The organism is Microcoleus sp. S13C4 (assembly GCF_036700865.1).
Lineage (GTDB): Bacteria > Cyanobacteriota > Cyanobacteriia > Cyanobacteriales > Microcoleaceae > Microcoleus.
The window spans coordinates 136,069-193,739 of record NZ_JAUBPS010000001.1 but is presented as its reverse complement, the minus strand read 5'-3'; the positions used below and the strand labels follow the sequence as shown (position 1 = coordinate 193,739).

The 57,671-nt window shown below is 45.5% G+C and carries 48 protein-coding genes and 2 pseudogenes (1 of these 50 running past the window's edge); 22 read left to right on the top strand and 28 right to left on the bottom strand.

Going from position 1 to position 57,671, the window contains the following annotated elements; translation table 11 throughout:
• Both ilvC and QT996_RS00840 read right to left on the bottom strand, forming a co-directional pair.
• Positions 1–232: the 5' end (the start) of a ketol-acid reductoisomerase gene (ilvC, locus tag QT996_RS00845; RefSeq protein WP_333043995.1), read on the bottom strand. Its footprint begins 818 nt before the window's first position; the window shows 232 of its 1,050 coding nt (coding positions 1–232); its start codon is at positions 230–232; its stop codon lies beyond the left edge, outside the window.
• A gap of 36 nt (positions 233–268) precedes the next feature.
• Positions 269–445, bottom strand: a complete 177-nt coding sequence (locus QT996_RS00840; protein WP_333043993.1) for a hypothetical protein — start codon at positions 443–445, stop codon at positions 269–271.
• A 66-nt stretch (positions 446–511) separates the two neighbouring features.
• On the opposite strand from QT996_RS00840, the gene gloA2 reads away from it, so the two are divergent.
• Together gloA2 and QT996_RS00830 are read left to right on the top strand one after the other, a co-directional pair.
• Entirely contained in the window at positions 512–898 is a 387-nt protein-coding gene (gloA2, locus tag QT996_RS00835) for an SMU1112c/YaeR family gloxylase I-like metalloprotein (protein ID WP_333043992.1), read from the top strand.
• A gap of 118 nt (positions 899–1,016) precedes the next feature.
• Positions 1,017–2,309 carry an endonuclease/exonuclease/phosphatase family protein gene (locus QT996_RS00830; RefSeq protein ID WP_333043990.1) on the top strand — a complete coding sequence of 431 codons (1,293 nt, stop codon included), beginning with the start codon at positions 1,017–1,019 and terminating at the stop codon, positions 2,307–2,309.
• A gap of 131 nt (positions 2,310–2,440) precedes the next feature.
• On the opposite strand, the pseudogene QT996_RS00825 reads toward QT996_RS00830, so the two are convergent.
• The 3 genes and pseudogenes from QT996_RS00825 to QT996_RS00815 all read right to left on the bottom strand — a co-directional run.
• Positions 2,441–2,572 (bottom strand): annotated as a pseudogene (locus QT996_RS00825) (transposase); the annotation flags it as partial.
• A 589-nt stretch (positions 2,573–3,161) separates the two neighbouring features.
• Positions 3,162–3,710 (bottom strand): DoxX family protein, encoded by a 549-nt coding sequence (locus tag QT996_RS00820; RefSeq protein WP_333043989.1) that lies wholly within the window; start codon positions 3,708–3,710, stop codon positions 3,162–3,164.
• Between the two features lie 99 nt (positions 3,711–3,809).
• Positions 3,810–4,712, bottom strand: coding sequence for an SMP-30/gluconolactonase/LRE family protein (locus QT996_RS00815; protein ID WP_333043987.1), 903 nt, complete (start codon positions 4,710–4,712; stop codon positions 3,810–3,812).
• A gap of 264 nt (positions 4,713–4,976) precedes the next feature.
• On the opposite strand from QT996_RS00815, the gene QT996_RS00810 reads away from it, so the two are divergent.
• From QT996_RS00810 to QT996_RS00785, 6 genes are all read left to right on the top strand, one after another.
• Positions 4,977–6,125, top strand: a complete 1,149-nt coding sequence (locus QT996_RS00810) for an L-dopachrome tautomerase-related protein (protein ID WP_333043985.1) — start codon at positions 4,977–4,979, stop codon at positions 6,123–6,125.
• A 56-nt stretch (positions 6,126–6,181) separates the two neighbouring features.
• Entirely contained in the window at positions 6,182–6,607 is a 426-nt protein-coding gene (locus tag QT996_RS00805) for a fasciclin domain-containing protein (protein ID WP_333043983.1), read from the top strand.
• Between the two features lie 57 nt (positions 6,608–6,664).
• Positions 6,665–8,242 (top strand): GMC family oxidoreductase, encoded by a 1,578-nt coding sequence (locus QT996_RS00800; RefSeq protein ID WP_333043981.1) that lies wholly within the window; start codon positions 6,665–6,667, stop codon positions 8,240–8,242.
• Between the two features lie 43 nt (positions 8,243–8,285).
• Entirely contained in the window at positions 8,286–8,789 is a 504-nt protein-coding gene (locus tag QT996_RS00795; RefSeq protein WP_333043980.1) for a DUF1622 domain-containing protein, read from the top strand.
• Positions 8,786–9,304: an HPP family protein gene (locus tag QT996_RS00790; protein ID WP_333043979.1), complete on the top strand. Its 519-nt coding sequence runs from the start codon at positions 8,786–8,788 to the stop codon at positions 9,302–9,304. Before QT996_RS00795 ends, QT996_RS00790 begins: the two co-directional genes overlap by 4 nt.
• Before the next feature lie 72 nt (positions 9,305–9,376).
• A complete protein-coding gene (locus tag QT996_RS00785; protein ID WP_333043977.1) occupies positions 9,377–9,724 on the top strand; it encodes a colicin V family bacteriocin in 348 nt (115 codons plus the stop codon).
• A gap of 21 nt (positions 9,725–9,745) precedes the next feature.
• On the opposite strand, the gene QT996_RS00780 is transcribed toward QT996_RS00785, so the two are convergent.
• The 7 genes from QT996_RS00780 to QT996_RS00750 form a co-directional block, all read right to left on the bottom strand.
• Positions 9,746–10,354: a heme-copper oxidase subunit III gene (locus tag QT996_RS00780; protein ID WP_333043975.1), complete on the bottom strand. Its 609-nt coding sequence runs from the start codon at positions 10,352–10,354 to the stop codon at positions 9,746–9,748.
• A gap of 29 nt (positions 10,355–10,383) precedes the next feature.
• The gene (gene ctaD, locus QT996_RS00775; protein WP_333043973.1) at positions 10,384–12,057 is read right to left on the bottom strand and encodes a cytochrome c oxidase subunit I; all 1,674 of its coding nucleotides are present in this window, start codon (positions 12,055–12,057) and stop codon (positions 10,384–10,386) included.
• Positions 12,058–12,113: 56 nt separating this feature from the next.
• A complete protein-coding gene (locus QT996_RS00770) occupies positions 12,114–13,031 on the bottom strand; it encodes a cytochrome c oxidase subunit II (protein WP_333043971.1) in 918 nt (305 codons plus the stop codon).
• A 66-nt stretch (positions 13,032–13,097) separates the two neighbouring features.
• Positions 13,098–13,715 carry a DUF2231 domain-containing protein gene (locus QT996_RS00765; protein WP_333043970.1) on the bottom strand — a complete coding sequence of 206 codons (618 nt, stop codon included), beginning with the start codon at positions 13,713–13,715 and terminating at the stop codon, positions 13,098–13,100.
• Entirely contained in the window at positions 13,712–14,206 is a 495-nt protein-coding gene (locus QT996_RS00760) for a DUF2231 domain-containing protein (protein ID WP_333043969.1), read from the bottom strand. Before QT996_RS00760 ends, QT996_RS00765 begins: the two co-directional genes overlap by 4 nt.
• 228 nt (positions 14,207–14,434) lie before the next feature.
• Positions 14,435–17,065 carry an MGH1-like glycoside hydrolase domain-containing protein gene (locus tag QT996_RS00755; protein ID WP_333043968.1) on the bottom strand — a complete coding sequence of 877 codons (2,631 nt, stop codon included), beginning with the start codon at positions 17,063–17,065 and terminating at the stop codon, positions 14,435–14,437.
• 39 nt (positions 17,066–17,104) lie between these two features.
• Positions 17,105–17,917 (bottom strand): SDR family oxidoreductase, encoded by an 813-nt coding sequence (locus QT996_RS00750; protein WP_333043967.1) that lies wholly within the window; start codon positions 17,915–17,917, stop codon positions 17,105–17,107.
• A gap of 473 nt (positions 17,918–18,390) precedes the next feature.
• Between QT996_RS00750 and QT996_RS00745 the strand changes: the two genes are divergently transcribed.
• Positions 18,391–19,752 carry an NAD(P)/FAD-dependent oxidoreductase gene (locus QT996_RS00745; protein ID WP_333043966.1) on the top strand — a complete coding sequence of 454 codons (1,362 nt, stop codon included), beginning with the start codon at positions 18,391–18,393 and terminating at the stop codon, positions 19,750–19,752.
• Between the two features lie 51 nt (positions 19,753–19,803).
• Here the strand turns inward: QT996_RS00745 and QT996_RS00740 are convergent, their stop codons facing one another.
• The 6 genes from QT996_RS00740 to QT996_RS00715 form a co-directional block, all read right to left on the bottom strand.
• Entirely contained in the window at positions 19,804–20,778 is a 975-nt protein-coding gene (locus tag QT996_RS00740) for a VOC family protein (RefSeq protein WP_333043964.1), read from the bottom strand.
• 145 nt (positions 20,779–20,923) lie between these two features.
• Complete coding sequence (locus QT996_RS00735; RefSeq protein ID WP_333043963.1) at positions 20,924–21,988, bottom strand: aldo/keto reductase; 1,065 nt, start codon at positions 21,986–21,988, stop codon at positions 20,924–20,926.
• 475 nt (positions 21,989–22,463) lie between these two features.
• Positions 22,464–24,146 carry a dynamin family protein gene (locus QT996_RS00730; protein WP_333043961.1) on the bottom strand — a complete coding sequence of 561 codons (1,683 nt, stop codon included), beginning with the start codon at positions 24,144–24,146 and terminating at the stop codon, positions 22,464–22,466.
• 13 nt (positions 24,147–24,159) lie between these two features.
• Positions 24,160–26,235, bottom strand: a complete 2,076-nt coding sequence (locus QT996_RS00725; protein WP_333043960.1) for a dynamin family protein — start codon at positions 26,233–26,235, stop codon at positions 24,160–24,162.
• Positions 26,236–26,268: 33 nt separating this feature from the next.
• Entirely contained in the window at positions 26,269–26,604 is a 336-nt protein-coding gene (locus QT996_RS00720) for a DMT family transporter (RefSeq protein ID WP_333043959.1), read from the bottom strand.
• A gap of 198 nt (positions 26,605–26,802) precedes the next feature.
• On the bottom strand, positions 26,803–27,324 hold the full coding sequence (locus QT996_RS00715) for a pentapeptide repeat-containing protein (protein WP_333043958.1): 522 nt from the start codon (positions 27,322–27,324) through the stop codon (positions 26,803–26,805).
• Positions 27,325–27,551: 227 nt separating this feature from the next.
• Here QT996_RS00715 and QT996_RS00710 point away from each other — a divergent pair, with 227 nt between their 5' ends.
• The gene (locus tag QT996_RS00710) at positions 27,552–29,084 is read left to right on the top strand and encodes a SagB/ThcOx family dehydrogenase (RefSeq protein ID WP_333043956.1); all 1,533 of its coding nucleotides are present in this window, start codon (positions 27,552–27,554) and stop codon (positions 29,082–29,084) included.
• Between the two features lie 223 nt (positions 29,085–29,307).
• Here QT996_RS00710 and mnmE read toward each other — a convergent pair whose 3' ends face one another.
• Positions 29,308–30,693 carry a tRNA uridine-5-carboxymethylaminomethyl(34) synthesis GTPase MnmE gene (gene mnmE / locus QT996_RS00705; RefSeq protein WP_333043954.1) on the bottom strand — a complete coding sequence of 462 codons (1,386 nt, stop codon included), beginning with the start codon at positions 30,691–30,693 and terminating at the stop codon, positions 29,308–29,310.
• A gap of 632 nt (positions 30,694–31,325) precedes the next feature.
• Between mnmE and QT996_RS00700 the strand changes: the two genes are divergently transcribed.
• Together QT996_RS00700 and QT996_RS00695 are read left to right on the top strand one after the other, a co-directional pair.
• A complete protein-coding gene (locus QT996_RS00700) occupies positions 31,326–33,524 on the top strand; it encodes a tetratricopeptide repeat protein (protein WP_333043952.1) in 2,199 nt (732 codons plus the stop codon).
• Positions 33,481–35,895, top strand: coding sequence for a tetratricopeptide repeat protein (locus QT996_RS00695; RefSeq protein WP_333043950.1), 2,415 nt, complete (start codon positions 33,481–33,483; stop codon positions 35,893–35,895). The genes QT996_RS00700 and QT996_RS00695 overlap by 44 nt, the downstream gene beginning before the upstream one ends.
• A 152-nt stretch (positions 35,896–36,047) precedes the next feature.
• On the opposite strand, the gene QT996_RS00690 is transcribed toward QT996_RS00695, so the two are convergent.
• Entirely contained in the window at positions 36,048–37,481 is a 1,434-nt protein-coding gene (locus QT996_RS00690) for a protein adenylyltransferase SelO family protein (RefSeq protein WP_333043948.1), read from the bottom strand.
• 319 nt (positions 37,482–37,800) lie between these two features.
• Positions 37,801–40,254 carry a GH116 family glycosyl hydrolase gene (locus tag QT996_RS00685; RefSeq protein ID WP_333043947.1) on the bottom strand — a complete coding sequence of 818 codons (2,454 nt, stop codon included), beginning with the start codon at positions 40,252–40,254 and terminating at the stop codon, positions 37,801–37,803.
• A 215-nt stretch (positions 40,255–40,469) separates the two neighbouring features.
• On the opposite strand from QT996_RS00685, the gene QT996_RS00680 reads away from it, so the two are divergent.
• Both QT996_RS00680 and QT996_RS00675 read left to right on the top strand, forming a co-directional pair.
• Entirely contained in the window at positions 40,470–40,754 is a 285-nt protein-coding gene (locus QT996_RS00680; RefSeq protein WP_172187146.1) for a type II toxin-antitoxin system Phd/YefM family antitoxin, read from the top strand.
• Positions 40,755–40,756: 2 nt separating this feature from the next.
• Complete coding sequence (locus QT996_RS00675) at positions 40,757–41,080, top strand: type II toxin-antitoxin system RelE/ParE family toxin (RefSeq protein WP_333043944.1); 324 nt, start codon at positions 40,757–40,759, stop codon at positions 41,078–41,080.
• A 67-nt stretch (positions 41,081–41,147) separates the two neighbouring features.
• Here QT996_RS00675 and QT996_RS00670 read toward each other — a convergent pair whose 3' ends face one another.
• The gene (locus QT996_RS00670) at positions 41,148–41,753 is read right to left on the bottom strand and encodes a Uma2 family endonuclease (protein WP_333043942.1); all 606 of its coding nucleotides are present in this window, start codon (positions 41,751–41,753) and stop codon (positions 41,148–41,150) included.
• Positions 41,754–41,794: 41 nt separating this feature from the next.
• Complete coding sequence (locus QT996_RS00665; protein ID WP_333043940.1) at positions 41,795–42,340, bottom strand: gamma carbonic anhydrase family protein; 546 nt, start codon at positions 42,338–42,340, stop codon at positions 41,795–41,797.
• Between the two features lie 106 nt (positions 42,341–42,446).
• Between QT996_RS00665 and QT996_RS00660 the strand changes: the two genes are divergently transcribed.
• The 4 genes from QT996_RS00660 to QT996_RS00645 all read left to right on the top strand — a co-directional run bounded on the left by QT996_RS00660 (position 42,447) and on the right by QT996_RS00645 (position 47,295).
• Positions 42,447–42,956: a TIGR02652 family protein gene (locus tag QT996_RS00660; protein ID WP_333043938.1), complete on the top strand. Its 510-nt coding sequence runs from the start codon at positions 42,447–42,449 to the stop codon at positions 42,954–42,956.
• Positions 42,957–43,150: 194 nt separating this feature from the next.
• On the top strand, positions 43,151–43,585 hold the full coding sequence (locus QT996_RS00655; RefSeq protein WP_333043936.1) for a VOC family protein: 435 nt from the start codon (positions 43,151–43,153) through the stop codon (positions 43,583–43,585).
• Positions 43,586–43,802: 217 nt separating this feature from the next.
• A complete protein-coding gene (locus QT996_RS00650; RefSeq protein ID WP_333043934.1) occupies positions 43,803–45,794 on the top strand; it encodes a heavy metal translocating P-type ATPase in 1,992 nt (663 codons plus the stop codon).
• Between the two features lie 196 nt (positions 45,795–45,990).
• The gene (locus tag QT996_RS00645; protein ID WP_333043932.1) at positions 45,991–47,295 is read left to right on the top strand and encodes an Nramp family divalent metal transporter; all 1,305 of its coding nucleotides are present in this window, start codon (positions 45,991–45,993) and stop codon (positions 47,293–47,295) included.
• Between the two features lie 88 nt (positions 47,296–47,383).
• Here the strand turns inward: QT996_RS00645 and ctpB are convergent, their stop codons facing one another.
• Positions 47,384–48,700 (bottom strand): carboxyl-terminal processing protease CtpB, encoded by a 1,317-nt coding sequence (ctpB, locus tag QT996_RS00640; RefSeq protein ID WP_333043931.1) that lies wholly within the window; start codon positions 48,698–48,700, stop codon positions 47,384–47,386.
• 195 nt (positions 48,701–48,895) lie between these two features.
• On the opposite strand from ctpB, the gene QT996_RS00635 reads away from it, so the two are divergent.
• The gene (locus QT996_RS00635; RefSeq protein WP_333043930.1) at positions 48,896–49,741 is read left to right on the top strand and encodes a hypothetical protein; all 846 of its coding nucleotides are present in this window, start codon (positions 48,896–48,898) and stop codon (positions 49,739–49,741) included.
• Positions 49,742–49,860: 119 nt separating this feature from the next.
• On the opposite strand, the gene QT996_RS00630 is transcribed toward QT996_RS00635, so the two are convergent.
• Positions 49,861–50,430: a pseudouridine synthase gene (locus QT996_RS00630; protein ID WP_333043929.1), complete on the bottom strand. Its 570-nt coding sequence runs from the start codon at positions 50,428–50,430 to the stop codon at positions 49,861–49,863.
• Between the two features lie 209 nt (positions 50,431–50,639).
• Here QT996_RS00630 and wecB point away from each other — a divergent pair, with 209 nt between their 5' ends.
• Positions 50,640–51,752, top strand: coding sequence for a non-hydrolyzing UDP-N-acetylglucosamine 2-epimerase (gene wecB, locus QT996_RS00625; protein ID WP_333043927.1), 1,113 nt, complete (start codon positions 50,640–50,642; stop codon positions 51,750–51,752).
• A 109-nt stretch (positions 51,753–51,861) separates the two neighbouring features.
• On the opposite strand, the gene QT996_RS00620 is transcribed toward wecB, so the two are convergent.
• The 3 genes from QT996_RS00620 to QT996_RS00610 all read right to left on the bottom strand — a co-directional run bounded on the left by QT996_RS00620 (position 51,862) and on the right by QT996_RS00610 (position 54,618).
• Positions 51,862–53,106, bottom strand: a complete 1,245-nt coding sequence (locus QT996_RS00620) for a TPM domain-containing protein (protein ID WP_333043926.1) — start codon at positions 53,104–53,106, stop codon at positions 51,862–51,864.
• A 260-nt stretch (positions 53,107–53,366) separates the two neighbouring features.
• Positions 53,367–54,116 carry a transposase gene (locus tag QT996_RS00615; protein ID WP_333043924.1) on the bottom strand — a complete coding sequence of 250 codons (750 nt, stop codon included), beginning with the start codon at positions 54,114–54,116 and terminating at the stop codon, positions 53,367–53,369.
• Positions 54,046–54,618, bottom strand: coding sequence for a hypothetical protein (locus QT996_RS00610; protein ID WP_333043917.1), 573 nt, complete (start codon positions 54,616–54,618; stop codon positions 54,046–54,048). The genes QT996_RS00615 and QT996_RS00610 overlap by 71 nt, the downstream gene beginning before the upstream one ends.
• 339 nt (positions 54,619–54,957) lie before the next feature.
• Between QT996_RS00610 and QT996_RS28560 the strand changes: the two are divergent.
• A pseudogene (locus QT996_RS28560) lies at positions 54,958–55,375 on the top strand (response regulator transcription factor); the annotation flags it as partial.
• Positions 55,376–55,576: 201 nt separating this feature from the next.
• Positions 55,577–57,671: esterase-like activity of phytase family protein (locus tag QT996_RS00595; RefSeq protein ID WP_333043911.1), on the top strand; the 2,095-nt coding region annotated here is incomplete at its 3' end.

Here is a 57,671-nt window from a genome sequence, read left to right as displayed (position 1 = left end):
CCGCGTCGGTTGCTTTGGCTGCAGATTTGCTACCGGGATACAAACCGACAACGACATTCATGCCACTGTCTTTGAGGTTGAGGGCGTGGGCGTGTCCTTGGGAACCGTAGCCGATGATAGCAATCGTTTTGTTGGCTAAGAGGTCTAGGTTCGCGTCGGTGTCGTAATACATACGGGCCATAATCCTTGTCTCCTGAGATGCAAATTGGGTGATTGACTGCAAAACTCTCATTTTATCAAAGTAGGGTACTTTTTTTGCAGAAATTTTTCAGATTAAGATTTGGGCGAGGGAAAATAAAGGTCGATCGCCCTGAATTTCCCAGGGTTTCTCGCCGAGTCTGCGATCGTCAAATATAATTGTCAATAGCGTGCTGTGCTGTTGAAAAAAACCCCAACTATAGCAACCGCGCCCGACGCTATTAACATTCTTAGTCGCTGAAACCATTGCTGCTTCTTTCTTCTTCCTTCTTTCTTCTTCCTTATTCCTTCAGCTATAACTAAATTTTTTAAGATGAAAATAAAAGCAATACATCATGTGGCGATTATTTGCTCGGATTACGAAGCATCTAAAAAATTTTATGTAGAAGTATTGGGATGTTCCATTATCAAAGAAACTTTCCGAACCGAGAGGAATTCTTACAAACTAGATTTGCAAGTCGGAAACGGCGACACCATTGAGCTTTTTTCATTTCCCCATCCTCCTGAAAGAGTTAACAGTCCTGAAGCTTGCGGTTTGAGACATTTAGCTTTTGCAGTTGAGGACATAGAAGCATCAGTTGCTTACTTAAAATCCCAACAAGTAGAAGTAGAAGAAATTCGCCTTGACGAAATTACCGAAAAACGCTTTACATTTTTCAGAGATCCCGACAACTTACCATTAGAAATCTATGAAATTTAAGGATTATCCCGATTTTCTAAAGTCGCTCTTTAGTCAATAGGTGGGGTGTGCATTGCCCTAAAAACTGCATGATTCATTTCCAATCTGAAATCTAAAATCTAAAATCTAAAATTGTATAATGGACTCTCTCATCAGAAACACAATCACCATCGGATTGCCTACTTTAATGCTATTTATAGCCATACTAGCTACAGGTAAAACAGGTGACGCAGCCGTTTGGTCGGGTTTGGTCAAAGTCGGCGGTTCGTTTGGTATGCTGATCGGTTTAGGTGTGTTGGTATTTGCAGGCTTTGTTGCTAATTATTTTAGTTATTTTGTGGTAGATAGCTTGCTGGTGAGATTTTATCAAAAGCGGCAAGAGTTGGAACCGCCAGAACAATTGGTAACAGAAATTGATAAATTGCTGATTACCAACGACCTTAAAATCAAGCTCAAATGGGCGGTGATGCACAGCACCCCCAACAAAAACCTTAGCTTGAAGTACGTAATTTTAAAATGGTTTATTATCGCAGCAACTGTAAATGCCGTGTTGTCAATAGTCGGTTATTTGGGAGAATTTAACATTTTTTTTGAACTGAGTTCTCATTTTAAACTACAATATCTGCTGGTGGGTTTCTCTACTTTTATATTGTTCGCTCTCGTGCGCTCAAAAAAAAGATGGTTGTTGGTGAGCGCATTTTGTATCATTATTAATTTAGCGGAAATTGTTCCTTGGTATTTTCCAGCGCCAGCAGTAGCCGGAGCAACTCCCGGACAAAACTTGCGGATTTTGCATTCAAATGTTTTAAGGAGTAATCGGCGATATTCTGAGGTGATATCGCTGGTTAAAGCAGAACAACCTGATATCGCGGTTTTTGTAGAAGTCAACTCATCTTGGGCAAGAGAGTTATCGGTTTTAAGGGAGATATTTCCTTACTCTTCCACCCAGCAAGAATCTGAGAGATTTGGCAGTGCAATATACAGCAAGCTGCCTTTAAATAATTCCTCTGTTAGAGCCTTTTCAAACCAAAGAAAGAGCTTGTTGGTTGATGTTAAATTTCAAGGTAAAATCATTTCTTTGATTCTTGCTCATCCGACGGTGCCGATCAAACATCAAAGTTTTATCGCTCGCAACCAACAGCTAGCAGGCATCGGCGAGTATGCAGCCCAAGTAAAAAATCCGCTGATTGTGGTTGGGGATTTCAACACCACAATGTGGTCGCCCTTCTACAAAAATATGGTAAAAACCGGAAATTTGCGAAATGCGCGATCGGGTTTTGGCATTTTACCGACTTGGCCGACTTTTATGCCCCTAGCTTATATTCCGATCGATCACTTTCTAGTCAGCAAAGAAATTAGTGTTTTGAAGATTCATACTGGCCGCAATGTCGGTTCGGATCATTTGCCATTAATTACAGATTTGGCCATTTGAAGGTAGGATACTATATTTTATAACAAATTATTGATTAACTCGGCTCTTGATTAGTTGATGTACCAAACTAACACTTAAAGTGCTCAGTAAGCAAACATCTAACCAGAGTAGTTTTCCAAATTCCTCAAACCCTAACCAGAACGTTTTATTAACTTTAGTTTGTTGTTGATACCCTCAAGAACACCACTGGTAGTCCTATTATCAAAGTAAGCAATAATCTCCTCAAGCCAACGGATAATAGTGTTCTGGGTGTCAGGAAAATATTTTTTTACTCTCAAGTGTCATTCTCCAAGTTTACAGAATCCCTCTAGTCCATTTATTTCTTGCTCAATAATTGGTCTAAATTTTTATTTTGATTCAGGGATAATTTTGATAGATAAATACATTTTATGTAACTCGCCTGATTTTGAGTTTGTGGTTTTAATGGATGTTTTATTCATTTTTCGATAAGGGCTATGGAGTTTGATTACATCTATTAAGACAGCACTATAATTACCTTAGTTAGTTGTTAATAAAGGATATTTCCTCAATTCCTAGTTGTTTAATAACCGAGGGTTTTGATAATAATACTTATTTGGAGGCGTCTTTTAAGATTCTTTCTATCCTGGCAAGAACTTGATTCAGTCTTTTATATATTTGTTCATATTTATTTGCTCAGGTTACTATTTATTTAGCATATTCAATACGGAAGAGCCACTAACTCTATTACTCAAACTTAGTCGTAGTAAAGCTTTCCAGCATTACAGGGCGGTGGGTGTCAGCCTCGCTTTAGGTCAAAACTGCGATCGCACAATAGGTAAAGAACGATCGCAAAATGCTAATAGTCGAAGCTAACGGGCTGGCAAGAATAATTTAGCCTCTAAAAATTAAAGCATCCAGCGAATATGCACCAGGCCCTAAAATCGCGATCGCAATCAGCATCAGGCAGTACATAAACGCTTTCTCCCAGCTTGGCGGTTCGCCCTTGCCATTGGGCCCTTCATACTGCCCTTCAGGAATTAAATACGGATCGCTAGCAACAAAAGGCAACCGTTTGGATATATCTAAATAGATAGCGAATAGCATTGAACCGAGAATCGGCAGACTTGCTAATAGTGTGAGAAATCCCAGAATCAGGCAAACTCCGCCAGCTAACATGGAAGCTGCTGAGAGAAAGCACAGAAACAGCGGCATTTTCAGAGCCTCAGACCACTCTCGAAGATGTGTTATTTTTGGGTAGCCGTGCAGCAGGAATAAGCCGCCGATACCCACTCTCAACAATAAAAGTGCCCAGCCGGGAAGATCGGCCGGAAAGACGGGATTGAGTGAACTAAGCAGTTTGAAACTTAGTTCTGGCAGATGAGGTGAAACTTGAGCGAACAGAAGCGCGATCGCCACGCCGATAGCAAATTTATAAATCATTTTGTCATTTCCAATCTATTGAAATATTCCAAACTGGACATGATTAAACGTCAAGTACAGATTCGTAAATAGTCGGCTATACAGCCTTTTCCCTTCTACTTATTGCACCCCGCGAGTGTTGAGATCGATCGCATACAAAGAGGTGCCAGCCGCTATCAACAGGCGATCGCGCTGGGCTCCCCCAAAAGTCAGGTTAGCGCAAGTCTCCGGTACCGGAATTTTGCCCAAGCGATTACCGTCGGGCGCGTACACCTGCACGCTATCTTTGGAACTCGTAAAGATATTGCCGTGTTCGTCCGTTCGCAACCCGTCGGGTTCACCAGGATCGATGACTGCGAACACGCGGCCATTGTCCACATCGCGATCGCCTACAACATCATAGGCGCGGATGTGGTGATACCCCTGGGGCATATTGAAAGCTGAACTATCCGACACATACAGGATGCTTTCGTCGGGATTGAAGGCGAGGCCGTTGGGGCGCAACATATCCGTCACCACTGCATCGATCGCACCCGTCGCCGGATCGAAGCGGTACACAAAACATCCAGGCTGTTCCTGTTCGCCGCCGTATCCCTGGTTTGGCTGCATGAGGCCGTAGGGGGGGTCAGTAAACCAGATCGTGCCGTCACTCTTCACTACCAGGTCATTCGGGCTGTTGAGGCGCTTGCCTTGGTAGCGATCGACTAACACCTGCCATTCGCCGCTGTGTTCGCGCCGGACGATCGCGCGCAAACCCGACGAACACGAGACAAGGCGACCTTCGCGATCGCGGTAATTGCCACTTTGATAGTCGGACGGATCGCGCAAAACGCTCACTCCCTCACTGGGACTCCAGCGCAGCAGGCGGTTGCCGTGAGCGTCACTCCACACCACGCTATCATCTTCATGGAAATAAACCGGGCCTTCGCTCCAGACTGCACCGCTGGCAACCTTCTGGAGTGAAGCACCAGGACGCAGGAGCGATTTCATGCGATCGTCATAAATATTGATGCCTTCAAGCATTAGTATTTTCTACCCTTTTAAAGGTCATTTATATCCTGAAACAATGATTAGTCAAATACAAATCAGTCTTTAGATATAAATCTCACTTAAGCCATTAGATAGATATAAAAATTTTATCAAGAATGTTAATTTAAACCGAGCAAAATATCCAAAAAAGTTGTTGTGCTTTGTTAACTAAATAGCAGGCTAGACCTTTTTTAGATATAATTAGCATCTAAATTTCTGCTTCTTTAAATCATTCATAATCTCAATAGGATTAGTGCAATGGCGAACTTGGTCGCAACCGAACCTTTGGCCGCGGTGCCTTCATTGCCTGCTGACAAATCCGCTGGCAATCTAGAGCTAATAACGCTATTCGATGGTGCCATGCCCATCGGTGTTGCGGTATCCAAGCAAGGGCGAATTTTCATCAGCTACCCCCGTCTGGTTGACGATGTAGAATTCACCGTTGCGGAACTCAAACAGCCGCAAGAAAAAAACGGCAATCCCGTTCCCTATCCCAATGCAGAAATCCACAAGTTAGATTCAGCTTCGCCCTCAGAACGGTTGCTTTGCGTACAAGGAATGACCATCGACGCGCGCGATCGCCTTTGGCTGTTAGACCACGCAAAAATCAAACAAAATTCAGTTCCTCCCGGCGGCCCGAAACTGGTGGGAATTGACCTGGAAAGCGATCGTATTGTCAAAAAAATACTCTTTCCAGAATCCGTCGCCTCTGCCAATTCTACCCTGAATGATGTGCGCGTCGATTTGCGCTGGGGAGAGGAAGGAATTGCATTTATTACCGACTCATCGGAAGAAGGGCCTAACGGCATTGTTGTCGTAGATTTAGCCTCTGGAAAAAGTTGGCGCAAACTCAATGACCATCCTTCAACTAAACCAATTCCAGGCTTTTTGCCAGTAGTTGAAGGTCAACCGATGATGGTGCGTCACGCAGGTAAACCGCCGAAGCACATTCACACAGGTAGTGATGGTATTGCCCTCAGTGGTGACGGTCAAATGCTGTTTTATTGTCCTCTGGCAAGTCGGCACCTTTACAGCGTCAGCATTGAAGCATTAGTTAATCAAAATCTACCTGATGAAGAGGTTGCCACAACAGTCATCGATCACGGTGAAAAAGGCGCTTCCGGTGGCATGGTTTCCGATGCAAAAAATCGCCTTTATGTGACGAACTACGAAAACAATTCGATTTTGCGCCGCCTACCTGATGGTACGTTGGAAACAGTCGCCCATGATGCGCGAATGCTTTGGCCCAATTGCCTTTTTGTTGCCCAAGATGGCTATCTCTACTTTACTGTAGATCAGTGGAATAGGAACCCCAGCTATCATAATGGGCAAGACTTGCGCGAGAAACCTTACAGCCTATTTCGCATCCGAATTGATGCAGGGCAAGTGTTGCTAGATCGCAGCTAAAATCACTTTTGTAATTTCAAGTTTAACTGTAAAACCCCCTGTAAATATTAAGGAGATTGACAAGGCATCACGTTGTAGATACTGCAATCAATGCCGGATGCTTCGCTAATTTAGTAACAGCTCTCAATGTGGCTAGCTTAGCAGAGGGTTTAAAAGCAGAAGGCCCTTTCACCGTCTTTGCACCAACTGATGAAGCGTTTTCTAAGCTGCCATTGGGAACTGTAAAAGCTTTGCTGGAAAATATCCCGGATCTAATTAAAGTTTTAACCTATTATGTCATTCTCGACCAAAAAATCACAGCAGCAGAAATTGGCAAAACTCATTCTGTCACCACCTCCGAAGGTTCAACGCTCACGATTAATACGTCTGATGGAGTTAAGGTAAACGATTCTAATGTAGTCACTCCAGATGTGGAAGCAGATAACGGTGTATTTCACATCATTGATACTGTTTTGATTCCTGAATCTCTGGGTAGTATTTAACCCGTGATCTAAGGTAAAATTATTCTCAAACCAGCACAATTTGGCAAAAACTTGGCAATGGTAAATCCCGCGAATCACTACGATATCATCATTATTGGCACCGGTGCGGGTGGAGGTACGCTCGCTCACCGTCTCGCACCGACTGGTAAAAAGATTTTAGTGCTAGAACGAGGCGACTTTTTGCCCAGGGAAAAAGCTAATTGGAGTGCGCTAGAAGTTTATCAAAAAGAGCGCTACCACACGGACGAGCGCTGGTACGACAGGGAAGGTAAGGAGTTTAGACCCCAGACAGGCTATTGGGTTGGCGGCAATACAAAAGTTTATGGTGCGGCTCTCTTACGACTGCGCGAGCGAGATTTCGATCGCGTAATTCACAAGGGAGGAATTTCTCCAGAATGGCCGCTCAAATACGCAGATTTTGAGCCATATTACACGCAAGCAGAAGCACTCTATGACGTTCATGGAGAGCGAGGAACCGATCCAACTGAACCGCCATGCAGCCAAGCTTATCCTTATCCTGCTGTCAGTCATGAACCTGATATGCAGGTACTCGAAAATGAGATTCGAGCAATTGGCTACAATCCCTTTCATTTGCCATTAGGATTAAAGCTGAATGAAGGCGATCGCACAAACAGCCCTTGCATTCGCTGTGATACATTTGACGGCTATCCTTGTTTAGTAGGTGCCAAAGCTGATGCGGATGTGAATGCGATTCGTCCTACCCGCGAAAGGTATGCCAATGTTAGCCTAATAACTAATGCCAAAGTCCTGCGACTGCATACCAGCGAGTCAGGGCGAGAGGTGACGGGGGTAGAAACAGAAGTTTTAGGGGAACGACAGCAGTTTACAGGCGATATTGTGGTGGTTTCCTGCGGTGCAATTAATTCGGCTGTCTTGTTATTACAATCTGCTAACGAACAGCACCCCAATGGATTAGCAAATAGTTCCGATCAGGTGGGGCGGAATTTGATGAAACATCTGGCAACCGCTCTAGTTTCCATGCACATAGAAGTGAATCAAGCTAGCTTTCAAAAAACAATTGCTGTTAATGATTATTATTGGGGAGAGCCGGATTTTCCTTATCCAATGGGGATGGTACAAAATACCGGCAATGTGTTAGCTGATATGCTGCCGGCTGAAGCTCCTGGGCTCATGGCTCCGCTGGTAAAATTGATCCCTGAATATGAGCGGCATTTGATTGCTGAGCGCTCAGTTGGTTGGTGGTTGCAGACAGAAGATTTGCCAGATAAAAATAATCGCGTGCGGGTGGCGGGCGACAAGATTAACCTAGATTATACGCCGAACAATACGGAAGCAGGCGATCGCCTAATTCACCGGTGGACATCTGTACTCAAATCCCTCAACCGTTGTTGTGCCAAGCACGTCATTCCCTTTAGCCTGTATCCCCGTGCCCAGATGCCGGTACAATCAGTTGGTCATCAATGCGGCACTTGTCGGTTTGGCACAGACTCCAAAACCTCAGTCCTTGACCTGAATTGCCGCACCCATGATGTTGATAATCTCTACGTTGTGGATGGCAGTTTTTTTCCGTCCAATTCAGGCGTTAACCCGACGCTAACGATTATGGCAAATGCGCTGCGCGTTGGCGATCGCCTAGCACAAAAGCTGAAGTAGCAACGGGCAGATTCGTTGTTCATGGTGAGATAACTAACAGCCAATGAAACAAGAGCTTTTCATCGAATCACTCATCAACCTGTTATTGCCTCTGGGCCTGATTTTTGGGCTGGTACTTCTGTTGAGCCTCAATGTTGGAGGAGGGGCGCCAGTAGAAAGTGCAGCTATTCCTTTGGAGTCTTGGCTCAAGCTAATCGTGGGCTATTTGGCAGCAGGAGCAGAAATTGCGGCTGCAATTGTCATTGGCCTGGGTATCATTCGGGGAATTTGGGAGTATCTGCATCAGTTGTTATTGCGTTCGAGATACCATGTAGATGCAACTGAAGGTATTCGTCTGAAACTGGGACGAGTGCTGGCATTGGGGCTAGAATTTACCGTAGCGAGTGATATCCTGCGTACCGCAGTTGCACCAACCCGCCAGGATATTTTGAATTTAGGGGCGATCGTTCTGCTGCGAACGCTGTTGAACTACTTCTTAGAGCGTGAGATCAGGCAGGGAGAGCAGCGCCGTTTCAATGAGAAGAACGCCATCGCAAAAGAAGCATGAGTCGAAATCGTTCCAGCTTAAAACCAATAGAAGGTGCAAATCGATCCATAAGGCGCAGGTTAACTCTCAAGGGTGAGCTCGCATTGGCCGTAGCACCCACTGCAATTGTGTTGGGCGTCTTCGCTTTGGTCGAAGTGCTAAGTCGCCAACGCCTTTTATTTGCCTCCCTTGCTTCTAGTGCGTTTCTAATTTACCTAGATCCCGAGCACGGTACGAACACTATGCGAACGCTGAGCCTTGCTCAAATAATGGCAGCAACAATTGGCTGGATTGCGTACATGATTTTTGGTTCTGGATATCTCTCCGGTGGCATAGCTATGGTGGTGACAATCGTCCTGATGATCCTGCTGGATGTCGTCCATCCCCCTGCCGTCTCTACTTCCCTAAGTTTTGCTTTGAAGGCGAGTAACGAAAACAACTTAGTTTTGTTTGGTTTAGCCGTCGGCATTACTGCCCTCTTGGTGGGGTTGGAGCGCTTTACTCTGTGGGTGTTAGCTCGCTACAGCACATCTTAGTCTCGCTGTTGGTGCAAACCTGACCCATGATTTCCAAAATCTAAAGTTCCAAGTTTTAAGGAGGTTACGACGATGAATGACAAGCAGCAATCTGAATCTGACGACAAACATCTCAACGATCCTCAAAAGAATCCCGATAATCATCCGATCGCCACAGGATTGGGCGCAGTCGGTGGCGGTGTTGCCGGTGCTGCCATTGGTAATTCTGTTGGGGGAAAGGTTGGTGCTGCCATTGGTAGCATTGCAGGAGCGATCGCGGGTGGTATTGCCGGCAATGCGGTGGCTGATGTTGCTTCAGAGGCGATCGCCGAAATTCAGCCTGCGAGCGGGTTAGGTTTAGGCGCTAATGCTAAGCCAGTTGAATTGCCCAAACATTACAATTGGGAAGAATTACAAGCACTATCAAAACCGCAAGGGTAGGGTTTGGGCAAAGAAATAGAACTACCACAGATAAACCAGCGAGAACAAAACAATCCAAATCACATCAACAAAGTGCCAAAACAAAGAAGCTGCACTCACGCCGAAGTGACCGGCATTGTAATTGCCCGGAATGAAAGAACGGACAAGCATAATTAGCTGCAAGATAATCCCGACAAAAACGTGCAAACCGTGAAACCCCGTCAGCAGATAGAATGTCGCGCCAAATAACCCCGTCGTCAGTCCAAAAGATAGGTGGTTCCACTCGATCGCCTGATTAACTAAAAAGTAAGTTCCCATCAACGATGCCGCCAGCCACAGCAAGCGAAATTGGGCGAGTTTGCGGCGATCGAGGGCGCGTTCTGCAAAGTAAATGACAAAACTGCTGGAAACCAGTACCGCCGTGCTAATCGCAGGTTTAAGCACCTCTAATTTCGGGACACCTGGAGGCAGCCAGTTGGGAGTTGTCAGCCGCAAGATGATGTAAGCCGCGAAAAAACTGAGGAAGACCATGCTCTCCGAAAGCAAGAACGCGGTAAAGCCAAACATCCCATTTCCGTGCTCTTGAGAATTTTGCTTGCTTCCTTTGGGCGAGGAGTGGCGCGATCGCCCTGAATGCGTAGGATTTGCCATAAGTAACTCTTTCAGGATGGAAATTGCAGCTATTCTTGAGCAGAAGCCTGGGCGATCGGATCTGGAGAATCGACGTAGTGGTAAGGCGGCAAAGTCACAACCGGAATCTGGGCAAAATTCTCAACAGGCGGCGGCGAAGAAACCGTCCACTCCAACCCCGTAGCGTGCCAAGGATTATTAGTGGCTTTCGGGCCCTGCAACGCGGAAACCACCATATTGACGATAAAAGGCAGCGTCGCCACCCCCAGCAGAAATCCCCCCAAACTGGCAATAACGTTCAACCCTTGGTATTGCGGGTCATAAGAAGCAACTCGGCGTACCATCCCTTGCAAGCCCAATGGGTGCATCGGAAAGAAAGTGAGATTAGCCCCGATAAAAGTCAGCCAGAAGTGGATTTTACCCCAGCCCTCGGCATACATCCGCCCCGTCATCTTGGGAAACCAGTAGTAAATTGCTCCAAAAATCGCAATTGTTACAGTGTTGAAGACAATGTAGTGGAAGTGGCCGACTACGAAATAGGTGTTATTTACGTGCAGGTCAAACGGCACTGCCCCCAGCATGACACCAGTGATGCCACCGAAAAGAAACATCACCACACCTCCCAAGGCAAACAACATCGGCGTTTCTAGGTGCAGCTTTCCGCCCCAGACAGTAGCAGTCCAAGCGAATACCTTGACACCAGTGGGTACGGCCACCAACATCGTGGAGAACATGAACAACATCCGCATCCAGCCAGGGGTGCCGCTGGCAAACAGGTGGTGTACCCAGACGAATATGCTGATTACAGAAATGGCAAAGGATGCGATCGCGACTGATTTATAGCCAAACAAAGGGTTGCGGGAAAAAGCCGGCAATATCTCCGAGAAGATGCCAAAGGCAGGCAGCGCCATCACATACACTGCTGGGTGTGAGTAAAACCAGAATAAGTGCTGGTAAAGAATCGGACTGCCATCGTTAAAGGGATCGAAAAAGGTTGTCCCCAGCGCCAAATCGAAAAACAGCAGCACCGCAGCCGCAGTGAGGGCTGGCAGGCAAAACAGTTGCAGCAACTGAGCACTCAAAACCGTCCAGACGAAGATGGGCATCCGAAACCACGTCATGCCCGGTGCCCGCATCCTGAGTATCGTCGTCACGAAGTTAACTCCCCCCATAATCGACGAGATGCCCAGCAGTGCGACACTCAAAAGCCAGATCAGTTGACCGTTGATTAAATGACCCGACGGGTTCTGGATACTAACCGGCGGGTAAGACCACCAGCCAGCTTGGGCGGTACCGCTGGGCAGCAAAAAGCTCGACAGCAGTAGCAAGCCCGTCGGGGGAATTATCCAGAAGGAGATGGCATTGAGGAGAGGAAACGCCATGTCCCGCGCCCCAATCATCAGCGGTATCAGATAGTTAGCTAGACCCACCAGACACGGGAACACCCACAGGAAGATCATCATCGTGCCGTGCATCGTGAACAAGCCATTGTAGAGAGGGCGATCGACTAGATTTAATTGCGGTTGGATCAGTTCGGCGCGAATAATCATCGAGAATAAACCCGCGATCAGGAAGAAGATAAAGGCAGTGATTAGGTATTGAATGCCGATAACTTTGTGATCTTTACTGAATCTGAGGTAGCGCCCCCAACCAATCGGATTTTCAGTGCGATCGCTTTCAGAATTATTACCACCGGCAATGTTTTCCATCGAGTTATTTGTCATCTTTCAGTTGTTAATTATTAATAAACAGGAAACTTGGTTTTTTGCCGATGCTTCGATCAGTTGGCATGATTTACAACAGGAGGCTGAGCCGGCAAAACAGTCGGCCAGAAACTACCTCTGGCTTTCTGAACGTGGTGGGTGTGTTCAGAAACCGCCTGATTGTTTGCAGGAGTTGGCGATTGTGCCGCAGCTTTTGCCAGCCAGCGATCGTAAGCTTCCGGGGATTCAACGTACACATCCGCCTCCATCAATGCAAAGTAAGTGCCGCTGAATTGAGAATCCCTCAACCGATATTTGCCTTCTCGGATCGGCGCGAACACAAAGTTAAGAGTGCGGTTAGGGATAATGTCCTGCTTAATGCGGAATTCAGGAACATAAAAACCGTGAATAACATCCTGGGATTGCAAGGTCAGCCGCACATTTTGATTAACGGGCAGGTGCAATTCTGTACTGGTAACATTCCGGCGCGGATAGCGGAAAGACCAAGACCACTGCTTAGAAATTACCTCAATTTCTTCATTAACTGGTTTAGAATTGTTGTTGTTTTCACTGGGTTTATTGGCAGCATAAACAGGTTCTTCCAGAGGCAGGTGCAAGTGTGCGATCGGTGTCAAACCCTGGATGTCGATTTGCTGATAAATGATGTAGCTTTGAGTGGCGATCCAAGATACTAAAATAACCGGAATTACTGTCCAAAGGAGCTCAATTTTCCAATTTCCCCTCGCAGGATGCCCATGACTGAAGTCTCCTTTCGGTGTTCGGCAAGTGAGGATCGAATATAGGATAATGCCCACAATTCCCACAAAAATAAACGCTCCGATCGACACTAGGAAGCTAAACAGATTGTCAACTTGTTTAGCTTCTGCTGTTCCCTGACTGGGCATCCAAGAATAAGCCTGCTGTCCCACCCAGTGGCTGGCGACCATATCCACCGCGATCGCAATAGCTAATAGCAAGGCCTTGAAAACTTTCATCACAAAAAGGGGTAGAAACTTTGAAGATGCGTACTCTAACTGAAAACTCTTAATTTGTTTACCTATTTACTTGAGCGCAGAACTAGGATTCCCCCCCTGTCGGAGCAAACCCGCAGCGGTATTGTGAATCCCAAACTGGTCTCCCAAGTGTGCTCCCAGCGTCCCGTGAACGAATAGGAAACCCAGCATGACAACGCCTGCGAGCAAATAGCTCCACTGTACTTGCCTGGTGGCTTCTTTGCGCCAGCGGTAGCGCTGAAACCCCCTCCACACAGTCATGGCAACGATCGCTCCCAACAGCAAAACTCCGCCCAAACCGTGCAAGATCATCGTTGGACCTGCTCCCAACCCCCACGCGCTCTTGACATTCGCTGCCGGAGCTGCGAGCATAATCTCGAAAAAGCCCGCTGCTACAGTAAAAAATGTGACGATCGCACTTGCCACCAAATTGTACCAGCCCACATCATAAAAGCTCGATCGCATGGCAGGGAGAGCCAAAAATTTAAAGATTGGTCTTTCTAAGGGAAAAAGGCTGCCTGCTATATCAAATAAGATCGCAATGATAAACAAACCCAGCGTGAAATGCACAAAATTCGGGTGAATTGGCACTTCGTAGGGCAGCCTATTTGCACCTAGCTTGAACCCCAACTGATCGACAAGTTGCTGCACAAGTTGGGAGTTCATTGTAAAATTCCTCTTTTCGTCGCTTCAACGATCGGTTCTACGTGCAACCCGTACACCCAAACCAGCCGAGTTCCCAAATATGTTTGGAAAAAAACCAAGCAGCTCAAAAATGTTGTGGCACCCAGATAAGCAGTCGGTACTTTCAATGGGTCGCGCCTGCGAATTACGAAGCGCCAACCCGTAATAGCGGCAATGATTGCCGCCAGCAACCAACCAGTAATTGTGTGCAAATCTAGTACAGGCTTAGCTACCTCATAAGGTTGCGCCAAACCAGCTTCAAACTGACCAAAAATGACAGCTAGGAAGATGGAAATCGCGGCAACAAATAGGTTCCAGAAACTCACTTCAAACAAGCGGTGATTGCGGGTAAAATAGCCAGTAACGTCGCAAAAAAACGAGAAAAACACCATCGCAATCACAAAGTGAACAATAATCGGATGGATTGGATCGGGGTAAGGTAGATTTTCGCTATTGAGAGGTAGAGCCGACATTACTTTCTCCTTAGGGCATCAATGCGTTACGGTTACTTTATATAGCAACGACAAAATTTAGTTAGCCTTGCTACTAACTATTCGCTTAGAATTGCCAATTGGATATCTATCTAAAGATTGATTTAGTGCGTCTAAATCATTCAGGCAATTGTACCGTTAACAAGATGCTCCCACTACGATGCACACAACTCATTTAGACGTGCTATGTAAAACAAAATTGTATCAGTTTCATGGCTTTTCACTCACTTGCTGAATCAGTTTGGCTATCAGTGCAGTCCATCCCGTCTGGTGGGACGCGCCCAATCCTGCACCATTGTCGCCGTGAAAGTATTCGTGAAACAAAATCATGTCGCGCCAGTGAGGATCGTTTTGAAACTTCTCTAAACTGCCATAAACAGGTCTTTTACCATCTTTTCCCCTCAGGAAAATGCTGTTTAGCCGCTGCTCTAGTTGCAAGGCAACTTCCCATAAATTCAGCATAACTCCAGAACCCGTAGGAAATTCTACTTTGAAATCATCGCCGAAATAATGGTAGTATTTTTGCAAGGATTCAATTAATAAGAAATTTAACGGAAACCAGATCGGGCCGCGCCAGTTAGAATTGCCACCAAATTGCTCCGTCGTAGACTCAGCAGGCTCATAGTCTACCTGATATTTAGTACCATCCCACTCAAAAATAAATGGATGTTCTAAGTGATAGCGAGAGAGGGAGCGGATGCCGTAGGGCGAGAGAAATTCGTTTTCATCAAGCAGCCTTTTGAGGACGCGCTGCAATGCTTCGGGGGTGATAATTGAAAGCAGCCGCCGCTGACCGACTCCTTTAATTTCCATACTAGCAATATTCTTGGCCAGTTCCGGGCGGTTCTGGAAAAACCAATCGATTTGCTCTTTAAATCCCGGCACTGTTTCTAATAAGTCAGCTTCCAGAGTATCGACAGCAAATAGCAGCGTCATCCCCACCATTGAACGGACTTTTAGCAAGCAACATTGACCGTTAGGCTGGGACAGAGCATCGTAGTAAAATCCATCTTCATCGTCCCATAAAGCAATTTGTTCTGGGCCGACATGGTTAACAGCATCAGCTATATAGAGGAAGTGTTCAAAAAATTTGAGCGCCATATCGGAGTAAACTCGATCTTCGCTGGCAAGTTCTAACGCGATCGCTAACATATTCAGTGCAAACATTCCCATCCAAGCAGTCCCGTCTGCTTGTTCTAAATAGCCGCCCGTTGGCAAGGGTTTGCTGCGGTCAAATACCCCAATATTATCTAAACCTAAAAAGCCACCTTGAAAGAGGTTTGCACCTTGAGGATCTTTGCGGTTTACCCACCAAATAAAATTGAGCAGCAGTCGGTGAAACATCCGTTCCAGGAAGTCGCGATCGCCTTTACCTACTCGCTTTTGTTCAATTTTATAAACTCGCCATGCCGCCCAAGCTTGCACGGGTGGATTGACATCTCCAAATGCCCATTCATAAGCTGGAATTTGACCATTTGGGTGCATATACCACTCGCGAGTTAGCAGTAGCAATTGCCGCTTGGCAAAGTCCGCATCAATTAAGGCGATCGGAATGCAGTGAAATGCCAAATCCCAGGCCGCGAACCAAGGATATTCCCATTTATCGGGCATGGAAATGACTTCTTCTGCATATAAATTTCGCCAGTTAGCATTGCGAGTATTTAAACGCTGAGCTGATGGTGTGGGTTCTGCGCGATCGCCTTGCAACCAAGTGCGAACATCGTAGGCATAAAACTGTTTAGTCCACAATAATCCCGCAAAGGCTTGACGCTGTACGTTGCGGATATCTTCATCAAGATTTGGGGTAAGCGAGTCATAAAATTCATCGGCTTCTTTTTGCCTTTGAATGAATGTGTCCGCAAACTCTTGGCTAAAAGGAGTATCGGTGTAAGAATCAGTAAATCGGAGTTGGATAACTGCCGTTTTTCCGGCACCAATTTCGAGGTGGTAGTGGGCGGCAGCTTTGGTGCCAATTTGAGCGGGATTGACAGCATCTTTGCGATTGTGAACGATCAATTCGTGGAAAGCATCTTTAACATAAGGTGAGGTATTGGCGACACTGTAGAGACGTTGTACATTGGTCTCATTTTCTGTAAATAACAGGGGGGGATGATCTTGACAAAACAGCCAGCGATCGCCATATTTTTGATGGTGAGCTTTAATAATTCCATCGGCTGCTTTAGAAACCTGTGCTTGTTTTTCGCTACCCGTCCATGACCAAGTATTGCGAAACCATAAACTCGGCAATAAGTCAAGACTTGCTGTTTCCGAACCTCGGTTAGTAGCGCTGATGCGAATGCAAATATCTTCTGGGGATGCTTTGGCATATTCAGCAACGATATCGAAGTAGCGATCGCCCTCAAAAATTCCTGTATCCAGCAACTCAAATTCTTGTTGAGATTTGTCGCGCCTCGCATTTTCCTCAACCAACAAAGTATAAGGATATTCTTGCTGTGGATATTTGTACAGCCAGCGCATATAAGAATGAGTTGGTGTATTGTCTAAATAAAAGTAGTATTCTTTGACATCCTCTCCGTGATTTCCTTGACTGTTCGTAAGCCCAAAAAAACGCTCTTTCAAAATGGGATCTTTGCCGTTCCACAGTGCTAGGGCAAAACAAATTTGACCGTGGCGATCGCAAAATCCTCCTAACCCGTCTTCACCCCAGCGGTAGGCACGCGATCGCGCCATATCGTGGGGGAAATACTCCCAAGCCGTACCGTAGGGCGAATAATCTTCGCGGACGGTTCCCCACTGGCGATCGCTTAAATAAGATCCCCAGCGGTTCCAGTGGGCTTTCATTTCAGCATTTTCTTGAATTCGTTTCTGTTCAGCATCCATTTAACTGATCCCATAAGATTTTAGATTCCAGAATCTCGATTAGCCACCTGTGGCAAATCCTGGATACAACGTCATTCCACCATCCACAAACAGCGTTGCACCGCAAACATAATCCGAGTCATCAGAAGCCAGCCAAACAGCAGTTTTAGCGATATCTTCCACTTCCCCAACTCGACCGTAAGGAATCAGTTTTAATAATTTTGCTTCGGCTTCTGAGGTATCCCAGGCTGATTTATTTATGGGGGTTTTGATGGCCCCTGGCGCAATACTATTGACTCGGATTCTATGGGGGGCGAGTTCTTGAGCCATACTCCGCATCATCATATTAATACCGCCTTTACTAGCAGCATAGTTGACGTGGCCAGCCCAAGGAATTACCTCATGTACTGAACTCATGCAAATAATTTTCCCAGCAGCCGATGAAATATCGGGTTGTACGCCCCGCCGCATAAATTCTTTGGCAGCTTCGCGGGCACATAAAAACTGTCCCGTTAGATTCACTCCAATCACCATGTTCCAGTGATCGATTGTCATGTCTACGAAGGGCGAATCTTTTTGCAGACCTGCGTTATTAACCAGAATGTCGATCGTACCAAATTCTTTGAACATCTGGCTGAACATAGCCTTAACTTCATCTTCTTTGCTGACATCGGCACCAAGAGCGATCGCTTCTGTACCCGCAGCTTTAATGTCAGCCACAATTTTCTGTGCTTCTTCAGCTTCCGAGTGGTAATTGACTGCCACAGATGCACCTGCTGAAGCTAGAGAACGGGCGATCGCTTCGCCGATACCAGAACTTGCGCCCGTTACGAGAGCTTTTTGGCCTTTCAGAAGCTCAGGGGAAAAGCTCATAATTTTTTCTCCGTCATTTTTTTAATTTATTTTACACTTATAGAGATTTTACTTCTCAAGTTGATAACAAGTTTGTGTCAAGGTTGTGACAAAGCTAGCTACTATAGATTTATTTCCTTCAATATCTTGCTAATTATAGCGTATACTCATTTGGAAGAAAAATATATTTATCTCTTAAGAAGTATATTTGGTTAATTTATCTCTTTCTTAAGACAGATGCTTGTGAATAATCCTTGCATCTAAGTTAAGCTTAGTTATAATGGAGTTACTTTTTTGTATAGTTTAGGACTTAATAATAATGGTGTTAAAATAAAAAATTTCTGTCAAAAAACGGTTTTTATTCGACTTAATAAAAGAGCTTGTTAGGGGAAAAACTTTTTTTAAAAGCATTGAATGGATTAATAAACTCCTCCGTCCATACGGAGACAACAATTTTCTTACGTCAAAACTTATCAAGATTAACGAACAGTATTATGAACAACACAATCTATCAAACTGTAATTGTAGGTGGCGGCTTTGCGGGGCTATTTACAGCTTTGCACTTGAGCCATCAACACTATCCCCGTTCGGTAATTTTGATAGAAAAAGAGGAGCGCTTTTGCTTTAAGCCGTTACTTTATGAATATTTTAGCGGGGAGATGGGTGCAGAAGAAGTTTGGCCGCGCTATGATGAATTGCTAAAAGATAGCGGTGTCATCTTTGTTAAAGATGCCGTTCAATCCATTGATTTGCACGAGCGCGAAGTGAAAGTAACATCGGGGGATTCTTACAATTACAGCAATTTAGTTTTAGCTTTAGGCAGCGTTACAGGATATTTTGGTATAGAGGGAGCTCAAGAACATGCGTTCCCTTTCCGTACCGGCGAAGATGCGATCGCCATTGATAAACACCTACGCGATTGCTTCCAACAAGCTCTTCAGATTCAAGATGCAGAACAGCGTCGCAAATTCCTGACAGTCACCGTAGTAGGTGCTGGAGCTTCTGGTGTGGAAATGGCAGGTACATTAGGAGATTTACTACCTAATTGGTTTGCTGCAATGGGTGGCAATCCAGCAGAAGTAAGGGTCGTTTTACTCAATCACGGCAAGGAAATTCTTGACAACGATATGAATAGTCACCTGCGCGAAATTGCGAAAAATGCTCTGCAAAAGCGCACTGTACCCGTAGAATTTATGATGGAGGCAAAAGCGACTGCTATTCGGGTCAACGAAGTTGAATATCTGCGCCACGAACAGAGAGAAACCTTACCTACATCTACAGTAATTTGGACGACAGGAACTAACATTAACTCGCTCATTAAAGATTTAGCAATTTCTGAGGAAAGCCGAGACAAACACGGAAACCCTTTAGTGAACCCTACACTACAACTGCTAGATTTTCCAGAAGTTTTTGCTGGCGGAGATTGTGCAACAGTTCAAGGCAATTCTTTACCTGCCACCGCTCAAGTTGCTTATCAGCAGGGAGCTGCAATTGCTCACAATTTGAAAGCTCTCGCTTTAGGAAATAGCCTAAAACCTGCTGAAGTTAACCTGCGGGGAACGCTGCTAAAACTTGGGATAGAAGAAAGCGCGGCTAGCATTTACAATAGCTTTGAAGTTGCCGGAGAAGTCGGTCACTTAATCCGCCAAGGTAGTTACTTAGAGTTATTACCTACTCCTATTCATAATTTTAAAGTAACAACGGAATGGTTAAAAGATGAAATGTTTGAGCGCCACTTGCACCCGATTCAAACAGGGGAGGTTATTAAATGGGTCGGCGGTGCGGTAGTCGGTCTTGTCGTCGCTAGAAAAGTGATTAAAATGTTAGGAGATAACAAAGATAAGATAGATACTTAATTAAAGGCTAAAGTTCAAAATGTGAAAAAGATTAATGTGTTAGTCGTGATTCTAAGCGCTATAATTAGCTAGCTGGGAGGTCAGTAAGATTGCGTGTCCGTTCGGATCTTTGACCAGACAACTTTGGCGGTGAGAACGGGAATTATCTGAGAAATGCACAAGTCGTGGCGAGACAAACTCAACCCCATTTTGTCGCAATTTTTCCAATAGTTGCTCAAGATCGTTAACAATTAGTTCCACTTGCATATTGGCAATATCGCAACTTTTCCAATCTCTTGGTATGGGGCGGCCTTTTGGAGTAACTAGATAGTCTAATAGTTCAATTCCTAAACCGCCTTGAATCGGTCGTAGTGCGGTAATTTTGACTTTAGCTTCTGGCAAATTATCGAGGCGAACTTGCGTTTCCCCTTGGTTGAGGCTGCCTCCATCAACTTGCATTCCCAGTAAGTCGCGGTAAAACTTGAGACTTTGCTGGGTGTTGCTAATCGCGATCGCGCTGTGATCGATTCCTAAAAAGCAGCGATCGCCCTTTTGATGCCACTTTTCTTGTCCTTTGTCGGGAGGAAACCAAATTAGCTCTAAATTGTGGCCGTCAATGTCTTTAAATTTAAAAGCTCGCACGCCAGCAGCTTCTTTGTTTTCAGGCGGTATTGTCTGCGGTTGAGTAGAGATGGGGTCAATAGGAAAAGAGCACAGGTGTGCATAGGCGCGATCGATGTCACTGACCACAATTGCCAGATGTTGAAACCACAAATCATTACTTTGCGAATCTTTCGGGATGGGTTTTCCCTCAACGTTAAGATACTCCATCAGCTCAATCACTTCATCCCCAAGCTGCAAAGTAACAATGCGGATTTTTGACCCATCAACGCCTTCGAGATCGCTGTAATTTTGCCCTTCAACCGTAATATCCGAAACAGGTTCAAACGAGAGGGCTTTCGTATAGAAATCCTGGGAGCGATCGGCATCTGTCACAGTCAACCCAATGGCTCGGATTTTTTGCACTTGTATAGACGGGTTCTTCATAAACTTTGTAGTGCTTTATCTAAATTTTAGGCAGCCCCGAGCGGAGCCAAATGCGAAAAAATTTGGGGAAGATTTCCCAAGTGCTCGCCATTAGGCTGCTTTTGCTCGGCCTCAAGTCTAGATGTGCTGATGAATACAAAAGCACTTATCCTAGCCACGATGGGTTCATGGCGGTACTATCAAATTGGTTAGTAGTTTTATACAGTTCGTATTGCCCTTTTGTCGCCGCCTCGCGAGTGCGATTCAGCATTGCTGCAACTTGTGCTTGATCCATCGGCTTAAACGTGCGAGCGGCCTCAAACGCTTGATCGAGGAGTTGCATACTATCAATGCCCGTAATCACCACTGAAGTAGGCAGATTCATCGCATAGTGGAGACATTCGATCGGGCTTACGGTATTGCTTCTAAGGACGTAGGGGTCGCCCATAGATTTCATCCCCAATACACCTATTTGGTTCTTCACCAGCACCGGCAGAACTTGTTGCTCAAAACTTCTAAAATGAGCGTCCATCACGTTCAGCGGCATCTGTACCGCGTCAAAACGGAAATTGTTTTGAGCGGCAAGTTCCATCACTCGCAGGTGAACCAAAGGGTCTTTGTGTCCTGTAAACCCGATGTAGCGAATCTTGCCCGCCTTCTGCGCTTCCACTACCGCCTCCATAGCGCCGCCGGGAGCAAAAATGCGATCGGGGTCTTCCATCCGAATAATTTCGTGATGCTGCATTAGGTCAATGCGATCCGTCTGCAACGCCTTCAGCGATTCATCAATCTGCATCATCGCAGCGCCCTTGGTGCGACCGTCAATCTTGGTCATCAGAAACACCTTTTGCCGGTAGCCATCCTTGAGGGCTGCACCCATCCAGCGGTGGCTGCGTCCGTTGTGATAATCCCAAGAATTGTCCATGAAATTGATGCCGCGGTCGATCGCACTGCGGATCAGCTTGATACTTTCTTGCTCCTCTCGAAGCCGTCCGATATGGTGTCCCCCCAAGCCAATTGCAGACACTCGCTCTCCTGTGCGTCCCAGTGTCCTGTAACTCATCTCGCCGCTTTGGGTTTGACCTTGGGCAACTTCATTTTTAACATCTACTTGGGTCGGTTCATCTTGAGCTAACACGGGTTTCAACAACCCTTCTGAAGCAGCCAGCCCTGCTGCAACCAAACCCGAAGCAGAAGTTACTTTTAACAACTTGCGTCTGCTGATATTCATAAATGCCTCCTTTAAGAAATAACTAGGACTTACTTACAGTATTAGAGGAACAGATGCAAAAAACCTCTATCAAAGTAGGTCACAGAAATAACCCTAAAGAGCTAGAAGGAATCTTTTCTGTAGCCTTGATCAGACGTGCTTGACCTCTCCAACTGTCTAAAGGAATAAATCACTGCTCAGTCTCTCTGTGTTCGTGAATACAAAAGCCCTAATGCAAAGTGTTTAAAACACATACAAATATAGACTTTTGCACAATGTCTAGTGTAACTTGTGGTTATATAGTCCGTGTGGAAGTTAGCCCGACACAGCTTCCAAAGCGAGGGTCATATCTCCAGTGCAATAAGGGTGCCACATCTCAGTTTTTACCGACTTGAAAGACGTTTATGCTGCTGACTTATATTCGGATTAATCGCTTTCTAGTCAGCAAATAAATTGGTGTTTTAAAGATTCGTACTAGCCGTAATGTCGGTTCGCATCATTGGCGGTTAATTACAGATTTGGTCATTTGAAGGGAGGATTCGATATTTTCTAACAAATTATTGATTAACTGTATCTGATATTGCTGAATATTGGTCTGTAGCGGCTCTTTACTGCCTTGAAAACAGATAACTTTTCCGGCGATTTCCTTGTAGTGTTGCAGCATGGAAAAAGTATCGGTGCTGAAGCGAGCGAGATAGTTTTTAGCAGCCTCACTGCAAATTTCCTTTACTTGATTTAGATAAGCTTCTGACGATTCAGGCGGCTTTTCATAGCCAGTTCTTTTATTCAAAATATAGCTAGCACCGCCGACTACTGCGGCTCCCACAGGCCCGCCCAACAGCCAACCTAACCCCGTTGCGATCGCCACTGGAGTCACTTCGCCCTCGTTCGACTTTTGAGCTGGAGGTGGTGGCGGTTCCGGTAAACTGACTTGCGGGGATGGAGGAAACGAAATCAAAAGTGCGATCGGCTGTTCTTTCTCAAAGAATTCGCAAGCTTTATTTACCCATTCTGCGATGGTTTGCTGCTGATGTAAGGCCTCTCGCTGAAATTTTAGCTTCCACGCATCAAAACTCCCTTCCTGAAGCGACAGCGCCATTTCCGATTGATACCGCTGCAAAAGTGTGGGCTGGTAAAGCCAAATCTCGAAGTCGGAAACGCTGGCTTGAAAGCCTTTTGATATCAGTTTTTCGGCTTTTTGTTTAATTTCAGTTTTGTCTTTGTGCTTTTTTTGAGCTGTGGCTATTTCTGCGGTGACAGTTTCAGCTTTGGCTCGGAGAGATTGGCAAATTTTAGTAGCTATAGCTTCAATTCTGGGCAACTTAACTGCTAGTTGTTCCTGTTGAGCTGCCACAATACTTTGCAAAGCCGATTCAAACGTGGCAATTCCTGTGGTTTGGGCGGCCGCCACATCTCCTTTCAGCCTCGCCCTCAAAGCCGGCAAAGCATCGACGCGGTAGATATTGCTGATATTGTTCGGCAAATTGGAGCGAAAACTTTCGGCAACAAACAACAACCGATTGTAAACTTGTTTTTGCTCGTCTGGTTCGAGTAGATTGAGAAAATTGGCAACAAAGACGACAGTGTTGATGTTGCGATCGCTCAACCAATCTCTCAAGTTCTCCCGTTCGCCTAAAGTCATCAATTTGCGAGCATCTAAAACCTGCACAACTAAATCAGCCGTTAGCAATTTATCCCGAACCAAATTATCCTGTTCTTCCCGATCATTTGTTCCCGGCAAATCCAGCAATTCCACACCTGTTTTCAGGAATGGATGGGGACAGTAAACATTAACGGCCGCCACATCATCCCGCATTTGTCTGGCGTCGTCAAGGATGGCATAGCGTTTTAACACATCAGTCCCCGGTTCGCTAACTTCTGTGCCGTCTTTCAGGGTAATTTTTGCGTGCAATTCCTCGCCGTAGTTGACATAAATGGCAGCACCTGTAGTGGGCACTAGGTCGATCGGCAAAGCACGATTTCCCAGCAAAGCATTGAGCAAAGTTGACTTGCCGTAATTAAACGGGCCAAAGACAGCAATTTGAAAAGTTGGTTTGGCGAGATAGTCGCAAATTGAGGTGGTATCTCGATAGAGTTGGGAGTTTTTGTCTAGTTCGAGAATACCGAGTGCTGATTTGAGATTGTCGGTCAGGTCTTGATAAATTTCGGTTTGTGGCATATTGTTGTTTATTTCAAGCGGATGCTAGGAAAGCTTGATATAGCGATTCAATACTCTGCGACTCTGCAGAAACATCAGCCTCTAATTTTTTCAACCGCTGCGATTCAGCCTGACAATTAATCTCGCGAGATTCTTTTTGTTCGAGCAAATTATCTAACTCAGCTTTCCGAGAATTAATATCCGCATTCATGCGATCGCCCACTTCCCGCCCGTAAACATCAAAACACTCTTTAACAGCATCGTGAATCGGCTGCCACTGCTCTTGAGCCACCTGTGGGAGATATTTCACCAGCTCTTTTTTGGCCGCTTTGACCAACTGTTTGTGAGCTCCGTCTGCTTGCAAAACCCCAACACCCATCCCCAACAAAGCCAAGTACAGCGGCCCCAAAACAACCCCCGTAAAACTAGCAAAAATCGTACTGACGCTCAACACAGTAATTAAATTAAGCAGGATATTTTTCCAATCAAAACCCGCTCCTGCCATTGCTACGCCCGCCAGATTCCCGGTCGTTAACGAGAACAATCCCATCGCCCATTTGGCCCAAGCTGGCGAGTTATCTTCCTTCGAGTTGCTGACTGCTGCTGGTATTTTTTGCCCGGTCAGTTTTTCTGTAATTTTTTCAGTCACTTTTGTGTAAGATGCTCCGTAATTTGCCGCACTTTGCGAGAGTTGCGAAAATGCTGAATTCATCTCTTGTTCAGCCGTGAGAGTCCAAGCTGCTAGTTTGTCGTTGATGTACTGCTCGAATGCTCGTTTGAGCGATGCTTCAAAGGCTTCTCGCTTGTCTTGGCTGAAGAAATCCAGAAATCTCAGTTCAGGTTGATACCGTAAGAAATCTGTTTCAAAGGTATTTTCTAAGTTAAGAACGTAGGCGCGGAAAGAATTTGCGATCGCCCGCGATTTACTATCTCTAACGCCGATAATTTCTTGTTGAAATTCATCGCGAATATGAGTCAGTTTTTTAAACTCTGGCTCAACCGAATTAATTTTTTCCTTCAACTCATTAATATCGCGATCGAGTAAGGGTAAACGGCGTCCAACCGCTTCGCGGACGCGAGGAGAAATTTGACGCGCCAAAGTCCTTGCCGGACGCAATTCCGAAATAGCCCTTTCCTGGGTCAAAAACGTATTCAGTGCCGCCATAAACTCGGGAAAACCAGTTCCTGCCAAATCCGCATCCGGGTTTTTCATCCGTAACCTGAGCGCCTTAATTGAGGTAATTGCAAACACTCGCTCGTCGTAAATATCGTGTCCTTCTGTTAAACAATATTCAGCCAAATTAGCTTGAAAAACCCGCCGCAGTTTCCCTTCTGCTTCTGCCAATTCTTCAGGATCATCCGGGTCAATCAAACTTTCCTGCACCTGATCCCAAGCATTAATCAGAAAGAAAATGCTCAATCCGCGATTTTTGATGTAATTTTCTAGATAGCGTCTTTCACCCATTGTGCAAGGCTGAGTTGCCCTGAGCACAAACAAAATAGCGTGGCAGTTATTGATGTAACCCAGAGATAATTCATTGCGGGCTTCTGTATCGTTCAGTCCGGGACTGTCTACTATTTCTATGCCTTTTTCTAGCAAAGGTAAGGGATATTCTACTACGGCACAGTCGATATCTGGAAATGCTGGTTTCTTTTCTTCTTCTAAGCGTTTTGCCTCAGCGGGGTCAATTGTGTAGTTCTGTTTAAAACTTTTAAAATCTAGCTGTTTTGGGCTTTTGCCGTCATTGAAATAAACCGTAACTTTTTTTTCTGAACCATAGCGCAAAATCGTCAGCAAAGCTGTACAGGGATTTACATCACTGGGCAGCAAGTTTTCGCCGATTAAGGCATTGAGAAAAGTGCTCTTTCCGCGTTTCATGTCGCCTAGCACTAGCAGCCGAAAGACTCCTTGGCGCAAGTTTTTACTGGCGACATCAATGTCAGCGTTGTCTGTTTCTAAACCGAGTTTGCCCGATGCTTCTCCTCCTGCTAATTCTGATTGGTTGATTGCTGTCGCGATCTTGCTGAGGCGATCGGCAATTTCTCGGCGGACGGCGGCTACTCGCTCTAAATCGTTGAGAAAGCTGCTAGTTTCTACTTTAAGGTTCATGGGTGTTTCCTGATATTTTTAGGCTTGGGCTTTTCAACTTCTTCTGTCTTCTTCAATAAACATTTTGTAAGCTATCAAAGCAATGCCTCCCACTATCAGCGCGGCTGCCAGCCAAGATGCTATGCGAACTGCAACGATAACAGCAATGACAATGCCTGTAAATTGAGCTGCTGCTATAATTTTTCTGCGCCACTGTTTGAGTTTGCCGTTAACTTGGCTGTCTGGTTCTTGGTACTTGCTCGTTATATGTTCTGGCACTGAGCGGTCGATTTCGGCTTCTAGTTCGCGGAGCCGAAGTTCTTGTTCGCGCTTCCGTAGTTCTTGTTCTTTGTGCCGGAGTTCTCTTGCTTTTTGGTCGGGAGAATTCATAAATTTTACCCGGTTTGCTGGTGGCAAATTGTGTTATTTATTGTCAATGTTGCGGAGCGATAAGTTTTTTACAACTGTAGCTCACATTTTACGCTGTGTCGATAGATGTTAAGAAATGTAAAAAAAGGCGATTTCCTACGGGATAGCTACGCTTCACGACATTTTAAGCCGATCGCCCACCTGCACCGCTGCAAATCCTTAATATCCTTCGGGGCCGATAGTAGTGCGATCGCACTCCGCTTCCGACAAATCAACCAAGCGCGATCGAAATAAGTTGCAGCCCGCTAATTGAGCTTTGTTTAACTTTGCTTTCTCCAAATTAGCTCGGCTCAAATCCGCATATCTCAAATCGGCATTCGTCAAATCTGCATTGTACAAATCCGCACCTTGCAAATTGGCTTTCTGCAAATTAGCACCTTGCAAATTGGCGTGACGCAAATTTGCTCGTGATAAGTTTGCTCTTGATAAAGTTGCTTCCGACAAGTTAGCTTGATAAAGTTGAATGTCGCCCAATTCAGCATCTTGCAAATCAGTTTTATAAAGATTGGCTTGAGTCAAATTTCCGTAGGGCAAATAAGCTCGCCTCAGAACGCTACCAGAAAGATTTATTTCTGTCAAATCTGCTTGAAACAAGTTATGTTCACTTAAGTCAACGGCGTTAAAGTTTCGCTGGCCCTCAGCATACTGAGCAAGCAATTCCTCAGCGCTTAGCTTTTGCATTTTCACTCCTCATGACGACAGCTACTGCAGCCAATCCATAACAGTAATTAATGGTTATTACTCTGCGTATTTATACTTATGTCTCTTATTATGTTAAGCTTGTGTAACAACAGTCGCATTTTTTCTAAGATTTTTTTTATATTTGTAAATTTCTGCCTTGCTCGACCAGTAAGCGGTTAGTAATGTCAAGATCGATCAAGAAACCAAAGCCAATCCTCTACTGAAATATGCCAGAACTTCCTCTCTCCATTGCTGAGCACTACCACGAACGGACAAAATACGACCCTGAAACCATTGCCGCCAAAAGCAAACAGCTAGATTGGACAGAGCAACCTGTGCCGTTCAAAGAATATAAAATTGGAGCGTATTTTGACCTCAAGCCTTATCTAAAAGACCCCTCGGAGGATGCCGATCCCGATGCCGTTTGGTGGCATCGGTTATCTAGCTTGTTGCTGTGCAGCTACGGGTTGACGGCAAAAGTGCAGACGGTAGACGACAGTTACCTGTATTTGCGATCGGCACCGTCGGCGGGTGGACTCTACCCAGCAGAGGTTTATTTAATCTCCCGTGGCACTGCCCAGTTGCCGGCCGGACTCTACAACTATCAGTGCAGAACTCATTCACTTGTTCATTTTTGGGACAGTCAAGTTTGGCCGGCATTGCAAGCAGCTTGTTTCCAGTCGCCCGCACTAGAAAATACCCAATTGGCGATCGCCATTACCACTGTTTTTTTCCGTTCTTCTTGGCGTTACGAAGACCGAGCTTATCGGCGAATTTTTCTAGACACTGGCCATTTATTGAGCAATATCGAATTAGCTTGCGCCGTCAACGATTACCGACCTCACCTGATTGGAGGATTCGCCGACGAAGCTGTCAATGAATTACTATACATCGACTCGGAGCAAGAAGGAGCGATTTGTGTAGTTGCTTTAGCCGACTTGCTAGATATTGACCAAAACTTGCCTAAATTTAAAACAGCTTTGCCCGGAAACACCACCACAGATTACCCGCAAATTTCCGAAGGTCAACTGTTAACATACCTCCACAAAGCCACGCATTTAGAATCAGACCCTACCGGATCAGACGGCTGGAAACTTGATGAAAGTGAAGGGGTACTAGAGGATAAATACAACTTTCCCTTTTGTACTAAAGTTTCGACGGTCACTCCTTCGATTCCTTGGGGAGTGAACCTGGAAACTTTAGAAAACACTATGCTCAAAAGGCGTTCTACCCGTGCTTATACAGGTGCTTCTTTGAGCTTGGGCGAACTGCTAGCTATGCTCGATTTTACTTACCAGCCCCAGCACTATATTGACCAAGGATTAGATGGTTATCCAGACTATTTCGATCTAAGTTTGATCGAGACTTTTATTGCTGTTTCGGGAGTAAATGGGTTAGAAGAAGGCTGTTACTATTACGCTCCGAAAGCTCAAGAATTGCGGCAAATTCGGTTTAAAAATTTCCGCAGGGAACTGCATTTTTTGTGTTTGGGGCAAGACTTGGGCAGAGATGCGGGGGCGCTGTTATTTCACACGGCGGATTTGAACAGGGCTGTAGCAAAATATGGCGATCGAGTTTACCGCTATTTGCACATGGACGCGGGTCATTTGGGCCAGCGGTTGAATTTAGCAGCTATGCAACTGCGTTTGGGTGTTAGCGGTATCGGGGGCTTTTTTGACGATCGCGTCAATGACGTTCTAGGTATTCCGGCTGGTGAAGCTGTGCTTTATATTACAAGTTTGGGCAGACCTCGATCTTGACAATAAGTTAGTTGTTATTTGTCAGTAGTATTGCTTCACTAAGCCCAGGTTCATCTAAATTTTACAGTCAAGTTTGATGAAATTAACATCTTACACCATTCTCAAGAACAGGCAAGATGCCTGTTCCACAAAGAGTGGAATTCTTGTGGGCTGTCCCGCCCGCCCTAAAAACACAACTTAAATGCGAGACAGCTTACCTATTTAATTTACTCTTTTTCTATTGCTATTTGCCAATACAAAACCTGCTAAATATTCTGTCTAGCACTGATTCTGTAACTTCTTCGCCCGTAACTTCCCCCAATGCTTGAATGGCCCCACGCAAATCTATTGTCCAGAAATCTAAAGGCAATTTGTTGCTAATAGTATCTGTGCATTGTTCCAGAGAAATTTTAGCTTTGGTTAAGGCTGCTGCTTGCCGCTGGTTGATTGCTAAATCTGAGTTTGCTGCTTGCAAATCTCCCCCACTGACGGCATCTAAGATTGCTGTTTCTAAGTCTTCTATGCCTCTATCGAGGGCTGCTGCTGCGGTAACTATACGGTGAATTTCAGGGGGAAAAGGTAAGTGGGGGATGGTTTTTACTAGGTCGATTTTGTTGATAATTATAATTAGGGGGCGGTGCTTTACTTGTTCGTAAATTTCCGAATCTTCCTCTGTCCAACCAGATTCCGCATCAATTGTCAACAACACTAAATCGGCTTGTTTTGCTGCTGCGCGCGATCGCTCAACGCCAATTTTTTCTACCTTGTCTTCGGTTTCTCGAATGCCCGCAGTATCGAGTACCTGCACCGGAATGCCGCCCACAACTAGCTGCGATTCTACCACGTCCCGCGTCGTACCGGGCAACTCCGTGACGATCGCCCGATCGCTCCGGCTCCACGCATTCAACAAACTCGATTTTCCCACATTCGGCCGCCCAACAATCGCTACTTTCAAACCAGTTCTCAACAATTCTCCACGATCTGCCGTTGCCAAAATAGTTGATAATTCATCCAAAACATGATTTATTTCCAAAGAAGTTTTACCTTCATCTAAAGGCGGCAAATCTTCCTCAAAATCAATTCTCGCCTCAATTTCTGCCAGCACGTCCAAACAAGTTGTTCTCAGTTGGCGAATTGGCTGCGCTAATTTTCCTTGCAAACCAGCCAAAGCACTTTGTGCAGCAGCGGGCGATTTTGCTCCTACCAAATCTGAGATACTTTCAGCTTGAGTTAAATCGAGCCTCCCGTTCAAAAAAGCCCGCAGCGAAAACTCTCCCGGCTGCGCCAATCTCGCCCCATTTTCCAAACACAACTGCAAGACTTGCTGCACCGCCATAATGCCGCCGTGACAGTGAAATTCCACCACATCTTCGCGAGTAAAAGAACGCGGTGCTTTCATGATTAGCAGCAAAGCTTCATCGACTAATTCTTGAGTTTTGGGGCGGCGGATGTGGCCGTAAAGAATGCGGTGAGACTCCCAAATTTGCCGTCCTGGGGCGCGAAACAGAGTTTCGGCAATTTTTAAGGCTGCGGAACCGGAAACTCGCACAATGCCGACGCTGCCTTGTTGGGGAACTATGGCAGTGGCGATCGCTGCGATCGTTCCTCCTTTTGTTAATGATTCAGACATTTTTATTGTTCACACATTTAAAATTTCTCTCAATCTCCTGTTTTTGAGTATCAGGCAATTGCTTCTCGGTATTCGACAGTATAAATCTCTAGTTCGTCATTCACAAAAATTAAATTCCCGCCCTTTTGGGCAAGCTGCACGAGTTTCTGAGTCAAAGGGCAAAGGAGATTTTTTAATCTTTTTCCTACAATCGCTAATTGCTAGGCGGCTTCGAGAGACAGGAGAACTTGAATTAGGGATTCCACGAGTTGTACGTTCATTTGAGCCACCTCCGCCCCGGTTGTTAAATTATACAGTTTTCATTGAGAGGATAAACAATTTCAGCATTTTTTTTCTAAGATATTAGAAGAGCGTGGCTACAGCGCTGGACTTGGCTCGCCAATCCCATCGCCCGTTTGCTCAGTCAGTCGATTTTAGATTTTAGATTTTAGATTTTAGATTGACTCCACAGATGAATCGGGGAGCTTCAACTCGGATCTAAAATTTTGGGAGGCTAACGACTCCTGTCGGAAAGCAACTATCCGTTTTTGCGTAGGAGTCACGGCTCGATCGAACTTAAATTACTCAGCCAAATATTTTGGCTATTCTGATTTCATGCAATAATGGAACATTGACAGGGTAGAGGGCAAAGCATGATTGGTCAACTTCTAGACAGACGTTACCGCATCATTAAAGTCACAGACTCAAGTGAGGTGGGAAAAACTTATCTAGCAGCAGATACTCACCGTCCCGGGTATCCGCAATGCACGGTTAGAGAAATGCGACTCCCCGGCACAAGTTCGCAAACTCCCGAATTAGTCAAAGTTATATTTCAAAGAAACGCAGAAATAATTGAAAAATTGGGAAAACACGACAAAATTCCCGAATTATTGGCATATTTTGAGGAAAATCAAAGTTTATACTTAATTGAAGAATTTATTGCCGGCTCACCTTTAAGTCAAGAACTAATACCCGGTCAACCTTGGGATGAAGATCAAGTAATTGGTCTGCTATCAGAAATATTAGAGATTTTGGTGTTCATACACGAGAAAGGTTTCATTCACCGCAGAATTCAACCCGACAGAGCGATCCGGCGCGAGTCAGACGGCAAATTTGTATTGGTTGACTTTAGCTTAGACAAAGAAATTAACCCGGAACTTGCTAACTGTCATTTGTTGGCCCAAACTTCCCCGAACTCGGTTAAACGGCATGAGGCAAAAAAACAGGATTTGCTGCCCCAGGAGTTATACGTGCCGATCGAGCAATTGAGCGGCAACCCCCGTTACAATAGTGACATCTACGCTCTAGGTACGATCGCCCAGCTTGCCGTGACGGGACTCTCACCCAACGAACTGAGTGCCTTAAAAAACAACAAAAACGAAATTCCCTGGCGAAACCGGGCAACTTGTTCGGCAGCCCTAGCAGATATTATCGATCAAATGGTGCGCCCTGACTGCGAGGAACGCTATCAGGAGGCCGCCGAAGTTTTAGCAGACCTCAAACAAATCGCCGTAAAATTGGAGGTTGAGCCGCCACCAGCCACAATCATCACGGACGCTATGAGTCAACCGCGAAGACAAAGCCCAACCAAACTGCTGCTGTTGGCTGCAACAGCCGCAGCTTTAATCCTCACGGCACTGATAATTTACTTGTGGCAGAGTCAAAGTCCCGCGAGGGCAAAAGAATGGTTAGCCCGCGGCGTTACCAAGGCGCAGCAAGGTGACACAACAGGCGCGATCGCCGATTATACTCAAGCGATCGCCCTGAATGCCAGCGATGCGGAAACTTTCTACAAGCGGGCAAACGCTCGCTACGACATGGGGGCAACCGAGCAAGCAATACAGGATTACACGCAAGCAATTAAAGTCAATCCTAGCCACACCAAAGCTCTCTACAATCGAGGTATGGCCCGCCTCGACATCGGGGACAAGCGGGGGGCCGTGGAAGATTTCACCCAAGTAGTGCGACTCAATCCCAGCGACGGTGAGGCATACTCTCAGAGGGGTTTAGCCTACTACGATTTGGGCGACTACCGCAGGGCAATTGAAGACTACACTCAAGCAATTCGGCTCAGTCCCAAGGATGCTACAGCATACAGCAATCGGGGTTTAGCTCGATCGGCAGCAGGCGACAAAACAGGAGCAATGGCAGATTTTACTCAAGCCCTTCAAATTAGCCCCAAACAAGCTGGCGTATACTACAGTCGTGGTCGATCACGGTTTAATCTGGCAGATTATCAAGGAGCGATGGAAGATTATACTAAGGCGATCGAATTGCAACCAGATCTCGCGGATGCTTATACCAATCGGTGCAGCGCTTACTTGAATTTGGCCACCTACGACAAAGCGATTGCTGATTGCACCGAAGGAATTCGCCTTGCTCCCAAAGATGAAGCAGCTTACAACAACCGCTGCGTTGCTTATCTGAATTTAAAACAATTTCAAAAGGCCAGCGAAGATTGCAGTTTGACGATCGGACTCAACGCCAACAATCCCAAGGCCTACAGCAATCGAGGATTAGCTCGATCGGCTTCGGGAGACAAACAGGGAGCTTTAGAAGATTTTACTCAAGCAGTTCGGCTCAATCCCAGCGATGCAGTAGCTTACAGCAATCGCGGTACTATTTACTCAGAACTAAAAAATTACCCTTTAGCGGTTGAGGATTTCGCTCACTCGCTGCGGCTCAACCCCAACAATGCTAGCGCTTTTTACAGCCGAGGCCTCGTCCGCCGCCAACTCAAAGACCGTACCGGGGCGATCGAGGATTTTCAGAAAGCTGCAACCCTCTTTCTAGAACAAGGAAGAGCCGATGGTTTCCAAAACGCACAAGCACAAATCAACGACCCTAAATAAGCTATTAATCATCAGTCAGATGTTAAAAAAAGAAGAAAAAAGGAAGAAGGAAGAAGGAAGAAGGAAGAAGGAAGAAGGCCAAATTACCAACTATCCGTTACCAACTCCCCGTTACCAACTCCCTGTTACCAATTCCCCATTACCACCTCCCCGTTACCAATTCGCAAGTCCCGATATGAACATGGTTGGTCAACTTTTAGACAGGCGTTATCGCGTAGTGCAAATTCTCAGTTCAGGAGCTTTTGGACAAACTTATTTAGCTGTCGATACTCGCCGGCCGGGCCACCCTCAATGTGTAGTCAAACAACTGCGCCCTCCCAGCAACACTTCCACAGTTCTCAAAACCGCTTACCGCTTATTTAAACAAGAAGCAGAAATATTAGAAAAGCTGGGAAAACACGATCAAGTTCCCTTTTTACTAGCTTATTTTGAAGAAGCCAATCAATTCTACCTCGTCGAAGAGTTTGTGCCCGGACACGCCCTAAATAGGGAAATTGTGGCCGGTCAACCTTGGCGGGAAGAACGAGTGCTGGATTTGTTGGAAGAAGTGTTACAACTTCTCGCCTTCGTACACTCTCAGGGAGTGATTCACCGGGATGTTAATCCCTCCAACTTAATCCGCCGCAAACCAGACGGCAAATTAGTCTTAATTGACTTCGGTTCGGTTAAAGAAGTTGCGAGTCACGTCAGTGACTACGATACAGAATTTCCGCGCACCATTGCTACTGGAACTCCGGCTTATATGCCGATCGAACAATTTCAAGGCAACCCGCAATTTAGCAGTGACCTCTATGCAGTCGGGATGATGGCAGTCCAAGCTATCACTGGTTTACCCGGTACGGATTTGCCAAAATTGCAAGATCCGAGTCCTTCTCATACGGGGGAAATTGTTTGGCGAAACCGCTCTCAATGTTCTGTGGGATTAGCCAATATAATTGACAAAATGGTTTGTCACCAATTTGGCAAACGCTATCAATCGGCAGAGGAAGTGTTGGCAGCTCTCAGCAAGTTGAGACACCGCCAAGAACCGGTGAATACCGCTCAAAAGAAAAGTATTTCTCCCATATTAGTTTCTTCTGCTCCTTTTTATTCACGTTTGGGAAGTCGATTTTGGTTGCTGATTTGGGCGGGCGTCGGGGCGGCGATAGTTATGATATTTATGTTTAGTTATTGGGGCCGCCCGAATCCAATTAAAGCTAAGGAATATTACGAACAGGGAGTAGAAAAGTCTCGCAATAAAGATGCGGATGCAGCTTTGCAGGCTTTTAATAAGTCAATTCAATTGAATCCTAAAAATGCTGAGAGTTTTTACCACCGCGGTAATGCTAATTATGATTTAAAAAAGTATCAAGAAGCACTTGCGGATTATTCTCAGGCTATCGCTCTCAATCCTAAATATGTTCAGGCTTATTTTAACCGCGGCCTCGCCCGTCACGATTTTAACGACAAGCGGGGGGCGATTGAGGATTACACTCAAGCTTTGAATCTCCAGCCCAAGGATGCTGATACATATTATGAAAGAGGAGTTGCTTATTTAGAACAGCAAGACTACAAGATGGCTATTCAGGATTTTACCGAAGTAATTCGGTTGCAGCCGAAGCTTGTTAAAGCTTATCATTCGCGGGGGTTGGCTCGTGCTGGGAGTGGCGATTTGCAGGGGGGGATTGGAGATTATACTGAGGCAATTAAACTTGATGCTAAGAATGTTGATGCTTTTTACAGTCGGGGGAGAGCTCGCTTTTACCTAGGAGATTATCAGGGATCTTTGGCGGATTATTCTCAGGTAATTGCCATCGATCCTAAGAGTGGAGATGCTTACGCTAATCGTTGTAGCACCCAGTTGAATTTGGGAGCGTATCAAGCGGCAATTGACGATTGCACTCAGGCAATTTCGCTGAGCGATGAGGATGGGGTTCCTTACAACAATCGCTGCATTGCTTATTTAAATTTGAAGGATTATCCGAAAGCAATTGCCGATTGCACTCAAGCGCTGACAGTAAATCCGAATGATTTTAATGCTTTTAACAATCGTGGTTTAGCTCGCAGCGCCGGGGGTGACGCCCAGGGGGCGATCGCAGATTTTACAGCAGCAATCGGGTTCAATCCCAACAATGCTGAAGCTTACGCCAATCGGGCTAAGATTTATCAGGAGTTAAAGAATTACAATAGTGCGATCGCCGATTACGTGCAAGCTATTCGCATCAGTCCTAATTATGCTGCTGCTTACTACGGTAGAGGCATGGTTCGCCGCTCCTTGGGAGACAAAGCAGGAGCGATTAGCGATTTAGAAAAAGCCGGCAAAATGTTTCTAGATCAAGGGCGTACTGGCGGTTACAAAGATACACAATTTGAGATTGAAAAGCTCAAGTAGTCATTCGTCCTTATTTCTCACTCTTAGATTTTTAATGTGGCAATTTTTCATGATCTCAGATTGCGTTGGGGCTGGTTCACGCTAATCTTTAATACCAACAGAAAATGCAGGTGAACCAACCCCGGAGCGCTATTAATGCCAGCTATTATCAATCAATTTTCGGGGTCTTGAAGCCGTTTAACCAATTCATAAAACGGTTCCCAATTATCCTCAATAGCAATGGCCTCCCAAACAGCCTCAATCGTCGGTCTCAACAGCGATTGTTCGGGATTGTGCCTCCGCAAACAGCCCGCCATTTTGTCCATATCATCCCCCGACAAGCTTTGCAAAACGTGATAATAAAACTGTCGCCAAGGTGCTATCAAGTCCGCCGGTTCCGCCTCGTTAAAAATTAGACTAGCATCCTCTCGCCAAGTGCGATCGAACTGTCTTCGCAGTTCAAAAAAGAAATCGTGATAGCCTACTTGAGACTCCGCCAGCATTTTAATTGTCACCTTCAACAACTCATCTCCCTCCGCCTCTGGCAAATCCTCAAATCCCAATCTATTTAGCATCAACTGCCGATAAGCTGCATTATAATAATCGCCAAACTTCGCCAAAGCCGCATCCATATCAGCTTGAGGAATCGCCGCTGCTAGCGGTTCCTGGAGCTTCTCTAAATTGTCCCTACAAATCAACGGTTGATTGCCGTAACAATAAAGACCCGAATAGTCAAAATAAGCTGCTGTAAATTCCGGCTTGTAAGTTGGGATAAAAGCGAAAGGCCCGTAATCGAAACTTTCTCCGGTAATTGACATATTATCAGTATTCAGCACGGCCTGGCAAAATCCTGCTGCGATCCACTGAGCGACTAATTCAGCTATTCGCTTGACTAAATCTGCATAAAATAGCGCATATTTTTCGGGCGGCGAAACACCGGCATTACTTGCTTCTAAATGCAGTTCTGGATAATAATATTCAATAACAAAATCTAAAAGTTTTTTAGTTAAATCCGGGCGGCGGATATAGTGCAATCTTTCAAAAGTTCCAAACCGGATGTGAGAATGACTGAAACGCACTATTACGGACGATCGCGTCGGAGATGGTTCGTCTCCTCGCCACAAAGCATCCCCAGTTTCAACTAAACTAAAACAGCGAGATGTCCGCACTCCCAACCGGTGCAAAGCTTCGGCTGCTAAAACTTCGCGAATTCCCCCTTTGAGAGTGAGTCTACCGTCACCGCCCCGCGAGTACGGAGTGCGGCCAGAACCTTTAGTACCGAAGTCGTAAAGTCTGCCGTCAGTCCCGCGAACTTGGCCATATAAGAAGCCTCTACCGTCACCTAAATTGGGGTTATATTGGTTGAATTGATAGCCGTGATAGCGAAGTGCCAGAAAAGGACGGACGCAGTGAAATTCGCCGAAGGCTTCGATGAAATGTTGGTCGGTTACTTCTGCGGGGTCTAAACCCAATTTCGGCAATAATTCATCGTTGCGGAACCGGAGAATGTGTTGCGGAAAATCGGCAGCAGGGACTTCATCAAAATAGTCGCCACCGAGAGATTCGATGGCGGGTTCGTAGTTGAGGGAAAGTAAGGGATTTGACATTTTTCTATTTTATCTTGAAATTGGCTATCGCTCCAAATTATATACAAGTAAGGTGGGGACTGCATTGGTGTCAACAATTGCCTAAGACCCTTTTTCTCTCTCCTTTATAGCCGAGTTCGATCCCCTCCCATCTCCGGGCTTTTTCATGCTCAAATTTTAGCCAAGCTGAAGTTTGAGCATGAAAGATTAATGTCTTCCTCGAAGGCTAAAATTTTTTACGGTCAATTTTATTGATAGTTGAATTAACCGTTTTCCTTGCTAAAAATGGAGTTGAAGGCTTAAATTTTAGTCGGATTCACCAGCTAATATACCTTTTTCCCTATTTAAAATTGGTCAACACCCCGTAAATCCCCCAAATCGCCATCGCCCGCAAATAGTGACTCGCCCGAAACGTCCCCCCCGCCGTAATAGCTTCAGGCGTGCGAAACTGCAACCCATTTTCATAAATCTGCTTCACCACCGCATCCGTCAATTTAAACGCTTTCTCCTCCATTCCCATCTGTACCAAAAAAGCTGCCAACCCAAAATTAATCCCCGTCCAAACTTCCAAAGGATGAGTTGCATTGGGATTTTCCGGCGAACCGTTCAGCATCACCCCATTTGCCGCACCGAACTCCCCCTCATTGAACTTCAAAAAGCAAGATTCGTACACAGTTTCTAAAGCACTGACTGCACATTCTGGCGGCACAATATCCGGCAATCCTAACAGTTTCGCGTAAAATTGACCGCACAATTGGTCTGCCATCACCACTTCCGAGTTACTCTCGCTGTCCAAACGGTAATATTGACCGTTCCACAGTTTTTCTTGATAGCTCGGTCTGGCTTGGAGCAGCCAACTGTGATATAATGCTATCTTTTCTTGAGGATTAGGAATTATCTCCGGTGCTGCATCTTCCAAGATTTCGCCGATCGCGATCGCAGCCTCCAGCGCCGCCAACCACAAACCCCCGCAATATGCACTTATCCCCCGCATTTGCCAGTCATCAAACGTCTGATCCGGTGCTCCCGAATTCTCCGGAATTCCGTCGCCATCCTCATCAAAAGTTTTCAGATAAGCCAAAGCCTCAACAATTGCCGGCCAACACTCTTGCAGAAACTCACAATCTGTGCCGCCAGTCAACAGGAAATCCCGATAAACCTGCAACACAAAATCGCAAGGCAAATCCTTCCACAAATTGCAATCTTGATAGCTAGTATAATTCGTTTTCTCCCAAGGATGTTCGTTAGGAGCACCTAAATCGTGTGGCGTCGCACCGACAGCTTTTCTAATAGCCGAAGCTTGATTCCAACCAATAATTCTCGGCGTATCGTCTCCGGATGAAATTGCCCTAGCGAAGGCTAAAACCACCGACTTTTCTAAATCAGGCCACAGCATCAACAAAGCAAAAGAACCGTAAAGCCGCACGTCCAAACTTTCGTACCAGCGGTAATCAATGCACTCCAAAACCGCAAATTGACCCTTGGGATCGCGTTCGTCAGCCGCACTCCAAAGAGTACCGCCGTCTGTCAGGGCGTATAACTCGTTAAACAGCGCCATTTTAAAACTATCTGACAAATCTTTCCGTTCTAAAATAGGTTTTTGCCAAGCTTCAATATTTTCGCGCCAAGTATCGGAATGCTTCATTGCAGTGCGAATAATCGGCCAAGCATTTTTGCCGTTGCGACCGAAGAAATCTGTATAGCGGCGGTAGTACCAAACTCCCGATGCAAACTCAGTAACAGGCAAATCCCAAGCTATAATAAAGGGGATTTTGCGAGTTTTTCCCGGGCGAATAGTAAAGCGAACTGCGATCGCACAAGCCAACTGTTCTCCTGCTACTGCTGCCGTCTCGTCTTTGTCATCCAACAAGAAACCTTCAGCAGAAAAGTTGCGCCAAATATCGTCGCCATTCCCCGCCGGGTTCCAGCGAGTTTGATAGAATACTTCTACCGCTGGATTAGTAATAGTTGCGATCGCCCATTGTCCATCCCCCTCTTGCGGTTCGTCCTCAGCAGTCAACCGCGTCATCACGCAACCGATGCGGTGAAAATCTTCCACCAACAAATTCAAATTTCCGGCACTTTCTCCCCACCTGGGTTGATAGTCATAAAAAGGACTACCATCATCTCGCACCATCACTTTCGGCGACTTGTTGGCATTAGTAAACCAACCGACAATATTCTCCCAAGTCAGCATAATGCTGAGAGTAATCGGCGCATCTGTAGGATTGTGGGCTACCCATTCAAACATGGCAACTGGGTAACTGCTTTCCTGATAATTGTTTGGCAAAATTGGCGAAAATTGCTCGCAGCTTAATTGAGCCTGAAAGACATTTTCGTAAACAAACCAACTGCGCGGATACAAAGCATGATAACTCCCCGAAGAATTAGACTCTTCCCCGCTTCTTTCTTCTTCTTCCCTTCTTCCTTCTTCCTTCTTCCTTCTTCCTTCCGATGGATACCATTTCCAACTCGATAAACTGCCATCGGTAGGCGGTTCAGTGGACAGTGCGAAAGCTTGTTTCTTGCCTTGAGTTTCTTCAAAAACGCTGAACTGACAAGCGGGCAAACTGCGAAAAATGTGCTCGCCGCCGTCAATGTGCCAGAGGTTGAAGTCGCCGCGGGACGATCGCCCGATGCAGCCGGCGCCGAACCCACCCAGAGGCATTCCGTGCCAGGGGCCATCGTCGAGATTGCTTGCGTAGCGGACTGTATAGGGATTCTCCCAACCGAGGCCGATGGGACGTTTCCAGGTGTGCGGGGGGATGTTTGGAGTAGATGTGCGATCGTTCATGATAGATGTTAGTGGGCAGGGCGATCGGCGGAATTCCGGCAGAGTCTTAATAGTATATATAGGACTTACGCAAAAAACGCGGTTTCTGATTTAGATTTTAGATTTTAGATTGCAGCAAGCCACTTTATCGAGGCAGAATATCACCTAAGCTTAGATTGACAAACTCCGCAGGTATCGTTTAACATTTAATTAGATGCGAATTTCATGTTATCATTATGATTAACCTTTCAAGAGACATACATTCTCTCACCGATTTTAAACGTAATACGACTGAGTTTGTGCAGCGGCTCAAACAAACAAAACATCCTTTAGTTCTAACTGTCAACGGAAAAGCAGAGTTAGTTATTCAGGATGCTGAATCCTATCAGAAACTTTTAGATGCGGTTGAGTTATTAGAGACTTTAAAGGGAATTAAACTGGGTTTGGCACAAATGGATCGAGGGGAAGGGCAAAAAGCGGAGGATTTTTTCAATCAACTGTTTGATAAGCTAGACAGTTAGCGATGAATCAGAAATATCAGGTCATTATCCAACCCGCAGCGCAAAAAGCGATCGAGGAATCTTATTTTTGGTTGAGTAATCATTCTTCTCAGAAGGCTAGAAATTGGTTAGAAGGCTTGTACAAGGCTATATTATCGCTAGAAAATATGCCTTCTCGCTGTTCCTTCGCGTTTGAGAATAGTTTTTTTGAAGAAGAAATACGACAACTTGTTTACGGCAAGGGACGAAATGCCTATCGGATTCTGTTTACGATTGTTGATGATAGAGTTCAGATTATTTTTGTGCGACACGCTGCCCAAAAACCGATGATAGATGAATCCGAATAAACTCCGTCGAAGTGTCGAAACCCTGACTCCCCGTGCGTAATTCCTATATCTAGTTTGACACCCCACTTTATCGGGGAAGAATATCATCTAAGCGAAGTTGCAAGCTTTTTAACAGAGGAGAAATTATCGGTTGACCCAGGCGAAATTGTTGCTTGGTATAATCTTCGTCAATCAGTTGGCAAACGGTGATAGTAGGTTGTTTTGGTTTACCGATAAAAGCCACACCCCCTAATCCGCGATAATCAACTATCCAATATTCTGGAATCCCTAAAATAGCATATTCCTCAACTTTTCGGGCGTAATCTGTTTCCCAGTTAGTGCTGACGACTTCTACCACTAATTTAATAGATCGTCCCAGCGTAATCACAGGTTCTCTTTCCCAAAGAGGTTCGCTGACAAGGGCAGTTTCATCTAACACGACAATATCGGGACGGCGGGCAGTAGCTGCATCTGAGAATGGACGGATCAAACAAGTGCGGGGAATGAACCAAGGTAGTTTTTCGGCTGCGATGGCGATGCCGATTTGAGTTGCTAGTTTACCGCTGACGGTTTCGTGTGGGCCTGTGGGTTCCATGTCAACTAATTCTCCGTCAGCGAGCTCGTAGCGGAAGTTGTCACAATATCGATCGAGGAATGTTTCAAAAGTTAGGATTTTTTGCGCGGTGTAAGCCATTGGAAACTAATAGTTTTTTGCTTAAAACCTTATTCTATCAACTAATCAAATTCCAAATCAGAACCTTTTCCCGCGTGAACCAGAGCCAACTTTTCGTAACGCTTAGCGTGTTCCACCAACTCGGCTGCTTCTTCCTCAGAGACATCTCGCAGGCGTTTGGCAGGCACTCCCGCAACTAGCGTATGAGGGGGAACGTCCTTGGTGACAACCGCCCCTGCACCGACGATAGAGCCTGTTCCCACCCTCACTCCATCGAGGACGATCGCCCCAATCCCGATCAGGCAGCCCCGTTCAATGTAAGCTGAGTGAATCACGGCTCGGTGTCCGACTGTCACGAAATCTTCCAAAACAGTCGGTTTTCCCGGATCGCCGTGGAGAATTGCTCCATCTTGGATATTGGTACTTGAGCCGATCGCAATTCGCTCTATATCCGCCCGCACCACCGCCCCGTACCAGATACTAGCGCCCGCAGCCACCTCTACCCTGCCGATGACAACAGCGCCTTCAGCGACAAAAGCCGCTTGGGATAGATCTGGCCTGGGCCAATAGGAAGGAAGTGCAGACTGAGATTCGTTGAGATTGCTCATTAGTTGGTCGATCGTTATACTTCTAGCAGATTAGCTGGTTCTTGATACGGGATATAATAAAAGTATTTGGGACTTTTGCAGAGAAAATATGCTGGGACGCAAATAAATGATTGAAGTTGCCTTGCAATACCCGATGTTTGGCCCGGAAATTCAGTGTCCCCACTGTCGCCAAACAATTCCGGCTCTAACGCTCACGGATACCTATTTGTGTCCGCGTCACGGGGCATTTGAGGCAGATCCAAAAACGGGGGAACTGGTTCACCTTCAGTCTGGGCGGCACTGGCGCCGCTGGGAGAATGAATGGTATCGCCAGCACACCCACCCGGACGGGATTCGGTTTGAAATTCACGAAGCGCTCGATCGACTCTATACTCAAGGCTACCGAGCAACTCGCGTGATCGTCGCTCAACGCTATCGCGACTTAATCAGCGGTTATTTGGAACGCAGCACGCCTTGGCGCGGCCAGTCGGAATCGCCGCGGCCAAGGCTGTACGGTTTGCCTGTGGATTTTAGCCCCGAGCCCCAAGAAGATCCTTGTTGGGAAGTGATTAACTTTGATTTGGAAAAAGAGCCTGGAGTTCCGATTAGATATCCCTATTTTCGGTTGTTTGAATAAGTGAAGGAAGAAGGAAGAGGGAAGAAGGAAGAAGGAAGAGGGAAGAGGGAAGAAGGCTCTATTGCTTTCGCGCTAAAGATGCGACCGTTTTTAATTCCGAATTACGAATTTACCCTCTAAAATCTCAAATCCAAAGCTGGAATTCCTACTTCCCTTCTAAAATCTAAAATCTAAAATCTAAAATCTAAAATCGAATGCACCACGCCTCGATTCGCACTGCTAACATTCACCGGGCGATCGCCTTTTACGAACAGTTGGGGTTTACTGTGAGCGATCGCTTTACCACTGGTTACACCCTAGCCTGTTGGATGGAAGGTCTCAACGGACGCATTGAACTGATTCAAATCCCGGAACCAAAACCCGCACCGGATGCTTTCGGAGACGAGCATTATGTTGGATATTATCATTTATCTTTTGATTTAACTCAGGCGACAACTGACTTGCCTAGCTGGTTGGAGTCTATGAAAGAACGTTTTGAGGAAGCTGCTAAAGACCAACCCAACCAGTTTCAAGCTTTGAAAGTTTTATTAGAACCGACTCAACAGGCGATCGGGCAAAATGTTTACGAAGTAGCTTTTATTGCCGATACTGATGGTTTGCCCTTAGAGTTTATCCGGCGGATTAATTAGTTAATGACTAACGACGATGGATAATCATTTTTTCTCTCAATCGCAAACTGAGAATAGTTATTACTCTTAATCCCTCGTAACGTTCTCTACCAACTTAACAATATTTTTATAAAATCTACTATATTTTTAACTCAAAATCTAGTAGGTTTTATTTTTAAACCTATAATATGAATATCTATTCATACTATCATTTGTTAGACGAAACCTAGGAAAAACCATGCAAAAAGCAAAATTGAGCGCTTCCGGCTGCTGTAGTCATGACGACCACCACGAACACAGCCATGAGAATCATAACCACGACGACCAGGGCCACAACCACGACCACGACCACGGGAAGGGAGATTTTAACCTCAAGCAAGAATTGATTCCTGTGATATTGGTTGTTGTACTATTTGTCGGCGGTTTAATTTTTGAAGAAAAACTGCACAACACGCCCTATTCTATAGGTGAATATCTGGTTTTCATCCCAGCCTATTTTTTAAGCGGATGGAATGTTTTAACCAGTGCGGGTGGCAACATTCTGCGAGGCAGAGTGTTTGATGAAAATTTTTTAATGACTATAGCAACACTCGGCGCTGTAGCCATTCACAAACTCCCTGAAGCAGTCGGGGTGATGTTGTTTTTCAAAATCGGAGAACTTTTTCAAGAATTTGCCGTTGGGCGATCGCGTCAATCGATCCGATCGCTTTTAGAAATTCGCCCAGACAGCGCCAACCTCAAGGCAAATGGCGACATCAAAAAAGTTTCGCCAGAAACCGTAGTTGTCGGCGATATCATCCTTGTCAAACCGGGAGAAAAAATTCCCTTAGACGGTGAAATTATAGACGGCAATTCTCAGATTGACACCTCTGCACTAACTGGAGAATCAGTACCTCGAACCGTGAAAGTTGGAGAAACAGTTTTAGCAGGAACAATTAACCAGACAGGAGTTCTCACCGTCAAAGTTACCAAACTCTTCGGTGAATCTTCAATCTCCCGAATTCTGGAATTAGTAGAAAATGCCAGAAGCAAAAAAGCTGAAACAGAGAAATTTATCACCAAATTTGCCAGCTACTACACGCCTTTTGTAGTATTTGCATCGCTAGCAGTGGCTTTGATTCCGCCTTTGTTCATTTCAGAAGCAACTAATGCCGATCGCTTTTTATGGGTTTACCGCGCCCTAGTCTTGTTAGTTATTTCCTGCCCTTGCGGATTGGTGATTAGCATTCCTCTGGGATACTTTGGGGGAATTGGTGGTGCAGCCAAGGGCGGTATTTTGGTTAAAGGCTCGACTTTTCTAGATACCCTGACAGCAGTCAAGACAGTTGTTTTGGACAAAACAGGAACTCTGACCAAAGGAGTTTTTAAAGTAGCACAAATTGTGCCTCAGAAGAGTTTTTCCCAAACAGAGTTAATGGCAATAGCAGCCAAAGTAGAATCTCAATCCAATCATCCAGTTGCAAAATCAATTCTGGAAGCTTACGGCGGAAAAATAGATTCATCGGATGTGAAAGATTACGAAGAAATACCGGGACACGGCATTCGAGCAAAAGTAAATAATCAAATTGTGCTTGCCGGAAATGACCGTTTGCTGCACCGAGAAAATATCCATCACGATGTCTGCAATGCTGAAGGTACGATCGTCCATTTAGCGGTAGACAACAGCTACGCTGGGTATATTTTGATTGCTGACGAGCTTAAGGAAGACTCAGTACAGGCTATTGGCGACCTCAAAAAATTAGGTGTTGAGCGAATCGTGATGCTCACAGGAGATAATCAAGCTGTAGCCGATAGTGTTGCGAAAAAGCTCGGTTTAGATTCCTACTTAGCCGAGTTATTACCCGAAGGAAAATTAGAGGCGATCGAAAAACTGATCGGTCAATCTAAAAAAGGCGATAAAATTGTCTTTGTTGGAGACGGAATTAATGATGCACCAGTGCTTGCTAGGGCTGATGTGGGCATAGCGATGGGGGGTTTGGGCTCCGATGCGGCGATCGAAACTGCCGATGTTGTGATTATGGCAGATGCACCGTCAAAGGTGGCTGAAGCTATCCAAATTGCCCGAAAAACTCATAATATTGTCTGGCAAAATATCATTTTTGCCATGTTAGTCAAAGGCATATTTATTGCTTTGGCTGCTTTTGGTTTAGCGACAATGTGGGAAGCAGTTTTTGCCGATGTTGGGGTGGCTTTAGCAGCTATTTTCAATGCGACTAGAGTTTTGAAATAGAGTATTCGCAGATAAGAGTGATTTTTGCCGATCGACCTCATCATAGTCGATCGCGCGCACCTCGGTTCAACCTCAAAATATACACAACTTAATATCTACGGTGATTCTGCCAGATTTTGATCCATACGAATGATGAAATTCCGCTAAACTTGTCATATTATGAAAAGAATATGAAAAGTGTTGAACGGTAAAACCAATGACTGACTCGGAAAATAGGCCCAGCTTGCCTGAAGTCCACCGCAGCATCCCCGTTCCCAACAGCAAAGGTTTCTGGCGTACAATGCTGGCTTACGCAGGGCCTGGATATTTGGTTTCAGTGGGTTACATGGACCCGGGGAACTGGGCGACTGACTTAGCGGGGGGAGCAAAGTTTGGCTACTCGCTATTAAGTGTGATTTTGCTATCTAATTTGATGGCAATTTTGCTGCAATCACTCTGCGTGCGTTTAGGAGTGGCAACGGGACGAGATTTGGCACAAGCTTGTCGAGATTATTTCAGTCCACGAGTCAGTTTTTTGCTGTGGATACTTTGTGAAATTGCTATTTCTGCTTGCGATTTAGCGGAACTTGTTGGTAGTGCGATCGGACTGCAATTGCTATTTGGCATACCCTTAGTTTGGGGAGTGTGCATCACTGCACTAGATGTGATCATGGTGTTATTTTTACAAGGGAAAGGCTTTCGTTATATCGAAGCTTTGGTAATTACGATTATTGCCATTATTGGCGGTTGCTTTATCGCAGAAATAATTTTTGCCAAACCAGATGCCCGAGGACTTTTACTCGGTTATGTTCCGAGCCTAGAGATTTTGCAAAATCAGGCAATGCTTTATATAGCGGTTGGTATTTTGGGGGCAACTGTGATGCCGCACAATCTCTACCTGCATTCATCGATCGTGCAAACTCGATCTTGGGAAGAAGCTTCTGAGAAAAAATGGGAAGCAATTAAATTTGGCACAATTGATTCTACCGTAGCGCTGTCAATAGCTTTGTTTATTAATTCAGCTATTCTGATTTTGTCGGCTGCCAGCTTTCACTTTTCCGGCTATCAAGAAGTAGCAGAAATTCAAGATGCTTACAAACTCCTTTCTCCGGTGCTGGGTGTGGGTTCTGCCAGTGCAATTTTTGCCTTTGCTTTATTGGCTTCTGGGCAGAATTCAACCTTGACTGCAACTCTAGCAGGACAGATTGTGATGGAAGGGTTTCTAAATTTTAGACTGCGGCCTTGGTTGCGGCGGTTGCTGACTCGACTGATTGCAATTGTACCGGCCTTGATCACAATTATCTTGTTTGGTGAAGGCAGTACAACTAATTTACTGGTTTTCAGTCAAGTGATTCTCAGTTTGCAATTACCCTTTGCAGTAATTCCCTTGGTAATGTTTACCTCAAACCGCAACTTAATGGGAGAGTTTGTGAATCCATTTTGGCTGAAAACCTTAGCTTGGTTAGTGGCTAGTATTATAGTAGGATTAAATAGTTGGCTGTTATTACAAACCATTTTCTAGCAATCTGAGGCTAAATAAAACTACAAAAATAAAACCCGCCGGCGCGGGTTTTATCTTAAAGCTAATTGTTAAGGACTGACGGTTTCAACTACTTCTTAGGAGCATGAGCCTCAGCAGGAACGGGACGACCCAAGGAAGCGCTAGTTTTCAAAAGTGCGATCGCCTGCGCGTAGCAAGGATCGTCCTTAGTCGCAACCAACTTCGGTTTGTTAGCTAATTTCAACTTTTGTTCGTCGGTTACTTCTACTTTGACATCCGGAGTAACCCCCTTGTGGCTGATATCCGTACCGTTGGGAGTAAAGTAGTGGGCGATCGTCACCGCCAATCCCGAACCGTCAGCCAAAGAATGCACCGACTGGACCAAAGCTTTGCCAAAAGTTTGGCCGCCCATCACAGTTGCGCGCTTGTTGTCCTTCAGAGCACCGGCCAAAATCTCGCTGGCGCTGGCTGAGTTGTCGTCCACCAGCACCACCAAAGGCTTGTTAGTGATTGCAGTGCGGTTTGCGCGCATTTCCTGAGAATCGCCCGCGCGATCGACTGTGCGGACGATCGCCCCTGTATCCATCCACATCCGAGCGATATCAATGCTCACTCGCAGCAACCCGCCGGGATTGCCCCGCAAATCCAACACAAAAGCGTCAGCTTTCTGATCCGAGAGCTTTTTAATCGCCCCCTGCATTTGTTCGCCCGCGTGCGAGCTAAACTCTTGCAAACGGATGTAACCCACATTCTGACCGCCTTCCTTCTTGAGGCTGTAGCGAACCGCTGCTACCTCAATTCTTGCCCTAGTCAGAGTTATATCAAACTCGCTTTTGCCCTCGCGAGCAATCCGCAGCGTGACTTTCGTACCTTCGTCGCCCCGAATTACCTGAGCCGCATCCGAGACAGTCATGCCTTTGGTAGTTTTGCCGTCAATTACCAAAATCCTATCGCCCGCTAGAATCCCCCCCTTCAGTGCCGGGGAATTTTCCATCGGCTCGACTACGGTAATCACTTTCGTTTTCTCGTCTTCTTCGAGCCTCATCCCCACCCCTGTCAGTTCCCCGGAGGTTTGATTCGTCAGCGCTTCGTACTGCTTCGGGTCCATGAAGCGGGTGTACTGGTCGTTTAATTTCTCTAGGGCTTTGCGGAGAGCGGTGTAGGCAGCTTCGCGAGAGGTATAGTTTTTGCTCAACAGTTCTTGGCGAGTCAATTGCCAGTCAGTCTTGTTAAAGCTGCCATCAACATACTCTCGGTTGACAATTTGCCAAGCTTCGTCTAAGACAGCTTTGGGGCTATCTTGAAGCTGGGCGCGGACTGATTGACTCAGGCCGGGAACGAGTAAAGATATCGAAGCGGTTGTTGCCATCGCCCCACTGAACAGGGCTGCCTGTAATTTAGAAAAGCGTTTGCGGGCTTGATTCATTGAATTTGGCTCAATTCGATTTTAGATTTTTGATTTGAGATTTTATATTGCTAAAAAATCTCACACTACTACTTAAACTATTGTGTGGAGGCTCCACCATCCCTTTGGACAGTTTAACGAGATTTTTAGTCGATCGCCAACCAATTATTACTCTCTTTCCATAAACTTAATTTAAAACTTGGATTTAAAAGTGCCGTGGAAGCTAAAATCGAACAATTTTCGCGTAAGTGGTTGAGCCTGGTCGTTAATGGAGTTATCGGTCTAGCAGCGCTGACGGGGGTCGTCGCCATGCAGTCTAGCGGGCAGTTGGGCGGAATGTCCCCAGTTCGTGTTCAGGGGCAAAAGCCGCTCTCTGCAATGTCTCCTGCCAGGTTCAAGCAAACCACACAGCAAGAAGCCCAGCAAGAAGCCCTGCGGCTAAAAATGCTCAAAACTATCCCTAGTTTTGGGTTTGACAATTTAATTGCAGATTGGACATTTATCAAATTTTTACAGTATTTTGGCGACGACGAAGCGCGAGAGGTGACGGGCTACAATCTCAGCCAAGATTATTTTGACGTAGTTACGCAGCGCGACCCACGGTGGGCTGACATCTACCTGTTTCTTTCCACAGCTATTTCTTTTTATCAAGGAAAGCCTGAAACTGCTGTTAATTTGATAGAGCGCGGTACTAGCGCCCTTTCCCTTTCGCCGCAAATTCATTCCCAATCATGGATAGTGTGGCGAACTAAAGGTCTGGATGAGTTGCTGCTGTTGGGGGATATTCCCGAGTCAATTCGCTCTCACGAAATGGCCGCTGATTGGGTGGAAGGAAGCCCGGAATGGCGGAAATTAGCGCCGATGTTTCGAGCAACTGCTGAGTATTTGCGCCGAGATCCCGATAGCGTGCCGGTGCGGTTTACTGCTTGGAGTACGGTTTATGCTCAAACAACTGATAAGGTGGTGCGTCAAAGGGCGAAACAAGCTCTTGTCAAGTTGGGAGCTCAGGTGCAAAAAGATAAGAATGGAAACGAGAGTTTTATTTTGCCACCTCGAAAGTAAGCAGAAGGAAGAAGGAAGAAGGAAGAAGGAAGAAGGGAAATGCAGTCGCAGTAAGAGTTTCAGATATCAAGAATCTCCTAAATGTCAAGGCGGTTGACTGTAATTCCCCAATCTAAAATCTAAAATCTAAAATCAGCTTGAGTTAGTTCGCGCCATTCACCGGGTTTGAGACCTTCCAGACGCAAAGGCCCGATCGCACATCTGACTAGCCGCAGCGTCGGAAACCCTACTGCTGCGGTCATCCGGCGTACTTGGCGGTTCCGGCCTTCTGTGAGAGTCATTTCCAGCCAAGCTGTGGGCACGTTTTTGCGAAATCTAATCGGCGGTTCCCGGAGCGGCAAAGGTGGTTCTTCTAACAATAATTGCACTTTTGCCGATCGAGTCCGATAATCTTGAATTGTGACACCTGTCTGCAAAGCTGCGATCGCACTTGCATCAGGAATTCGTTCAACTTGCACCCAGTAAGTGCGGGGGTGAGCGAATTTCGGCTCACTGAGGCGGTGCTGCATTTGTCCATCATCGGTTAACAGTAACAAACCTTCACTATCGCGATCGAGCCTTCCTACTGCATAAATGTTAGGAATAGGAATATAGTCTTTGAGAGTGCTGCGTTTAGTCTCGCTGGAGTTGTCAGTGAATTGAGTTAAAACATCGTAGGGTTTATAAAATAGAATGTAACGATAGGGCATGACAAATTAAAAAATAAAAATGTACCAACAGTGCAAGCAGAAACGATATAACGCCACAAAAAAACACCTTCTATCTCTCTTCTCTCCTCTGCGCCCTCTGCGCCCTCTGCGGTTCATAAAAAAATAACTCTTATTAACCAACGATTCAAACCTGCTATAAAATATTGAGCCTTTAAAACCCTCACAAATCTCAACTACCCAATTTTACCATGCCCAAAGCTACACACCGCGTTTGCATCGTCTTGGGAACTCGCCCGGAAGCGATTAAACTAGCCCCAGTCATTCAACTGTTCCAAAGTTCGCCAACCTTTGACACCCAAGTAATTTTAACCGGTCAGCACCGAGAAATGGTCGAGCAAGTAATGCGAATGTTCGATCTAAAAGCCGATCGGGATTTAGCAATTATGCAGCACCAGCAAACCTTGACAGATATTACATCCCGGAGTTTGCAGGGTTTAGAAGCCTTGTTTAAAGAATGGCAGCCCGAAATCGTGTTAGTTCAGGGCGATACAACGACAGCGTTTGCCGCTACTTTGGCTGCATTTTACCAGAAAATACCCGTAGGTCACGTAGAAGCCGGATTGCGGACAGACGACGTATTCAATCCTTACCCCGAAGAGGCTAATCGACGGTTGATATCTCAGCTCACACGGCTGCATTTTGCCCCGACAGCGCTGGCCCAAGAGAATTTAAGGCGATCGGGTGTTTTGGGAGAAATTCACCGTACAGGCAACACAGTAATCGATGCCTTGCTTTCTGTCGCCAAACGCGAACCAGAATGCAACATTCCTAACTTAGATTGGAGCAAATATCGCACTATATTAGCAACAGTTCACCGCCGCGAAAATTGGGGCGAGCCCTTACAAGGAATTGCTGACGCATTTCTCCAAATCTTAGATAAATTTCCCGATACAGCTTTACTGCTACCCCTGCACCGAAATCCCACTGTTCGAGAACCTTTGCAAGCTCTTTTGGGCGACAATCCAAGGGTATTTTTAACTGAACCTTTAGATTACGCAGAATTAGTAGGAGCGATTCAGAGATGTCATTTAATCCTCACAGATTCCGGCGGGTTGCAAGAAGAAGCACCTAGTTTAGGTAAACCAGTTTTAGTATTACGAGAAACCACAGAAAGACCCGAAGCAATTTCCGCAGGAACCGCTAAACTTGTAGGTACGAATTCTGATACAATTTTCACAGCCGCCGCAGAATTGCTCAGCAATTACGAAGCATACAACGCAATGGCAATGGCAATTAATCCCTTCGGTGACGGTTTAGCAGCCTCGCGGATTTTGAAAATTGTTGAAGAGTATTTTAGTTAGCTAGCTTCTCGCGAGTGGGGCGGTTGAAACCGCAACTCCACAACCGAAGTCCCCGCAGACGGGGACTAATTCCTGTTAAAAAAACTCGGTTTCTGCCTCCATTCCCGAATTACCAATCCCCACCGCCACCCCCACTACTGCTGTAGTCACTACTGCTACTGCTGTAGTCGCTACTGCTACTGCTGTAGTCGGCGCCACCGCAATAATCGCTACTGCTACTGCTGTAATCGCTACCGCCACCGCCACCGCTGGAGTCGCCACCGCCAAAGCTACCCCCGCAGTCGCTACTGCTAATGCTGTAATCGCCACCCCCACCGCCACCGCTGGAGTCGCCACCGCCAAAGCTACCCCCGCAATCGCTGTTGCTAATGCTGTAGTCGCTGCTATTAGTGCTGTAGTCGCCACCGCAATCATCGCTGCTGCTGTTAATGCTGTAGTCGCTACTGGTACTGTAATGGATGCTGTTACTGCTGTAGTGGCCAGCCCCACTGCAATAGTTGTGGCTGTTACTGCTGTAATTGGGACTGTTAGTGCTGTAATTGCAATTGTTACTGCTGTAATTTCGCGGATAACGGCGGTGGGAGGGGGAAGGAGATGTCCCAGAAAATAAGCTGCGAAATATCCTGAAGATAATGAAGCAAGGTATAAAGGCTATGAATGCTATGAATAACAACCCAAGTAAGTCATAGATTGGATTCGATGAATCTTCACCTGTGGATGTACTATTGCTAATAACGGGCGATTGACTAGGTATTGGTGACGGTTTCACCCCTTGAGATGGTACGATTGTAGCAAAAGGCAGCGTAGTTTGAGATTGAGCATTTACCATCGGAGTTTGTAAAACATTTACTAACGCCTTTGTCCCAGCTAATGTACCGCCGTCAAAGTCCTGCTGTTTAAATCTGGGCGTTATTTCGGTTTTAATAATTCCCACTACCTTCGCATTGGGTAAAATGCTTTGAATGCCAGAACCTGTTTCAATTTGAACGCGGCGTTCCCCGGACGTAATCAACAATAAAACTCCGTTATTTTTAGCTTCTTTGCCAATACCCCAAGAGTTAAATAATTCTGTAGCAAATGCTTTTGGTGTCGCAGATGGTTTAGTATCCGGCACTGTCACAACAGCGATTTCTAAGCCGTTTTTTTTCTCTAAATCCAAAATCATTTGATTGAGCTGAGTTTCGGTGCTGTCGCTGAGAATGTTTGCGTTGTCTGTTACCCAAGTGTTATTTAGTTGACGGGGATTCGGTACTTCTTGTACTGTTATAGCTTGGCTCGTTACGGGAAATACAATTGCCGAAAAGCACAGCAAACTGCTCCAGATTATTTGTTTGTTGCTAAATTGTAACTGCATCGCTTCAGTCTCCTGAATAACTGCTAGTCTGAAATTGACATATATCTGTCCGCCTAATTACAATTAAATAACCAGCTCACTGTCATGTCAATTCATATTATTCAGAAGTTGGGTTCATAAAAATCATAATTTTAGCTCCCCCCTCAGCACTTTATATTTACAGCGAGAGTGATGAACTTTCATTTAAACTCTTTATTAGACTTGCCGGCAGTCAAATTCAAAACTTGTACTTAAATAGAGATCAATACTCCGGACAGTTTTTAAGCAGCCAGAGTACCATAAGACAAGACTGAAGGAAGATTTGGATGATTTAAAATCAAATCCGGGTCTAAATCTAACTTATCAATAAAGGTACAAAATAGATGCTTATTGAATTCTAGGCGTTTATAATAACAGATTGAAAAGACAAACGACTTGGCAGATGAATGACAACTAGAGAGTTGATGTTTGGCCAAATTTAAGCCAATAAGACTGGCATTAAAATGAAAATCAAGCCGTGGTAAATGACGAGCTTGACAATCAGACAATCCCGTAAATTGCTTGGCATCACGAAAAATAAATTCAATCTGGAAACGAGCCTGATAATATTCAACAATTTGCTCAGGAGGCAAGTGAATATCAGTGCTAAATAATAAAGCATTTTTAATTTGTCCGTTGGCTTGAACCTCAGAAATACAAGCCAAACTAATTGGGCAATTTAAACAACAACTCCACACAACTAATGTATATAATGAAACTCCCGGTTTTAGGTCTTTAACAAAATTAAGACGACTCAAATCATGGCAGTCAACCTTACCATCATATTTACGTGGAGCTCCCAGTTTCTTTTGTTCACCTGTATAAAGATAGCGTAGGTTAGCATCAACTCTTAACTTGCCAATAAAGTCTAAATTTAACTCCCGCACAACATCCCAGAATTTAGAGCGGTAGTAATAGCCATCAGCGACCAAATAACGTACAGAATTTGGGAAGAAATAACGAGTATTCTTTAGATGTTGTGCTCCCGTCATCAACTCTTGTGGTGTCAGGCGTTGAGCTTTGAGGCTCCTGTTTTTTGCGAGATTTCTTAGACCAGCAATTCTTCGGATTTGGTGGCAGTTTTTTTACCGACTTTATTTGAGGGCGTGATGGAGTTTGTTGTAGGCTTAAGCTATAAGATAAACGACTCTCAATTTCGACAATAGAAATCACAGAAATTTCCAACCCCTGTTCCGATTTCCCCGCTACACCATTATAAAAATAACCCTTACCGTCAGTTTTGTTGCCACTTTTCCTTAAAAAAGAACAATCGATAACGGCAATGACTGTGTGTTCAGGATTTAAGGCAGATTCGAGGAAATATTGATTAAATTGTGGAAAATTAAAGCTTTTGAGAAAGTGACGACGGTAGGTTTTTTCGCTCAAATAACTATAACGACTGAGATTCGTGAATTTGACCTTACCATAGACCAGCAAAATAGTTGAGAATAAAGTGATTAAAAACTTCTTTTGGGGTTGACTAATCCCTGGCATTTGTTGTAAGATGGATTCAATAATCTTCCTAAGGCAATCTGTTGAGCTTGTGTGTTTTTATAGCTTAACCTAAAAGAGTGCCTTTTTTTCTGTTTATTTTGGGTTCAGATACCACTCAGTTTTTTCGCTTCTGTGCTTTATTGCGTAAGCATCCCTATTTAAAAACTGTCCGGAGTATTGAGAGATAAAACTTTTCTTTTAACTCACTATTAGAGCTAGGGCGTCTGGAAGAGTTCGTCATCAATGTGATAATTATACGGAATAACTCGCTCCGAATTGACCTTTGTTAGCCAGAAAATTGTTTGTTTTTGGTCGTTATGTGTATTTACAAGTACCCCAAAAGCGTTAATTGAAAGATTGATTCCAGCCGAATCTCAGTGATATTGCCTCAAGGCAATTGCCGCGGAAACTTGGGTTTTTGCAATTCGATCGGTAGCGGCGCGTGCTTCGTGGTGGTATAAGCCAGCAACTGCGGCAAATGGGGCGATTTTGACTAATCCTGAACCTGTGAAAGTTGGGTCAAAATCAGAAGTTTTGGAAAATCCGCTGACGAAACGAGAACCGGAAATCCTGGCTTTATTTGCGGGGGAAAAGCAATCAGGAAATTGCACAAATATTGTACATTCCTCCGGGTACGGTGGGGGTTCATGTGCACGAGATTTTGCAAAAGTTAGAAGGGCGCGATCGCACTCAAGCTGCTGTACTCGCCATTCAGAAAGAATTGGTAGCAGAAAAACTTTTGGCGATCGAACCCTAAAAAGGCGATTTTTGTACTGGAATAGTCGGTTTTTGAAATAGATTACTTGCTAAAGGCGCATCTACAAGATGAATCTGTTGCAGCTTCACGGAAAATTAATATCAGTCTTGATGGTTAATTTTGTTCGTGACATTTAAGGTGTGAATTTGCTAAGCTCGATACATCTTAATTTTCCTATGGTCATCTAACCAAAGGTGTATTGTGCCAAATTTTATCAGTTCAGTTTTTAGTTCGATCGCCTTTATCGACTCTGCGCTTCCCGACAGCCAAACTCTCCACAACGGTATCGAACCGGGGACAGAAGTAATTACCTTGGATTCGGCCCGGGATGGAGTAGCACAAATCACGGCAGCGCTAGCAAGTCGCAGCCATATCAAAAGCATTCATATAATCTCTCACGGTCGCCCCGCGAGTTTGCTGCTAGGCGCGATCGATCTAAACTTGACAAATTTAAAAACTTATGCTAATCAATTGCAGCGGTGGTCGCGATCGCTGGCAGACAGTGGAGAGATTTTGCTGTATGGGTGTGATGTAGCGGCGGGGGAGAAGGGCGCTAACTTTGTGCAGCAAGTGAGTCAGCTAACCAAGGCAAAAATTGCTGCTTCAAGGGGGCCGATCGGCAGTTCGGCTATGGGCGGAGACTGGCAGCTAGATTATACAACGGGAGCGATGTCCTCTGGGTTGGCGATCGACCCAGCCACAATGGCCGCTTATCAATTTGTGTTTGGTCTACAACTTTTGGGACAAGCAGGATTTCCGGCAAATACAACTTTTGGAACACCAACAACTCAGGTAGGTGGACTGTCTGGCCTTACCTACGCGGGCAACAATACTTACTACGCTATCTCCGACGGGCGCAATATTCCTGGTGCAAGTCCCGGCCCGTCTCGCTTTTACACCCTGACTATACCTACTGTGAGTTCGGGTAGCTTGACACCAGCACCAGGACAAGTTAATTTTACAGCGGTGACACAGATTGGCAATCCGCCTGCCTTTCCCTTTGCCCCAGATACATCGGATACAGAGGGCATTGGCTTCATCGGCGGTAATGTCTTCGTTTCTTCTGAAGGCAATTTCTCGACAAATACCCCGCCTTTTATCAATAGCTTCGCCATTGCAACGGGACAGCAAAACCTAGTGCTGCCTATTTCTTTTCCCAAATACGACGCATTAGCAGCTACTACCACTGGCATCCGCAACAATCAAGGTTTTGAAAGTCTGACCATTACTCCCAGTCAAAGTTTTCTGTTTACAGCAACAGAAAATGCTCTCGAACAAGACGGTACTGCTTCAAGTGCAACGGCAGGCGCGCGATCGCGAATTTTAAGATATAACTTAGCCACAAACACCGCAAACGGAGAATTTCTTTACAACACCGATCCACGCAACGGCATTTCGGAAATGCTGGCAGTTGATGATAATACCCTGCTGGTTCTCGAACGTTTTCTTGACTTATCGACGAATCCGCCGTCAGGGGATTTGAAGCTTTATCAAGTTTCTTTAAACGGTGCGACTGACATTCAAAGCAATACTGGCTTGATTGCTTCTGGTGTTGCTGGCATTACACCGGTATCGAAAACTCTGATTGCTGATTTCCCAAACACTTCCGGCTTTCCGCTAAACAATTTTGAAGGGATGACATTGGGGCCTTCTCAGACAGCGACTGGGAAGCGATCGCTCATTCTTGTCAGCGACAACAATTTTGTCCTTCCCACCGCATTCGCAGCCTTTGCAGCCAACCACGCACCTGTACTCGACAACAGCGGAACGCCGACACTAACAGCAATTAACGAAGATGTACCTTCTGCCAGCAACACCGGCACCTTAGTTTCTGCTTTAATTGCAGGTGCTGTTACAGATATCGACACCGCCGACACTCAAGGAATTGCAGTCACGGCGACAGACAATACTAACGGCAGTTGGGAATATTCAACTGATAGCGGTTCGACTTGGACGGCATTCGGCACGCCGTCAACAGCAGCAGCAAGACTGCTAGCAGGCAATAATGCCAGCATCCGCTTTGTTCCCAATGCTGACTACAACGGCACTGCCAATATCACGTATCAGGCATGGGATGGAACGACAACAAACTCTGGCACCACTACTACCTTCACGAACCGCGGGACGGGTGATATTTCGACTGCCAGCAGTATGGGGGGGTTAGCAGCTTTCAGTACAGCATCCGAGACAGCAACAATTACCGTTAAGCCTCCCAACAATCCGCCAACAGCCAATCCCGACCTCTACAACGTCTTGCACGATCGAGTGCTCGCCGGACTTCCAGGAGTTTTATTCA

Excerpts from the sequence above, each read along its gene's own strand:
- QT996_RS00715 (WP_333043958.1), bottom strand. The coding sequence starts at position 27,324 with ATGCAAAAGCTAAGCGCTGAGGAATTGCTTGCTCAGTATGCTGAGGGC.
- QT996_RS00615 (WP_333043924.1), bottom strand. The coding sequence starts at position 54,116 with ATGACGGGAGCACAACATCTAAAGAATACTCGTTATTTCTTCCCAAAT.
- QT996_RS00695 (WP_333043950.1), top strand. The coding sequence starts at position 33,481 with ATGGTTTCCAAAACGCACAAGCACAAATCAACGACCCTAAATAAGCTA.
- QT996_RS00790 (WP_333043979.1), top strand. The coding sequence starts at position 8,786 with ATGAGTCGAAATCGTTCCAGCTTAAAACCAATAGAAGGTGCAAATCGA.
- QT996_RS00610 (WP_333043917.1), bottom strand. The coding sequence starts at position 54,618 with ATGCCAGGGATTAGTCAACCCCAAAAGAAGTTTTTAATCACTTTATTC.
- QT996_RS00740 (WP_333043964.1), bottom strand. The coding sequence starts at position 20,778 with ATGAAGAACCCGTCTATACAAGTGCAAAAAATCCGAGCCATTGGGTTG.
- QT996_RS00780 (WP_333043975.1), bottom strand. The coding sequence starts at position 10,354 with ATGGCAAATCCTACGCATTCAGGGCGATCGCGCCACTCCTCGCCCAAA.
- QT996_RS00650 (WP_333043934.1), top strand. The coding sequence starts at position 43,803 with ATGCAAAAAGCAAAATTGAGCGCTTCCGGCTGCTGTAGTCATGACGAC.
- QT996_RS00830 (WP_333043990.1), top strand. The coding sequence starts at position 1,017 with ATGGACTCTCTCATCAGAAACACAATCACCATCGGATTGCCTACTTTA.
- QT996_RS00800 (WP_333043981.1), top strand. The coding sequence starts at position 6,665 with ATGGTAAATCCCGCGAATCACTACGATATCATCATTATTGGCACCGGT.
- QT996_RS00660 (WP_333043938.1), top strand. The coding sequence starts at position 42,447 with ATGATTGAAGTTGCCTTGCAATACCCGATGTTTGGCCCGGAAATTCAG.
- QT996_RS00670 (WP_333043942.1), bottom strand. The coding sequence starts at position 41,753 with ATGGCTTACACCGCGCAAAAAATCCTAACTTTTGAAACATTCCTCGAT.
- QT996_RS00720 (WP_333043959.1), bottom strand. The coding sequence starts at position 26,604 with ATGAATTCTCCCGACCAAAAAGCAAGAGAACTCCGGCACAAAGAACAA.
- QT996_RS00840 (WP_333043993.1), bottom strand. The coding sequence starts at position 445 with ATGGTTTCAGCGACTAAGAATGTTAATAGCGTCGGGCGCGGTTGCTAT.
- QT996_RS00735 (WP_333043963.1), bottom strand. The coding sequence starts at position 21,988 with ATGAATATCAGCAGACGCAAGTTGTTAAAAGTAACTTCTGCTTCGGGT.
- QT996_RS00795 (WP_333043980.1), top strand. The coding sequence starts at position 8,286 with ATGAAACAAGAGCTTTTCATCGAATCACTCATCAACCTGTTATTGCCT.
- QT996_RS00745 (WP_333043966.1), top strand. The coding sequence starts at position 18,391 with ATGAACAACACAATCTATCAAACTGTAATTGTAGGTGGCGGCTTTGCG.
- QT996_RS00785 (WP_333043977.1), top strand. The coding sequence starts at position 9,377 with ATGAATGACAAGCAGCAATCTGAATCTGACGACAAACATCTCAACGAT.
- QT996_RS00665 (WP_333043940.1), bottom strand. The coding sequence starts at position 42,340 with ATGAGCAATCTCAACGAATCTCAGTCTGCACTTCCTTCCTATTGGCCC.
- QT996_RS00760 (WP_333043969.1), bottom strand. The coding sequence starts at position 14,206 with ATGTCGGCTCTACCTCTCAATAGCGAAAATCTACCTTACCCCGATCCA.
- QT996_RS00710 (WP_333043956.1), top strand. The coding sequence starts at position 27,552 with ATGCCAGAACTTCCTCTCTCCATTGCTGAGCACTACCACGAACGGACA.
- QT996_RS00750 (WP_333043967.1), bottom strand. The coding sequence starts at position 17,917 with ATGAGCTTTTCCCCTGAGCTTCTGAAAGGCCAAAAAGCTCTCGTAACG.
- QT996_RS00645 (WP_333043932.1), top strand. The coding sequence starts at position 45,991 with ATGACTGACTCGGAAAATAGGCCCAGCTTGCCTGAAGTCCACCGCAGC.
- QT996_RS00815 (WP_333043987.1), bottom strand. The coding sequence starts at position 4,712 with ATGCTTGAAGGCATCAATATTTATGACGATCGCATGAAATCGCTCCTG.
- QT996_RS00675 (WP_333043944.1), top strand. The coding sequence starts at position 40,757 with ATGAATCAGAAATATCAGGTCATTATCCAACCCGCAGCGCAAAAAGCG.
- QT996_RS00820 (WP_333043989.1), bottom strand. The coding sequence starts at position 3,710 with ATGATTTATAAATTTGCTATCGGCGTGGCGATCGCGCTTCTGTTCGCT.
- QT996_RS00630 (WP_333043929.1), bottom strand. The coding sequence starts at position 50,430 with ATGCCCTATCGTTACATTCTATTTTATAAACCCTACGATGTTTTAACT.
- QT996_RS00810 (WP_333043985.1), top strand. The coding sequence starts at position 4,977 with ATGGCGAACTTGGTCGCAACCGAACCTTTGGCCGCGGTGCCTTCATTG.
- QT996_RS00765 (WP_333043970.1), bottom strand. The coding sequence starts at position 13,715 with ATGAACTCCCAACTTGTGCAGCAACTTGTCGATCAGTTGGGGTTCAAG.
- QT996_RS00730 (WP_333043961.1), bottom strand. The coding sequence starts at position 24,146 with ATGCCACAAACCGAAATTTATCAAGACCTGACCGACAATCTCAAATCA.
- QT996_RS00655 (WP_333043936.1), top strand. The coding sequence starts at position 43,151 with ATGCACCACGCCTCGATTCGCACTGCTAACATTCACCGGGCGATCGCC.
- gloA2 (WP_333043992.1), top strand. The coding sequence starts at position 512 with ATGAAAATAAAAGCAATACATCATGTGGCGATTATTTGCTCGGATTAC.
- QT996_RS00700 (WP_333043952.1), top strand. The coding sequence starts at position 31,326 with ATGATTGGTCAACTTCTAGACAGACGTTACCGCATCATTAAAGTCACA.
- QT996_RS00620 (WP_333043926.1), bottom strand. The coding sequence starts at position 53,106 with ATGCAGTTACAATTTAGCAACAAACAAATAATCTGGAGCAGTTTGCTG.
- QT996_RS00755 (WP_333043968.1), bottom strand. The coding sequence starts at position 17,065 with ATGGATGCTGAACAGAAACGAATTCAAGAAAATGCTGAAATGAAAGCC.
- QT996_RS00680 (WP_172187146.1), top strand. The coding sequence starts at position 40,470 with ATGATTAACCTTTCAAGAGACATACATTCTCTCACCGATTTTAAACGT.
- mnmE (WP_333043954.1), bottom strand. The coding sequence starts at position 30,693 with ATGTCTGAATCATTAACAAAAGGAGGAACGATCGCAGCGATCGCCACT.
- QT996_RS00725 (WP_333043960.1), bottom strand. The coding sequence starts at position 26,235 with ATGAACCTTAAAGTAGAAACTAGCAGCTTTCTCAACGATTTAGAGCGA.
- QT996_RS00690 (WP_333043948.1), bottom strand. The coding sequence starts at position 37,481 with ATGTCAAATCCCTTACTTTCCCTCAACTACGAACCCGCCATCGAATCT.
- ctpB (WP_333043931.1), bottom strand. The coding sequence starts at position 48,700 with ATGAATCAAGCCCGCAAACGCTTTTCTAAATTACAGGCAGCCCTGTTC.
- wecB (WP_333043927.1), top strand. The coding sequence starts at position 50,640 with ATGCCCAAAGCTACACACCGCGTTTGCATCGTCTTGGGAACTCGCCCG.
- QT996_RS00770 (WP_333043971.1), bottom strand. The coding sequence starts at position 13,031 with ATGAAAGTTTTCAAGGCCTTGCTATTAGCTATTGCGATCGCGGTGGAT.
- ctaD (WP_333043973.1), bottom strand. The coding sequence starts at position 12,057 with ATGACAAATAACTCGATGGAAAACATTGCCGGTGGTAATAATTCTGAA.
- QT996_RS00685 (WP_333043947.1), bottom strand. The coding sequence starts at position 40,254 with ATGAACGATCGCACATCTACTCCAAACATCCCCCCGCACACCTGGAAA.